Consider the following 54,083-nt stretch of genomic DNA (forward strand, 5'->3'; position numbering starts at 1 on the left):
GAAGCTGGAGCTCGCGTTCGGGATGGTGTCGCGGAAGTCGCGGAAGTCCACGTGCGCGACACCGTCCACCACCCGCACGCTCTTCAGCGCACGCGCCGTTCCCGGCACGAACATCGACCAGTAACCGTCGGCCTGCTCCGCCGCGGTGGGTCCGGGCAACAGTTCGTTCAGCGCCGCGGTCGCGACCGCCACCGTCTTCGGCACCGACCGCCGCACCGCGACGACCTGACCCGCATCACCCGGCGCGCCCCGGTGGAAGTACACGAGCAAGTTCGTGGTCTCGCCGCTCGACGAGGCCGGTGCGGAGGTCGCCGTGGTCGTCGCGGAGGTCGGCGCCGCAGGCTCGGTTCTGTTGCGCCGCAACGTGACCAGCACGACGACGAGACCCAGGACAACGGTCGTGGCGGCGACTGCGGCGATGACGATCCGCGTTCGTCTGGTCATGTCACGCCACCGCCAACGAGCGCAGAACCTGGACACCGGACACGGTCAGCACGGCCGGCGCCGGTTTACCGAACGCCGCTTCCCGCGCAGGACGGAACAATCCGCCCGTGAACAGCTCGACCGTGGCGGTGAAGTCACACCACAGACCGTCGACGCTCAGGCTCGGGGTGCGCCCGCACACCAGCTCGCCACGTCCGTCCGCGATCGCCTGCAGCATCGCCCGATGCCTCGCCGTGTAGCCGTTGGTGGTCATGTCGCTCCCCTTCCTCCGCGTTTCCGGCAACTGAGGTGAGCCTGCTCTCAGTCACTTCCGCGACGCAGAACCCAAGGTGGGCAACAGCACGGGACCATTGCCGCGCGCACGGCGGACCTCTGTCTCTGCTCCGGTTGGCCCCCGCTCGCAACGCTGGACCCATGAACACCGGATTGCCGTCCATCTCGCTCGGCCGGGTGCGCGGGATCGGTGTCGGCGCGCACTGGTCGACGCTGCTGGCCGTGATCGTCATCGCCCAGATCGTGGCCACGTCCGTACTGCCGCAGACGGTGCCGGGCCACTCGGGCCTCGCCTACTGGACGACCGGAGTCCTCGCCGCCCTCACGCTCATGTTGTCGCTGCTGGCCCACGAGCTCGCGCACGCACTGGTCGCCCAACGCCTCGGCGTCGGCGTCGACCGCATCGACCTGTGGCTGCTCGGCGGCATGTCCCGGCTGTCCTCCTCGCCGCGCAGCGCCAAGACCGCGTTCCTGATCGCCGTCGCGGGCCCGGCCACCAGCCTGGTCGTCGCGGTGCTCGCCGGTGCCGCAGGCACCGCGCTCGTGGCGTGGGACGCGCCCGCGCTCATCAGCTCCCCCCTGCTGTGGCTGGCCATCACCAACGGCGTCCTGACCGTGTTCAACCTGGTACCCGCCGCACCGCGGCTGCGGTGCGAACGCCGGCTCGTCGTGGTGCGCCGTGCGAACGAGCTGTTCGACGAGACCGACGACCTGGACACCGTCGCCGGGCTGGCCCGTGACTGGTTCACCGGTCACCTCGAGTCATCCGCAAGGCCCAGCGCATGACCGCCCCGCTCTCGCTCGGGATCGAGGAGGAGTACCTCGTCGTCGACTCCGTCAGCAGATGTCCGCTCCCGGCAGCTGCCTCGATCATCGCCGAATTGTCCGGAGTGGACTTTCATCACGAGTTCTCGGCTGCACAGGCCGAGTTCGCCTCACCGGTCTGCACCGACCTCACCTCACTGCGACATGAGCTCGACCGCGGTCGCCGTGTGCTCGCCGGTGCCGCCCGCCGCCACGGCGTACTGCTCGTCGCGAGCGGCACCCCACCGCTGGGGCGGCCGGGACCACCCCTGGTGACCTCGGACGAACGCTACGAGCGGATGGCTGCGAGGTACGGCGCACTGGCCGAGGACCAAGGCGTCTGCGGATGTCACGTGCACGTCGGCGTTCCGGACGCCGACCACGCCATCCGCGCGAGCAATCACATCCGTCCCTGGCTCCCCGCCCTGCTCGTGCTGAGCGCGAACTCCCCGTTCTTCGACGGCAGGGACACCGGACACGCGAGCTGGCGCACGAACGTCTGGTCCCGCTGGCCCGTCTGCGGTGTGCCACCACGATTTCGCAGTGCCGCCCACTACGACGACCTCGTTGCCAGGTTGGTCGACGCCGACGTGATCACCGATCCGGGCATGGTCTATTACTACGTCCGACCGTCATCGCATGCTCCGACCGTGGAGGTGCGGATCGCGGATGTCGCGACGACCGTCGACGAGGCACTGCTGCAAGCGGCGCTCACGCGCGCACTGGTCGGCACCGCGCTGATCTCCACACCAACGGACAGTGCTTCCGACGCGGTGATCCGAGCCGCGTGCGCGCAAGCCGCGAGGGCAGGGCTGGACGGCCGGTGTCTCGACCCCGTGTCGGGGCGGTCGTGCACGGGCTGGGACCTGGTCGACCGGCTGGTGTCCCACGTCCGCCCGGCCCTGCGCGACACGGGCGATCTCGCTTTCGTCGAGCAATGCGTGTCAGGGCTGCGCATCTGCGGCGGCGGAGCGGCCAGGCAACGCCAGGTGCTCACCGGCCGGGGCGACCTGCGTGCCGTCGTCGACCACCTCGCCGTGACGCCGCAGCGCCGGCCGTGAGATGCCGGCCCGCACGACCTTCAGCCCGGTGAACACGCGTGGACACCGCTTCAGCAGGCGTTGACCTGGACGTGCCACGTGCCATCGGGACGGAAGTCCGCAGTGAACTCGATACCGGCGCCGGGTCGGCCGATGGTCCTGTCGGCGTTGGGGCTCCCGGCGACGGGTTGCCAGCTGATTTCCGGTAGTCCGGTGGCGACCGCGCCGCCGCGGGAGTCGCACCCGCCGTTGCCCAGGTCGACGTACTGCACGTGGAGCAGCACCTCGGCGCCGAGCCGGGAGTCCTTGGGCACAGCGGTGATCGGCGTGTCCGTGCGACGAGGGCTCGCGTCGCGGCGAGGTCCGCGTCGAAGCGTGCCGACGCGGCCTGTCCGTTGCCCAGTTCGCGCAGCAGGGCCTCGGTGGAATCGTGCGGTGCGGCGAGCGGTGTGATCTCGAACGAGGTCATGGCGTGCCGGCGCGAGGACAGACCGCTGCAGACCAGGATCACCGACTGCTGCAGATCGTGGGGCAGACTGGCCGGGCTGGTGCGGGCGACCGGTGCCGGCGGCGGTCACCGAACGCGCGACCTCGGGTCCGGTGCCGGCCCACGGTGGACCGGCCGCGTTGATGGCGGCGGCCGCGTCGTGCAACTGCTGGTCCAGCGTTGCCGCCGCGGACAGGAACGCTGCGAGGTCCTCCGCAGCGCTGGGCCGGCTCGTGGTCTGGGACACAGCGCTGGATTCGGTCTACACTGAAGCGACTGTGAAAACAGGAGGGCGAAAGTCCTTTGCACCCGTACATCCGAGACACGCCGGTCAGGGGTGTCGATGTGCTGGCCTGCGAGACGAAGCGGTACATCTCGAAGCGCTGACAGCGGCCACGCGAACGTGCGTGACCGCTGTCAGCGCTCGGTCAGGCGAGTGCCAGGAAGAGCTTCTCCAGTTGGGCCCGGTCGGCGACCGCCTGCTCGGAGTCGTCGGACACGCACTTCTCCAGCCCGCTCGCGATCAGTTTGAAGCCAGCCCGGTCCAGCGCTCTCGACGCGGCGGCCAGCTGCGTGATCACGTCTTTGCAGTCCCTGCCGGACTCGATCATCTGCACCAGCCCGCCCACCTGGCCCTGGACTCGTCGCAGCCGCTTGACCACGTCCGCGAGGACGTCCTCGTTCAGCTCCACCCGCCACCTCCTCGTGATACCCCCCAGGGTACGCGAGCGGGCAGGCTCAGTGCGGTCAGCGACGCCCGAACGGCCACCAGGACCTGTCCTGCCGGGGCTGTGCCGCGCAGGAGCAGCGTTGTGCACGCGGCACGTCACCCAGCACTTGCTCCACGTGGTTCCCGCAGCCCCGGTAAGTCGGCTTGCCGCAGCGCGAGCACGTGACTCGTTGACACATGGCGGATCCCTTCGTCCCACAACGTGATTCCAGCATACCCCCAGGGGTACAGAGGTAGTTTGCTCACATACCCCTGGGGGTAGTCCAGCACGCGCGCTATGGTGGATTCAGATACCCCTGGGGGTACTTGGAGGAGACAATGACACAGATCGTCCCCATCGACACGCCGAGCCTGGGTGACCGCAGCTACCTCGTGAGCGACGGCTCCGTCGCGTTCGTCGTCGATCCCCAACGCGACATCGACCGGGTGATCGCCCTCGCCGAGCAGCACGGGGCGCGGATCACCGATGTCTTCGAGACGCACATCCACAACGACTACGTCACCGGCGGACTCGCGCTCGCCCGCGCCACCGGCGCGGCGTACCACGTCAACGCGGCCGACCCCGTGACGTTCGACCACACCCCGATCCACGACGGTCAGGTCGTGCAGGTGGGTTCCGAGATGCGGGTGCGCGCCGTGGCCACGCCAGGACACACGTTCACCCACCTGTCCTACGTCCTCGAGACGTCTGATCGCGCATCGGCGGTGTTCACCGGCGGATCCCTGTTGTTCGGCTCCACAGGCCGCCCCGACCTGCTCGGCCCGGAGCACACGGACGAGCTGGTGCGAGCGCAGTACGCCTCCGCGCACCGGTTGGCCGACCTGTTGCCCGACGACGCCGAGGTGTTCCCGACACACGGGTTCGGCAGTTTCTGCTCCGCCACCCAGTCGGAAGGCGAACGATCGACCATCGGCAGGGAGAAGAAGACCAACCCCGCGCTGACCGGCGATGAGAAGTCCTATGTGGATGCTCTGCTCGCCGGCCTCGACGTCTTCCCCGCCTACTACGCCCACATGGGACCCGCCAACACGGCGGGACCGGACGCCGTCACCCTGGTCGAGCCGAAGACAGCCGATCCGGCGGAGCTGCGCGCGCGCATCGACGCGGGCGAGTGGGTCGTGGATCTGCGCTCTCGCACGGCGTTCGCCGCAGGACATGTCGTCGGCAGTCTGAACTTCGGTCTGGACGGCAGCTTCGCCACCTATCTGGGCTGGCTGATCCCTTGGGGTACACCCGTTTCCCTGCTCGGGAGCAGTGCCGCGCAGGTCGCAGAAGCCCAGCGAGAACTCGTGCGCATCGGCATCGACCGCATCGAGTCCTCCGCGACCGGGACGCCAGAGGAGTGGTCCGGGACAGCACCCCTGGGAACGTTCCCACGTGCGAGCTTCGCCGATCTCGCCGACGTGCGGCACCACCGCACCGTCACCGTCCTCGACGTCCGGCGCGAACTCGAATGGGTGGACGAGCACGTCGCCGGTGCCGTGCACGTGCCGCTGCACGACCTGCTGCACCGCCTCGACGAGGTGCCACCGGGCGAGGTGTGGGTGCACTGCAAGTCCGGCTACCGCGCCTCCATCGCCGCCTCCGTGCTCGCCGCCGCGGGCCATCACGTGGTCGCGATCGACGACGAGTTCGACCGGGCCGGGCAGGCCGGTCTGCCCATGGCGGTCTGATGCTGCCGGCAGCGCTCTTCGGACTGGTCATCGGCGCCGTGCTGGGCACGCTCGGCGCCGGCGGCTCGATCCTCGCCGTGCCCGCGCTGGTCTACGGCGTCGGCATGCCGCTCGCCACCGCCATCCCGACCTCCCTGGTCGTGGTGGCGGTGTCGGCGCTGGGCGGCTTGGCCGTCCGCTGGCGGACCGGGGCCGTTCGCTGGCCCGTGGCGCTGGTGTTCGCCGCGACGAGCATCCCCGCTGCCTTCGCCGGAACCTCACTCGGACGCCTGATCCCCGAACGCTGGTCACTGTTCGCTTTCGCCGCGTTGATGGCGGCCGTGGCGGCGCGCATGTTCGCCGCCCCCTCCGATTCGGGCGGAGCGTGCCGCACGCGCAGTGGGAAGGTGAACTGGCGAAGCTGCCTTCCCAGAGCACTCGCCGCCGGAGCCGTGGTCGGAGTGCTGACCGGGCTGTTCGGGGTTGGCGGCGGGTTCGTCATCGTGCCCGTGCTGACCGTGCTGCTCGGCCTGACCACCGCCGAAGCCGTCGCCACCTCACTGGTCGTCATCACCATCACCGCGCTGGCCGGCCTCACCGCCCACGGCCTCGCCGGCGCGCACGTCGATCCCGGCATCACGGCGGTGTTCGCGGGCGCAGCACTGCTCGCCGCCGTGATCACCGGGCGCCTGGCCGGCCGACTGCCCGCAACCACCCTGCACCGCGCGTTCGCCTGGGTCGTCGTCACCGTGGCCGCGGGCGTGGCCACCTCCGCCCCGTTCTTCCCAGCCGGACTGGACGGCGCCTGACGGTCACGCGACTGCGACTGTGGGAACGGCCACGAGCAGCCGACGTCAGATCACCGGCCGGTCCTCACACCACGCGGTTCACGCCCGGTACCAGCGTCGCCAGGTGTCCGACGACGAAGCAGACCGGCACGCCGATGGCCGCGACGAGCACGAACTTCGCCTCCGGCGGCCAGGGCAGCGGCCGCGCGGTGAGCGACAACAGCACCAGTACGAGCGGATGCAGCACGTAGGCCGCGTAAGAACCTCGTGCGGCTCGGACGGTCATCGAGCCCGCCACGCCGTTCCAGCGCGAGGAGAACCACCAAACCAGCCAGATCGAGACGAGGATCGCGATCACGCCGTCCAGCAGGGCGAAAGCCACCACGCTCCAGTGCCATCCCCCGGTGATCGCTCGTGGCCCGTCGTCGGTCGGAGTCAGCACCCACGTGGCGCTGAGCGTGACGAGCATCGTCAACGCCACCCACGCACAGGACTTGGCGAAGCGCCGTGGGACGGTGCCCAGATCCACCACCGCGCCGAGCACGAACATCCCTGCCGCCTGCGGCCAATGCGCCAGCTGCAGGTTCCACAACGTCGGACTCGCGTACCCCACCCGTTGCCACAACGCCAGGTCCGCCGCCGCGATGACCGCGGCGAGCACCACGACGAGCCGGACGCTGATCTTCGTGTGCGGCAGCGGCAGCACCGCGTACAGCGCCGAGAACACGAGCAGGGCGACCACGAACCACATCGGACCGAAGTCGCGCTCGCCGAACGGGTCGGCGAGGTGGCTTCCCAACGTTCTCCCGGTGCCGCCCAGCCAGTCCGTGAACGGGTCGAGGAACAGCAGGAACACCAACGCGGGCACACCCAGCCGGAGCACCCGTGTCCTCAGGAACGGCACCGCACCGTGCCGGGAAACCGAGAGGCGCGCGAGCCGGCCCGAGATCAGGAACAACGGTGCGAGGCCGTAAACCGCGCCGAGGGCCAGCGGCAGACCGGCGACCTCCGTCACGAACGCGGAAGTCGTCCGCTCCTCGTAGTACCACCCCGCCAGGTCCGACAGGTACGCGGTGGCCACGTGCACGACGACCACACCGGCGATGACAGCGATCCTCAGCCGGTCGATCCAGGCGAGCCGCGTGATCACGGGCGGCCCGCCGGCCTGCGGTGGGGCGGTCAACGCGATGTCCAGCCGGGTGCGATCCGCTCCCACTCCCCTGCCCAGCGGCGCAGGCGGATCCTCTGGTGCACGGACCGCACGACCAAGTACAGCAGGATCATCACGACCGCCACCACGGTCCAGAGCAGCACCGCGATCGTGATCGCGTTGAAGGCAACACCTTCTGCCGTGAGGGGCTCCTTGGCCAGGGCACCACTGCGGTCGATCCAGATCGGGACGGTGGCCCCCGCCTTGGCGTCGTAGTTCGCCTGCACCGTGCCGTGCCGCTCCGTCCCGTCGGACGCTCGCCACGTCGCCAGCACCCGCGGGGACTCCGCCGTCCTGCCGCGTCCAGCGGATCCGACCAACTGAGGGGCGTCCTCGATCAGCACCGCCTCGGCTCGGTGCCGGTTCTGTTGTTCGCTCGCCGCCTGGACCTTCTGCGTCGCGTACCACTCCGATCCGGTCGCTCCGGCCACCGGTACGGCGAGCAGCGCGATCAGCACGGCCAGAACGAGGGCAGCACCTTCGAGCCGATCACCTGGTGTGGCGAGCTGGTTGCGGCCGGGAAACGCCCGTCGAGCCATCCGCGAGATCGGCTTCGTGTCCATGGTCCACCTCCGCCGTCAAGGTTTCCGCGCCGCGGCCGCGCCACCCAGGGCCCTTCGTCGTCGTCCCGGTGAGCCCCTGGGCTCACCGGAGATGAGACCCTCGTCGGCCGCAGATCACCGGGAGGCCGCCCACCGGTGTCGCACGCCCTCCGCGCGTTCCTGTTCCTCCAGTTCCAGCTCGGTGCGCGCGAGCGCGTCGCGCAGCCGGGGAACCCAGTGCCGCCGCAGCACCCGCACGCGTTGCCGGGTCGCGTCGGCTTCGGCGGACACCCGTCGCAGTGCCGTGACAGCGACAGCGTGCTGGACGGCCGCGTCGAGTGCCCGGCGTTGTTCCTCGGCCGCGCGCGTGATCGCCGTGCCACCGGGCAGTGCGGACTCCGAGTCCGGTGGGGTGCAGGTCGCCGCGGCCGGGTAACGCACGCCCAGCGTCGCCGTCCACGAGATGGTGACCTCCGCCTCCGCGGCTGTGCCCGCCAGACGGATGCCACGCCTGCCTCCCACCAGCGCGGCGCGCAGCATCCAGGTTCGCGCCTCGGTGAGGCGTGCGGTCCACTCGGCGCCGCTGCGGTCGGCGGCCGCTTCGAGACGTCGCTGTTCCGCGTGCAACGCCCGCAGTTTCTGTTCCAGCAACTCGGCCGCGCGCTCCGCGCCGGCCAGGCGGCGGCGCAGCCACGAGCGGCCGGACCGGCCTGGTGGTACCCGGATCGCGGTCATCGCTGCTCCAGCAAGGCGGTGGGCAGCATCGCGAGTTCGGAGCGGGGCAGCCGCAACAGCACTCTCCACGCCCGCTCCAGGGTGTCGTCCAGCGAGCGGGTCTCGCCGCGGCGCTGACCGATCAGGTCGTCGCGGAAAGCCTGTTCGAACTCCAGATACGCCCGGTCGGTGCGGCCGAGTCCACTCAGGCCGATCAGCTCGGCGAGGTCGCGGACCTGCCGGGCCCGTGCCAGGGCGGCCAGCAGCTGCGCGGCGACGTCGAGGTGGTCGGCGCGAGTGCGGCCAGGTCCCGCGCCGTTGCGCATGAGCCTCGACAACGACGCGAGCGGGTCGACCGGCGGGTACACACCGCGCGCGTGCGCCTCGGCGGAGAACACGATCTGCCCCTCGGTGATGTAGCCGGTGAGATCGGGCACGGGATGCGTGATGTCGCCGCCCGGCATGGTGAGGACCGGCAGCACCGTCACCGAACCCGGTCTGCCGCGGATCCGGCCGCAGCGCTCGAACAACGTGGCGAGGTCGCTGTAGAGGTAGCCCGGATACGACCGTCTGGCAGGGATCTCCCCGCGTGCCGCGGACACCTCGCGCAACGCTTCGGCGTAGCTGGTCATGTCGGTCATCACCACCAGCACGTGCCTGCCGCCGCGGAAGGCCAGTTCCTCGGCGATGGTCAGCGCGATCCGCGGGGTGAGGATCCGTTCGACCACCGGGTCGTCCGCGGTGTTGAGCAGCAGCACCAGTTCTCCCGCGGCTGAGCGTTCCTCCAGCGCGTCGCGCGCGAACGCGGCGTCGGCGTGGGTGAGGCCGATGCCCGCGAACACCACGCAGAACTGTTCTCCCTCCGCTGTGGACTGTGCGGCGATCTGCGTGGCGAGCTCCAGGTGAGGCAGTCCAGGCAGGGAGAACAGCGGCAGTTTCTGGCCGCGCACGAGCGTGGTCAACGCGTCGATCGCCGACACACCGGTGAACACGGGCTCCGCGGGCGGTTCGCGCCAGGTCGGGTTCAGCGGGGCTCCGGTCACCGGCTCCCGGCGCGTGCCGAACACCGGCGGACCGCCGTCGATCGGCTGGCCGCGGCCTCCGCACACCCGGCCGAGCCACCCGGAGCCGACCGGAATGTCCAGCGGGCTTCCGGTGAACTCCAGGGACGTGCCCGCGCAGCTCATCCCGGCGGTGCCCTCCAGCACCTGCACGACGGCGAGGTCGTCGTCGACCTCCAGGACCAGTCCGTGCCGCAGTTCGCCGGACGACAGCCGAATGCGCACGAACTCGTCCCAACCGACGCCGGTGACGCCCGCGACCACGACCAGCGGTCCACGCAGTTCCCGCACCCCGGTGAACTCGACGCCCCTTCCCACGTCCTCTGTCACATCAGCCTCCGCAACCCGGCGAGCACCGCGTCCCGGCACTGCCCGATCAGCTCCACGTCCCGCGGCCCTGCCCGTTCGCGCAGACGGACCAACTCGGTGAAGTCGAACTCCTCGACGTCCTCGACGGCGACGCCCGCGCCGACGAGCCGGCGGCACTCGTCCACCACCGCCAGCACGACGTCGACGAGCGCGGCCGCCTTCTCGTCACCACCCGGAGCGTCCACTGAGGACAGTGCGCTCTGCTGCAGCACACCGTCGCGCAGGAGCCGTCCGCCGAGCAGCACGACCCGTTCGGGGGCCGAGAGCGTGGCGGCGCCGACCAGTTCGGCGAGTGCGGACAGCCGGTCCGCCTCGGCCAGCAATCCGATCACGCGGTCGCGCCTGGCCGGCCAGTCCGGGTCGTTCTCGCGCGCGTGGTGGCCGCCGATCGCGGGCGCGTCCCGGGAGAACGAGCCTGACCAGGACACCGCCGGGTAGTGCCTGGAGTAGGCGAGGTCGCGGTCGAGCGTCCACCTCGCGCGCACGAACCGTTCGGTGTGCGCGGTGACCGGCTCGGTCATGTCTCCGCCCGGTGGCGACACGGCGCCGATGATCGTGACCGAGCCGGTGGACCCGCCCAGTGTCTCCACGGAGCCTGCGCGTTCGTAGAAGGCCGCGAGTGCGGAGGCGAGGTCGGCGGGATAGCCCTCCTCTGCGGGCAGTGCCCCGGTCCGGGACGCGAACTCGCGCAGCGCCTCCGCCCAGCGCGAGGTGGAGTCGGCGATGACCACCGCGTGGTAACCCATGTCCCGGTAGAACTCGGCCACGGCGACACCGGTGTAGATGCTCGCCTCGCGCGCCATCATCGGCATGTTGGAGGTGTTGGCGATGACCACCGTGCGGTCGGCCAGCCGTCCGCCCGTGCGCGGGTCCGTGAGCTCGAACAGCTCCGCGACGACCTCGGCGAGCTCGTTGCCGCGTTCACCGCATCCGATGTAGACGATCACGTCGGCGTCGCACCACTTGGCGAGTTGCTGCAGCAGCACGGTCTTCCCGGTGCCGAAGCCGCCCGGCACCGCTGCGGCACTGCCGCGTGCGATGGGGAACAGCAGGTCCACCACGCGCTGGCCGGTGCGCAACGGTTCGACCGCGGTCCGGCGGGCGCGGTACGGCCGCGGCACCCGCACCGGCCAGTGCGCGGTCAGGCCGACCGGCACGCCGCCCACGGTGGCGATCACCGCGTCAGGCTCGCACTTCCCGTCCGCCAACGACTCCACGACACCCGCCGTGCCCGGCGGCACGAGCACGCGGTGCTCCAGCGCACCGGCGTCGGCCACCACGCCGAGCGTCTGCCCCGCCTCCACGACCTCGCCCTCGCGGACCCGCGCCTCGAACCGCCACGACTGGTCGCCGTCCTTGATGGCGGCACCCGGCGTGAGGAAGGCGGGAGCCGCCGACAACGGGCGCAGCAGTCCGTCGAACACCCTGCCGAGCAGGCCGGGGCCGAGCCGCACCGACAACGGCCTGCCCGCCGGCACGGCCGCGGCACCGGGGCCGAGACCGCCCGTGTACTCGTAGGCCTGCAGGCTGACCAGACCGTCACGAATCGCCACGACCTCGCCAGGTATGGCCGACGGGCCGAGGCTGACCAGGTCGTGCATCGCCACCGGCCCGACGTCGCGCACCTCGACCAGCGGACCGGCCACCCGGACGACGCGGCCCGAGGTCACGGCGCCCACAGCTCTCGCACCTCGTCGCCGAGTGCCTCGACTGCTCGCTCGGTGACGGCCTGGACGCCGAGATCGAGCCGTCGGCCCGGTGCCACGCCGAGCACTCCCCCGCCGTCACCGTCGCGCACCGACGCATCAGGTCCCAGTTCGGCTCGCACCGACGCGACGAGCCGCGCGCGCATCAGCGGATCCGTGAAGGCCCGCGACACGGCGCCGGCGACCCGGTGGGCGAAGTCGTCGTAGATTTCGCGCTGGACGGCCAGTTCCAGCGCACGGGCCTCGCGGCGGGCGCGCTCGTGCTCGATGACGATCGACTCCGCGGCGGCGGCCCTGCCCGCGGCGGCAGCCTCGGACAGAATTCGCCGTGCCTCCGTCCGGGCTTCCGCGAGCGTGCTGTCCGCCTCACGGCGCGCGTCCGCGAGCTCCTGCTCCGCCTCGGTTCGCGCCCGCGCCAGGAGTGCGGCGATCACCGGCGCCAGCGCGTCCAGCTGAGCGTTCACGGCGGCATCACCACCACGAGCGGCCAGGACGTGGCCGTGAGCTCGACGCTCAGCACGCGGGCCGCCTCTTCGGTGAGCAGCACGACCGAGACGTCGTCCTCCAGCGAGCTCCACGCCCGGCGCACCGACGCGTCGTCGCCCGCGTCGTGAACACGTGCCCCGGCGAGCGCCCAGCCGTCCACTCCGGCCCCGATCACCGCCACGGCGCCCACGGCTCACGCCTGCCCGATGAGGATCACGGCGACGATGAGGCCGTAGATCGCGATGCCCTCGGCGAGACCGACGATCACCATGGCCCGCCCGAACAACTCCGGACGCTCGCTCAGCGCGGCGAGCGCGGCCGCTCCGGTGTACGCCACGGCGATCGCCGCGCCGATGGACGATCCGGCGACCGAGATCGCGGCGCCGATGAGCGCCGCCCAGTTCGCCGCGGGCGGAGTGCTCTGGGCGACCGTCAGCGGTGAGGCGGCCGCGTCACCGCCGCTCAGCGCCACCACCAGCACGATCGCCGCGCCCACCAGAAGAAACGCGTTCAGCGCGAGGAACACGGTGAGAGCGGCGCGTCCCCTGCGCCGCATCAGCAGCACCGCTCCCGCGCAGGCCGCGACGAGCACCGGCAAGCCTGCCAACCAGACCATCATCGTGCCTCCCCGTACCACGGGCGGAAGGGCCGGCCCTCGATCTCGAAGACCCGCGAGAACAGTTCGTAGAACTCCAGGCGCAACGCCTGGATCGCGGCGACCAGCGCCTCGAGGGAGAACGCCAGGGCGTTGCCGAGCAGGAAGAGGAAGACCGCCGCGCCGACCCCGGCCACCCCGTGGCCGGCCAGCGCGGTCGTGCCCAGCCACACCACGGAACCGATCGCGGCATGCACCAGGCCGAACGCCGCGAGCCGGGCGAAGGACACCAGGTTCGACCCGGTTCTGATCACGATGTCGAACAACTGCACCACGGCCTGCGCCACGCCCGCCGCACCACCACCGGACTCGGCCGCGAAACCCACTCCGGCCAGCACCAGCCCGGCGACCGCCGTGACGGCGCCACCCACGACGACGAGGTCGGCGTGGAGCAACAGACCACCGGCCACACCGGCGATCCCCAGGAACAGCGCGGCACCGGCGATGCCCGACGCCGCGTACACCGCGAGCCGCGGACCGCCTTCCCGCCAGCGGTTGACGATGGCGACGGCGTAGGCGGCGGCGAGCAGCACCGCCCCCGCAGCGACACCTGCCCCCAGCAGCAGCACCGGGTCCTCCAACGGATCGACCCACACCGCCGGCACCACGCCTGTCGGTCCGAAGAACTCCCCGTAGAGCACGCCGAACAGAGTGCTGGCCGCGCCCGCACCGGCCACGAACGGCCAGGCGGAGCGCCAGCGGGCGAGCCGGGACCAGGTGCGCAACAGCGCCGCGACCGCGACCAGCAGCAGCCCTTGACCGGCATCGCCGAACATCATCCCGAACATCAGCACGTAGGCGGCGCCGGCCAGCAACGTCGGATCGACGTCCTGGTACGGCACGGTGCCGTACGTGCTGACGAGCGGCGTGAACGAACGCCGCACAGTCCCGGTTCCGCGCAACAGGGTCGGTGGGTCGACTCCACGCGGCGCGCGCATGGGCACCATCGCGGCGCCCACCTCCGCCAGAGCGGCCGCGATGGCCGGCCGTTCCTCCGCAGGGCACCATCCCGCCAGCGCCGCGACCTCACCGCGCCGGACCGCGCCGGCGACCACCTTCTCCAGTTCCTCGTCGGTGCGGTCGATGTCGACCAGGCCCGACAGCTTCATCACCGCGTCGCGCAGCACGGCCTCGGGTGCGACGATCGCCACCCGTTCCATCCGGACCGGGGCAACTGCCTCAGGCAAGGGCATCGAAGACCTCCACCCGCCGGCCGCCGTGTGCGGTGAGCTCGAGCGCGGCACGCACCCGCCGGGCGTCCAGCGCGAGCAGGGCGGCGCAGCCCACCACCGGCCCCGGCCCGAAGCCCGGACCGCGCAGCAGCGTGTGCGCGTCGTTCTCGACCCGCGTCCACCACCGTTCCTCGGCACGCCAGAGATCCGCGGGTTCCTGAACGTCCACGAGCGCCCAGGCCGCCTCACCGGGCAGAGCACCGGCGAACGCCGCCAGGCCGCCGGGCACCTCCGGTCCGAGCAGCGCCGACTCCGGTGCCGGTCGGCCGAGCAGGAACCGCGCCCGCGCGACCAGCAACGCCGCCGCACCCGCGGCCCACGCCGAAGCCTGTGACACGCCGCCCGCCACTCGCGCCGCCCACCCGAGCTGCACGCCACACGCGATCCGCCACGGATCGGCAGCACCGGGATCACCCCAGGGCGAGGCGGCGAGTGCGTCTCGCAGTTCGGCGAGCGAGGTGGTGGCGGCGAGCCGGGGCCAGGCGGTGGCCAGGGTGCCGAGCCGGTACAGCTCACCCGTGCTCTCCCCGGTCAGGGACCGGACGTGCTCCAGCACGTTCGCGACCTCGAACCACCCGGCCAGCAGCCTCACCAGCTCGGCACCCGCCCGCGGCTGCCACCCGGCGAGCACCCGCAGGTGCCACAGCAGGGTCGCGGCGACCGCGTGCTCCGTCTGCTCCAACGACTGTCCCACCCGCAGATGGCGCTGATAGGGACCCGTGCTCAGCAACTGTTGCGCCTCGGCCAGCGACGCACAGCTCGCCACCTCACGCGCGCCGACAGCGCCTGCTCGCCGGCGCAGCAGCGCCCGCGCCCGCACACCACCCGCAGTCCACGCCGCGCTCACGGCACAGCCTCCGCGAGCGCCGACAGGGCCGACGCCACCGCCCGGTCCACGAGCTGAGGCGTGCGAGCCGCGGCGCGCGCCCGCGTCTGTTCGGAGCGCTCCCGAGCGGCCGCGACGAGTTGCTCGCCGTCCGGGGCCGCTTCCGCCCGCGCACGAGCGGCGGCGCGCGCACGCACCTTCGCGGCACGATCGACCGCCTCGGCGCGGAAGTTCTCGGCGTGACGGGCCGCCTGCGCACGAATCCCGGCCGCTTCGGCACGCGCCTCGCGCCGGATGCGCTCCGCCTGTGCCTCCGCCTCGGCCAGCAGGGCGAGCACCGGTTCGAGCTCGGTCGCCAGTTCGGCCGCCCGGTCCGCGGGCACTCCCGGCCGCGCCGCCGCACCCGGCGTCCCCGCCGGGCGGTAGCGCTGCAGGAGATCGCGGAGCCTCGTCACACGTCCATGGTCGCGACCGGCCACCACGCACGGCAGTGACGCTCATCCCCGTTCTGCAGGGACCTCTGTCCCTTGAGCACCACGAACCGCCGCGCCACGGCCGAACTGCCCTGTCCCTCCACCTCGGCCTGCAGGATCCTCGGCGGGTCAGCACACTGTGAGGAGGCGGGCATGCCGGCGGAACGCGTGGCCGAGGACGTGTACGTGATCGCGCTCGGGCGGGGCCCCATGGCCACGAACGCCTACCTGGTGCGCACGGACGAGACCTGGGTCCTGATCGACACCGGCTGGCGACGTGACGCCGACACCGTCGCCAACGCCACACAGGCGTTGCTCGGCACGGGAACGCGCCCGACCGCGATCCTGCTCACCCACCTGCACCCGGACCACTCCGGAGCCGCCCCCGCCCTGGCTCACCGGTGGGACGTGCCGGTGCACGTGCATCCAGTGGAACTCCCTCAAGCCGCGGGGAAACTGCTGCCCCAGTACGCCAACCCGCTCGACCGCCGGCTGATCGGACCGCTCATGCGGTTGCTGCCCGCGAAAACCCGCGCCCGCCTCATCGCGGCAGGAGACCTGACCGGCACTGCGCGCGGCCTCGACCCGCTCTCCACCCCACCCGGTCTGTCCGGCTGGGAAGCCGTGCCGACACCCGGTCACACCCCGGGCCACGTCGCCTACCTCCGTCGCCACGACCGAGTGTTGATCACCGGTGACGCGCTGCTGACCATCGACCTCAACGCGTTCGGCCGACGACGGCTCGCAGGCCCGCCGTGGTACACCACGTGGCACCGGTCCACAGCCGAAGAATCGATCCGAACACTGGCGACACTGCAACCCGAGGTCATCGCGCCCGGACACGGCGAGCCCCTCAGCGCCGACGCCGCCACCCGCCTGCGCGAGTTCGCGGACCAGCTGCGCACGCGTTGACGAGCCGGATTCAGACTTCAAGCGCGGCGAGGACTCCCGCTCTGCGGCGGATGCACCGCGAACCCAGAATCACCCGCACGTGCCTTTCCGACAGCGCCGTGTGCGTGGTCGCGACGATTCATCGGTGCCGTGCCGGCGATCCGCCGGCCGCTGGGGCGGTACGGCGGTGAGCGTGCTGTTCACCCTCGGCGGCACGCTGCTGCACGTGATCAACCTCGCCGCTGGCGTGAACCAGCCGGACGGACGCGCGCTGAAGGGCATCGGCCGTCACCGCTGCGGCCGGACCACCGCGAGTGGGCACGGCGCGTGGTGCACGAGCGTCGCGGCCGTGGAACCGAGCAACATCCCGGTGAAGCCGCCGAGGCCGTGGCTGCCGACGACCAGCAGACGTGCCTGCTCACCGAGCCGCAGGAGCATCCTCGTCGCGCGCTCCCTGCCCACCACGCGGTCGACGCGCACGTCGGGGTACTTCTCCTGCCAGCCCGCCAGCCGTTGCGCCAGCAGCCGCCGTTCGTCGTCTTCGACCTCGGTCCAGTCGTGGGCGATCTTCGTGTCGTGGTAGCCGCGGTCGAGCAGGAAGTCGGGCCAGGACATCACCGCGGTGAGCGGCGCGCCGCGGATCGACGCCGCCTCGAACGCGAACGCCACGGCTGCCTCGCTCACCGGCGAACCATCCACTCCGACGACCACCGGACCGTCGGGGGCGGTTGCGCCCCGCACGACGACGACCGGGCATCTGCCGTGCGACACCAGTGCGGACGCGGTGGAGCCGGCGAGCAACTCGTCGAAGCCGTCGAGTCCTCTCGACCCCAGCACCACCAACCGGGCACCCTCCGACTCGTCGACGAGCAACGGCACCGAACCGGTGCACGCCAGTCTCGTGGTGATGGCGATGCTCGGCGCAACGTCACGGGCGACGGCCCGCGCCTGACGCAGCCACATGCGGCCCTGCGCCTGCAGGGCCTTGTCGAGGTGGCCGCCGGCGGCTCCCAGGTCTGCGCGGCTCGGCATCGGTGGGAGATAGGCGTGTGCCAGGCGCAACGGCGCGTTGTGGCGCAGACACTCGTCGGCCGCCCAGCCGACGGCGTCGAGCGCTGACGCCGATCCGTCGACGCCTGCGACGACCGGCGCTCCAGGTCCCTTGCTCATGAAACGAACGTCCTCTTCGCCGGAGGCGGACGACAGGGCGGACCGACTCGGTTCGCGCGGGGCCTTCGGCCTTCCCGTCACAGGAAGACCGCGGACGAGATCACCCGCGGGAGCCGACCGCGAACGCGACCCGCTTGGCAACGGACACCGCGTGGTCGGCGAACCGCTCGTAATAGCGGCCGAGCAGCGTGAGGTCCATCGCCGTCTCGACGTTCCACCGGTGCTCGAAGACCAGCGTGCCGTACAGCGACTTGAGCAAGGTGTCCATCTCGTCGTCGGCTTGTTCCAAGGCCACTGCCGCATCGGCGTTTCCCGTCGTCATCGCCTCCTGAGCGGCCGCGGCCAGCCTGGCCGCCACCGCGCCCATCTCGACGATCGTCGGACGCACCGCCGACGGGACCACCGGCCTGGGATGCCGCTGCCTCACCAGTTCGGCCACATGACGGGCCAGCGTGGCCATGCGCTTGAGGTCCGCGCTCGTCCGTAGACCCGCGATGATCGTGCGGAGATCACCTGCCACGGGCTGCTGCAGGGCCAGCAACGTGAGAGCCTGCTGATCGATCCGGTGGTGCGCCTCGACCAGTCCGGCGTCGTCGTTGATCACCTCGGCGGCTCCGGTGAGCGACACGTCGAGCACGGCGGTGGTGGCGCGGGTCATCGCGTCCCGGGTGCGCTGGGCCAGATCGGCCAGCTGCCGGCGGAACACGGCCAGCTCGGCGTCGAACGCCTCACGCATGACGATCACCTCTCCAGGGTCAGCCGAACATCCCGGCCCGGCGGGGACGCAGGGTGTCGTCCCACTCGTACTCCAGCTCGTTCTCCAAGCCGACGACGCCCGGCAGCACGCGGACGAAGTACGCGGCGAGGTCCACGTCGCTGCGCCGCTCCAGCAGTCCTCGCATCGTCACCACGCCGTCGTGCACCGTGATGTCCACCGTGGCCGGGTTGAGCCAGGTCGAGCTGCCGAAGACCTCGTCCTGGATCTCGGCCCGCAGCGCCTCGTCGTCCTTCACGAACACCTTGAGCAGGTCTCGCCGCGACAGCACTCCGACCAGAGCACCCTCCACGTCGACCACGAACAGCCTGCGCACGCCGGCCTTGGCCAGTTCCACCGCCGCGGTGCTCGCGGAGGCGTCCATGCGGATGGTGCGGACCGGTGTCGTCATCACCTCACGCGCGGTGCCGCCGAGTGCCCTCCGCCAGCGCCGCTTCTCCGCCCGGCTCGACAGAACCGCGGGCCTGGTTCCACCCCGGAACTCCTCCTTCGCCAGCAGGTCGGCCTCGGAGACCACGCCCACGGCGTAGTCCCCCTCGACGACCGGCACCGCGCTGATGCCGTGCTCCTTCATCAGCAGCGCCAGGTCCTTGAACGGCGTCTCGGGATGCGCGGTGACCACCTCGCTGGTCATCAGCGAAGCAACGGAAAGCCTGCGCATGGCGTTCTCCTCCCGTTGGGGTGGTGAGTGTCCGCAACACCCTCAAGGCTTCTCCCCGACGGCTGCGTGCCACAGGGACCTTCGTCGCCACAGCACTGAGCCACTGTGCTCGTCGCGCCACGGCGAAACCGGTGAGCCGCAGCGAGATCACGCCAGGCGTGGCGCCATCCGATACGGCTGCACGACTCCGGTGCGCCACGCCGCCGGATCGGGTTCGACCTCCGGATCGCTGAAGTAGATCTCCCAGGCATCGCCCGCGATGTCGCCGCCCCGTGCCCGCACCCACGACGTCAGCGCGCCGTAAGCCGACTCCATGGCCTCGTAGGGCCCGAGGTGCACCGTCCTGGCGGCCGGGCCTCCGGGAAGCGCTGAGGGGTGCACACCGTCCGCGCGGTCGATCGCCACGCCGACCGGGTATCCCGCTTCCACCCGGAACCGGCCGTCGCCCAGCCGGTGGTACCGAGCGAACGGTGCGCCCGTCGGCTCGATCCCGCAGCCCGCGAGGACGGCGGCGATGTCGTTGTACGTCTTCGTCAGCCACGGACCGATCTCCGGTACCGCCAGGGTCGCCTCGGCGACCGCTGTCGGCTGTTCGGAGAGGATCTGGGGGTGGATGTCGTATCGCTGCACCATCACGTCAGCGTCCGTCGCCGCACGTCCGCGTCGACAGGGTCGTGCGTTCGCAGCCCTGCGGCACCCCGGAGCACATCAGGCGGGACCTTCGCCTCTCCCGCACCGTCCGAGTGGCCATCAGGGACGTTCGGCGCCACCACCGAATCCGAAGATCCCGTCCAGGCCCGGCACAGCCTCGTGGTGCCCGGCCACCGCCTTCCGGCCTCGGCGGAACAGGACCTCGTGCCCGGTTCAGCACGCCCGCCGGACGCGACCCTGGCCGTGGAGGTGAGTGCGGTGAAGGCATGGCTCAGGACACACCGGCCTCTGGTGGGCGGCGCGGCGGTGCTGGTGCTCCTCGGCGTCGCCGTGCTGATCTTCGCGCTGCTCCGGCCGCCGCCCGAACCGCCGGTCGCGACGCCACCGAGCACGTCGGTCACTTCGACGACGACCACACCCACTGGTACGAGCACGCCGACAACGACAACAGCGGCGACCACCACCCGGACCACGACGCCCGCTCCTCCAGGAGTTCCTTTCCCGGAGTCGTTGCGCGGCCAGGACGTCACCAGACTGCCGACCGATCGCAAGGTCGTCGCGCTGACGTTCGACGCGGGTGCCAACGCCGCCGGACTGCCCAGCATCCTCCGCACGCTGGCGGACCAGCACGTGCGCGCGACGTTCTTCCTCACCGGCAACTTCGCCCAGGCCGATCCGGGTCACGTCCAGGCGATCCTCGCCGCCGGGCACCGCGTCGGAAACCACACGATGACGCACCCGTACCTGTCCCGGTTGCCGGACAACGAGATCGCCGGCGAACTGACACGTGCGGAGCAGGCCCTCATGCGCACCGGCGCCGATCCCCGACCGCTGTTCCGCTTCCCCTACGGTGACCGCGACGCACGCACGATCGCAGCCGTGAACGCGCAGGGCTACGCCGCGGTGCGGTGGACCGTCGACACGCTCGGCTGGCAGGGCACGGCCGGCGGCGGCAACGCACAGCGGGTGGTCGACCGCACGGTCGAGGCGCTGCAGCCGGGTGAGATCGTGTTGATGCACATCGGATCTCACCCCGAAGACGGGTCCACTCTGGACGCTGACGCGTTGCCGGGCGTGATCACCGCCGTGCGGGCGCGCGGCTACGAGTTCGTCACCCTCGGCGCGCTGCTCGGCGACGGCCAGACCGGGTGACCACCCTGCGAGGGAGATGAGATGGACGTCGAGAAGTGGCTGCTGACCGGTGATCCGGCCATCCGCTGGCAGGTGATGCGCGACCTCCAGGACGCGCCGGAGGCGGTGTGGCAGGCCGAACGCACACGGGTGGCGACCGAGGGCTGGGGTGCGCGGCTGCTCGCCCACCGCGACGACACCGGCCGCTGGACCCCGCGCCTCTACGGCCGGAAGTGGATCTCGACCACGTACTCGTTGTTGCTGTTGCGCCAACTCGGCCTGCCGCCGGACGATCCGCGGGCGCGCGAGTCGTGTGCGCTGTTCCTGGAGGAAGGGTTGTGGCACGACGGCGGCATGAACCTCGCCGCCACCCAGCAGCGAAGCGAAACGTGCATCACCGGGTTCGCACTCGGTCTGCTGTCCTACTTCGAGATCGACGACCCGCGCCGGGAGCTGCTCGCCGGCTACCTGCTGCGCGAGCAGATGCCGGACGGCGGGTGGAACTGCCTGCGGCATCTGGGCGCCACGCACAGTTCGTTCCACACCACGGCGAACGTGCTCGACGGTCTGCGCGACTACGGCCGGGCCGAGCAGGCGGAGGCACGCGGCAGGGAGTTCCTGCTGGCTCACCGGCTCTACCGGTCCCACCGCACCGGCGCGGTGGTCGACCCGGCGATGGTCCGCCTGACCTTCCCACCGCGCTGGCGCCACGACGTGCTCCGCGCACTGGACCACTTCCGCGCCGCCGGAGCGCACCGGGACGAACGACTGACCGATGCGGTGGAAGCGGTCCGGTCCAGGCGAGGCAGTGACGGCAGGTGGGCGTTGCAGCGGCCCTACCCCGGCGCCGTCTGGTTCGAAATGGAGCGGACCGGCGAACCGAGCCGCTGGAACACGTTGCGGGCGCTGCGCGTGCTGAAGTGGTTCGACAAGTCCTGACGGTGCACTGTGGACTGTCGTCAGTCCAACGACGCGATGCGGTCGAGTTCGTCGCGCAACGCACGCGTGAGCACGTCGAGGTCCGGGAACCGGTCCGGGTCCGCGATCGAGGTGATGGTGACGGTGCCCGCGTAGGTGAACACCTCGAAGTAGACGGTCATGTTCCCGGCACCGAGCGATCCGATCGGGACGGCCGATCGGATCGGCCAGCCGCTGAACGTGAGCGGGTCAGCGGGACCGCGAACGTGGCTGACCAGGGTGTGCATCCGACGCTGGTGGTTCATGTACCAGCGGTAGGCACCGAGTGCGGCGAGTGGCCGGAACAGCCAGCCGAGCAACGCGATCGGCGGCGGCCCCTGGGCGGAGGACTTGTGCGCGCGAACCGCGGCCTCGGTGCGCCGCAGGCGTTGCGCCAGGTCTCCCGTGACCGGCACGGACACCAGGAGCGGACTGACCATGTTTCCCCGCGCGGGTTCCCCCTCCGCGTGACCGGACACCGGTACGCCGATCATCACGGTGTCGAGGGACTCACCGCGGGTCGACAGCACGTGGTTCAGTGCAGCACCCACCGCCACCAGAACCGCGTCGTTGGTGGTGGCGCCGTACCGGTGCGCCGCTGCCCGGAGCGCCTTCGCGGGGACACGGACCACAGCCAACCTGCCGCGTCCTCCGGTCTGCCGCAACAACGAGCACGGCACCGCACGCGGAGGATGCAGCCCTCCTGCGGCGGCTGTCGAAGTGCGGAGCAGGCGCACAGCCGTGCCGGTCCGGAGCACGGCGCGAACCCGTTCCGACACAGCATCGAGGACCAGCGCGCGCACGGTCGGACGCGGCCTGGGGAAGACCACCTCGGGCGCGGACGCTCCCGGATCGGCCAGACCGGCCAGGACGGCGAGTCCGCCGACCCCGTCCGCGAGCACGTGGTGCAGCACGATCACCAGTGCGGCCTGTCTGCCGGCGAGACCCGTCACGAACACCGCCGACCACCTCGGGCCGGTGCGCGGCATCGGGGTCGCGACCAGGGAGTACGCCAAGTCGAGCAACGACCGTTCGTCCCCCGGCTCCTCACATCGCACCACGCGAACCTGGTCACGGAGGTCGAAACGCTCGTCATCGACCCAGATCGGCCCGCCGCACCCGAACGGCGTCCGGATCAGCCGCTGACGCAGTCGGGGGACCGCGGGCACGCGGTCAGCGAGCACCTGCCGGGCCCGATCCAGGTCGAACCCGTCGGCCTCGTGGAACAGCAGCACCACACCGAAATGCTCGGGAGCACGCCGGTCGTCCATCGCCAGGAACGCGCGGTCGGTCGGACTCGCCCGGTCGATCATCGGGTGTCCCGGCGCGTGTCGACGGCCATCACGACGAGGGCCACCAGGAGCACTGCCACGACGAACGGCTCGCCCGGAGGCGCTCCGGTGAAGGCGAAGCGCAACGAGTAGAACAACCACATCCCGGCGAGGCCGAGCCCGAGGAGCATCAGCACCACGCTGATCGAACGCACCGGCGTTCCCGGCCTGAACCGCCCGCGGACGGCGGCGGCATCGAGGTTTCGGCACAGCAGCACCGCGGCCGCGACCGTCAAGGGCAAGAGCGCCACGTGCACGAGGACCATGTCGTTGTCCGTCCCGGTCTGCGTCTCGCCCACGTCGTTCCCTTCCGCCGAGCCTGCTCGGTCACGTGAAGATGATCTGGCCACCCGCCGCGCGCTCGTAGAACTCGCCGACCGTGATGATGTCCTGGAGCTGGTCGATGAAGTCCTCTTTGGACAGTCCGAACAGGTCGACCGAGGCCTGGCACGCGTACAGACCGGCTCCGGTGTCCGCGATCATCTCGATGAACTCGGGGATCGGCGGGATGTCCAGCCCGTCCATCTTGCGCGACAGGTAGTGCGTCATCACCGCGGACATGCCGGGCAGGCCGCCCACCCACGTCGCGAGGTGCAGGCCGGGATTTCCGACCGTGGCGAGCTTGATGTGCTCGTGCCTGGCCTTGTGCACGGCGTCGAGCCCGAAGAACGTGAAGAACAGGCTTGCCTCGATGCCTTCCGCGCGAGCGCCGTTGGCCATGATCAGCGCCGGGTAGATCCCCTCCAGGGAGCCCTTGGAGACGATGATGGAAATCTTCTCGATCTTGTCCGGCATCGGTGCCGTCCTTTCCTGCGATCAGATGCAGCCACGCGGCTTCGGGATGCCGGCGATGCGGGCCGCGAGCTTGGCCGGCCCCTTCGGGAAGAGCTGGTAGAGCTCCTTGACGCTGACGCCGGAGGACTTGCCCAGCGCGCGAACGGTGGGACCGGTGCCCTTCTCGGCGAACTCCGTGCGCATGAAGTTGATGACCTGCCAGTGCCGGCCGGTCAGGTCGCCCACGCCGGCCTCCTGCGCGATCTCGGCCGCCATGTCCTCACGCCACTGCCCGGGGTCGGTGAAGAAGCCTTCGTCGTTCACCGAGACCTCGGTTCCCGCGTACACCTTGCTGGACATCCAGGTTGCTCCTCACCGGAGTTCGAATCGCTTGCCCGCCAGGGGCATCGCGGTGGACACGCCGGGCAGGTCCCTGCCGGGCAGGAGGCTGTGCCAGTACAGCCAGCCGAACATCAGCTTGCCGAGGTGGTTGAGCCGGGACTCCTTGAGCAACGGCAGTCCCACCGCGGACGGGTAGTGGCCGGGCAACGGCTCGGTGTCGTAGTTGAAATCGATCAGCACCGCCTTGCCGAAGCCGCTCTCGATGAAGCAGTTGGTGTGGCCGTCGAAACTCGCGTCGAGCTCTTCCCCTGCGAGGTACCGCACCACGTTGCGCACCAGCACTTCTCCCTCGAAGTGGGTCACGGAACCCGCCTTCGACACGGGGATCGCCGCGGCGTCGCCGATGACGAAGACGTTGCCCCTGACCTTCGACTGCAGGGTGTGCTCGTCGGTGGGCACGAAGCCGAGCGCGTCACCGAGCCCCCAGGACCGCTCGACGCATTCGGCTCCTCCGTGCGCGGGCACGACGACGGCCAGGTCGAACTCGACCTCCCGCTCGTCGAACGAGATCAGCTTCCCCGCCGCACCGTCGACCTCACCGGTGTTGAACTCCGTCACCAGCTCGATGCCTTTCTCCTGCAGCATCCTGGCGAGCTCGCGGGAGGCGACCGGTTTGGTGAACGCCCCGTCCAGGGGTGTGACGTAGGTCAGCTGGACCTGGTCGCGGATGCCGCGTTCCTGGAAGTACCAGTCGGCCAGGAAGCAGAACTCCAGCGGCGCCACCGGGCACTTGATCGGCATGTCCACCACGTTGACGACCACCCGGCCGCCCTCGAAGTCACGCAGCGCCCCGGCGAGCGCGGTCGCGCCCTCCAGGTCGTAGAAGCTGAACACCTTCGACATCCAGCCGGCACCGGTCAGGCCCTCGGTCTCCTCCGGCACCAACCGGGCACCGGTCGCGACGACCAGGACGTCGTACTCGAGCTCGGCACCCCCGGCGAGGTGGACCCTGTTCGCCTCCACGTCGACGTGGTCGACGCCGCAGTCGCGGTAGGTGATGCCGTCGTGCAGCTGCCGACGCCGGGAGCGGACGAGATCCTCCTGGTGTGCGAGCCCGAACGGCACGAACAACAGGCCAGGCTGGTAGACGTGGGCGTCGTCGCGGTCGACGACGGTGATCTCGCACTCCCCCGCCAGGGCGCGCTGGAGCCTGTTGGCCGCGAGAGTGCCGCCGGTGCCGCCGCCGAGGATCACGATTCGCCTGGTCATGCTCACCAGTCTTCGGTCCGGCGCGACCGGTCCCCAGGGGCCTTCGTCCCCGCGCACGCGGGCCCATGGACCGCGTCCGCGGGCCGTGCCCGGACTCACGATGAACCAGTGACGAGCAACGTTCTCGACGCTCCGACCTCGCCGCTGCTGGACCGCATCCGCAGCGGCCTCATCGGTGACGGCGAGGTTCTCGACGGCCCCTACGGTCCGCGCAGGATCATCTACGCGGACTACACCGCGTCGGGCCGGTCGCTGGACTTCGTCGAGGACTTCATCCGCGCGCACGTCCTCCCCCGCTACGCCAACACCCACACCGAGAGCTCCGGCACGGGGCTGTACACGACGAGGCTGCGCGAGCAGGCCCGACGTCTCATCCGTGATTCGGTCGGTGGCACGGAGGACGACCTCGTGATCTTCTGCGGCTCGGGTGCGACCGCCGCGATCAACAAGCTCATCGGGATTCTCGAGATCCGGCTTCCCGCGGGGCTGAGCGACAAGTACTCGTTGCGGGACCGGATCCCGCCGGATGAGCGCCCGGTGGTGTTCGTCGGGCCGTACGAGCACCACTCCAACGAACTGCCGTGGCGCGAGTCCATCGCGGACGTCGTCGTCATCGGCGAGGACGCCCGCGGTCACATCGACGTCGCCGAGCTGCGCAGGCAGCTGGTGCGGCACTCCGGCCGCCCACTGCTCATCGGCAGCTTCTCCGCCGCCTCCAACGTCACCGGTGTGCTCACCAACGCCGACAGCATCGCGGCCCTGTTGCACGATCACGGCGCGCTGTCGTTCTGGGACTACGCTGCCGCAGCCCCGTACGTGCCCATCCGCGTGCGGGAGAGCGCGCCCGGTCGAGGCGACCACAAGGACGCGATCTTCCTGTCACCGCACAAGTTCGTCGGTGGCCCGCAGACACCCGGCGTGCTCGTGGTGCGCCGGGAGTTGGTGACCAACGCGGTGCCGACGGTGCCGGGCGGCGGCACGGTGGCGTTCGTCCGCCCGGACGGCCACCGCTACCTCGACGACCCGGTGGCCCGCGAGGAGGGCGGCACCCCCGCCATCGTCGAGTCCATCCGGGCCGGTCTGGTGTTCGCGCTCAAGGACGCCGTCGGCACCCGGCTGATCCAGGCCCGCGAAGAACGCCTGTGGCGGCACGCCCTCGCGGCGTGGGAGGACGAACCGGGTGTCGAGATCCTCGGCAACCACGACGCCGCCCGGCTGTCCATCGTGTCCTTCCGCATCCGCCACGGCGAGCGGTTCCTGCACCACAACTTCGTCGTCGCCTTGCTCAACGACCTGTTCGGCATCCAGTCCCGCGGCGGTTGCTCCTGTGCCGGACCGTACGGGCACCGGCTGCTCGCCATCGACACCGCGCACTCACACAGCTACGACCACGAGGTCACCATCGGCTGCGAAGGTGTCAAGCCCGGCTGGGTACGGCTCAACTTCAACTACTTCATCACCGACGCCGTCCGCGACTACCTCGTCGAGGCCGTGCGGCTCGTCGCCCGGTACGGCCACCGGCTGCTGACCGACTACCTCTTCGACCCGCACACCGGACTGTGGCGGCACCGCGCCAAAGCGGCTGTCCCGCTGGAACTGCCGGATCTGCGCGCAGTGGTGAACACCTCCGCGGCCGCCACCGCGCGGCGTGCCGACGACGGTGTCCTGGCCTCACAACTGGACGATGCCCGGTGTCTGCTCGCCGAACGCGCGGACCTGATCGACGACGGGCCCACCGGGCTGTCCGAGGAGTTCGAGGCGTTGCGGTGGTTCCTCCTGCCACCCGTGTGTCTGCTCGGCCAGGCGCGTACCGGGTAGAGGTCCTCCTCCAGTTGCGTGATCACGTCAGGTCGAGCACCTGGTAGCGCAACAGCACTCGATCACGGGACCGCTGCTCGACCTCGGCCAACCGCAGCGGCGTCGGCGATGCGTCCGGCGGCAGGTCGGTGGCGGTGAACAGGGCGGGGGTGGTCGTGCCGCCGACGGCGATCGGGACGACCTCGATCTCGATCTCGTCCAGCAGTCCGGCGCGCAGCAGCGCCCCGTTCAGGCGCCCACCACCGGTGGAGACGACGGTCCGGACGCCGAGCAGGCCGGCGAGCTCGTCCAGTGCCGTCTCCAGATCAACGTGTCGATCACCGACGACCAGGTAGGGAATTCCTTCGTGCCGCAGGAAGGACAGGTATTCCAGGGGCGTCGCCTCCGCCACGAGCACGAGCAGGTGCCATCCGCTCCAGTCCGGGCCGGGGAACTGCTTGTAGACCCAGCGAACCCGCCCGCGACTGTCCGGCACGACCAGCCACCCGTCGGTCGCCAGCGCGGTGATGTGGTCCGGGAGGTGGTGCTGCCGCAGTTCCTGCGCCGTTTCCGTCGGCGGCGGGAACTCCGGGACCTCCTGGTCGTCGGTGACGAACGATCCGCTGCCCTCAAGAATGACCTGGGGACGATGACGCCGCTTGACGTCCGCGTACCCGGACCCGCTGTAGACCGGCCAGCGCTCGTCGGTCATCAGCAGCACGCCCGGCGACAACGTGACCCGCCCGTCCACCGAGCTCGAATTGTGGGCGATGACCCGCGGCCGTCCCCGCGAGTTCCGGACTTCCTGTGCCCCGTCGGGCATTTCGTCAGTCATGGCGGCATCCTGTCACTCACCACCGACAACGCGCGGAAGCCAGCGCGTCAGCTGCGGCTCAGCCGTGCTCGTGATCGTCGCCGGGCAGTTGCCGTCCGCTGAAACCCGCGCGCCTCACGCCGGTCCCGCTCGACCACGTGCGGGTGGTGCAGCACGCAAAGGGACCAACGTCCCGGTCCGGGGTTCCGCTGGTCCCTGGGGCTTGTACCCCGCGCTGCCTAACGTCGGGTGAGTTCCCGCGGAGTGAGGAGCCCACGTTGTCGCGTACAGCCAGGTCAGGGCCGCCACCAGACCCGGTCCCCGGCACGCCGCCGGCACGGCCGTGGCGCTGGTGGTCGTGGCTGCTCGTGCTCGCCCTGGCCGCCGTGCTGGCTCTGCTGTTCTGGATCGGAGTGACGTTCAGTCCGGCTACCTCGCTGTCCTACACCGATTTCGTGTCCAAAGTGGAGGCCGATCAGGTGGTGGACGTCACGGTCGACGAACTGGGCTCGGTGCGCGGCACGCTGCGGGACGGGTCCGCGTTCCGCTCGCAGATCCCGTCCGCTCTCGACACCCGCGAACTCGAGGCGAAGCTGACCGCGAAGAAGGTCCAGGTCACCGCCGAGCAGAACGACAGCGGCTGGGGTCTGCTGCTGTCGATGCTCGTGCCGCTGGTGTTGCTGCTCGCGCTCTTCAGCTGGATGGGACGGCGCGCCAAAGGTGTTCTGGCCGGCGGCGCGGCAGGGTTCGGCCGGTCACGAGCGAAGATCATCGAGGCCGAACGGCCTACGACGAGGTTCACCGACGTCGCCGGCTACGACGGGGTGAAACAGGAGGTCAGCGAGGTCGTCGACTTCCTGCGCGATCCTGGCAAGTACGCGGCGGCGGGCGCGAAGGGGCCGCGCGGCGTGATCATGGTCGGGCCGCCGGGCACGGGCAAGACGTTGCTGGGCCGCGCGGTGGCCGGTGAGGCCAGCGTGCCGTTCCTGTCGGTGACCGGATCGGCGTTCGTCGAGATGTTCGTCGGCGTGGGCGCGTCACGAGTGCGCAGCCTGTTCGAGGAGGCGCGCACGCGGGCGCCCGCGATCATCTTCATCGACGAGATCGACGCGGTGGGCGGCCGGCGCGGTGCCGGCGGCATCGGTGGGAACGACGAACGCGAGCAGACGCTGAACCAGCTGCTGTCCGAAATGGACGGCTTCGACCAGACGAGCGGGATCGTGGTGCTGGCGGCGACGAACCGGCCGGAGTCGCTCGATCCGGCGCTGCTGCGGCCGGGCCGGTTCGACCGCCAGGTGATGGTGCCGCTGCCCAACCAGGCCGAGCGGGCTGCCATCCTCGCGGTGCACGTGAACGGCAAACACCTGGGCGAGGACGTCGACCTCGGCAAGATCTCCCGTGCCACACCGGGGTTCTCCGGCGCGGACCTGGCGAACCTCGTCAACGAGGCCGCGATCTTCGCGGTGCGCGCCGACCGCACGGTCATCACCGCGACCGACCTGGTGGCCGCGCGTGACCGCGTGCTGCTCGGCAGGCGCGACTCGTCCAACGCGCTGCTGCCAGAAGAGCGCTGGGCGGTCGCGGTCCACGAGTCAGGACACGCGCTGCTGGCAGCGTTGTGCGAACACGCGGACCCCGTGGAGAAGGTCACCATCCTGCCCGCGGGCATGGCGTTGGGCGCCACGGAACAACTGCCCGAGGTGGAACGGCACCTCTACCGGGAGAGCTACCTGGTCGACCAGCTCACCGTCCGGCTCGGCGGGCGCGCGGGCGAGCTCGTGATCCTCGGTGAGGGGTCGACCGGCGCCGCCGACGACCTCGCCGGTGCCACCAGGCTCGCCACGCGCATGGTCACCGAGTTCGGCCTGTCCCCCGCGCTCGGGCCGGTCGGCTACACGGCCGGCGAACCCCGGTTCCTGCCAGGTGGATCAGCCGGTGGCCCCGGCCGGCCGTACTCCGAACAGACCCAGCGGCAGATCGACCAGGAGATCGCCCGGCTGCTGCGTGAAGCAGAAGATCGGGCCATCAGTCTGCTGACGGAACACCGCGGGGCACTCGAACGCCTCGCCGGTCTGCTGACCGAGCAGGAGACCCTCGACGGCACCGCCGTACTCGCCGTCCTGCACGAGGATCTCGTGGCCGCGGCCGTTCTCGAGCGGTGATGACCGCGCCCAGCGAGTTCACGCGGGCGCGGCGGGTGCTGCGCGTCCGCCCGTTCCGGCGCCTGTTCCTGGTGCTGGGCCTCTCGTCGCTGGGCGACTGGGTCGGGTTGCTGTCGACGTCGGCGTTCGCCGCGGGCCAGGTCAGCGGTCCGGCCGCCAAGGGCGTCGCGTTCGGCGGCGTGATCGCCGTGCGGATGCTGCCGGCGCTGGTGCTGGGACCGCTCGGAGGGATCGTCGCCGACCGCTTCGACCGGCGGCACACCATGGCCGTGTGCGACACCCTGCGGTTCGCGTTGTTCGCCTCGATTCCGACGGCAGGCCTGCTGATCACCGCACCGGCGGCCGTCGTCGCCTGGGCGGCGCTGGCCACGTTCGGGATCGAGGCGATCGCCATGGTGTGGTCACCGGCCAAGGAAGCCGCCGTGCCGAACCTCGTGCCGCGCGACCAGCTGGAGGTGGCCAACCAGCTCAGCCTCGCGACCGCGTTCGGCGTCACACCGGTGCTCGGCGCCCTGTTCATCGGTGGCCTCAACGCGCTGGTGACCTCGCCCGTGCTGGGGCTCACTGCCACCGACCTGGCGCTCTACTTCAACGCGCTGACGTTCCTCGCGAACGCCCTGGTGGTCTGGTTCGGCATCGCGGAGCTCGGCGGGCACAACGGCAAGGGAGAGGCAGAGCACCGGAGCGTGCTGCGCGTGCTGGTCGACGGGTGGACCTACGTCGGCCGCACGCCACTCGTGCGGGGCCTGACGTCGGGAATCCTGGTGGCCTTCGCCGGTGCGGGCGCGGTGATCGGCACCGCGCTGTTCTACGCGCGCTCGCTCGGAGGCGGGGACGCGACGTTCGACCTGCTGTTCGGCGCGTTGTTCGCCGGGTTCGGGCTGGGTGTCGTCACCGGCCCGATCGTCGTGCACGACCTGTCGCGGCGCCGGTGGTTCGGTCTGTCGATCGCACTCGCGGGATCGTCGGTCGCGCTGCTGGCGGCGGCGCCGAACCTCGCGGTCGCCGTGCCGGTGTGCGTTCTCGCGGGAGCCGGGGCGGGCATGGCGCTGCTCACGGGGACGACCCTGCTCGGCAGCGAGGTGGCCGACGATCTGCGCGGGCGGGTCTTCGCCTTCGTGCAGACCGGATGCCGAGTGGCACTGCTGCTGACGATCTCCGCGTCCAGCGTGCTCGTCGGCGTGGGGGCGACCGCTCGGCCGGTCCTGCTGGCGACGGGGGCCGCGATGGTCGTGGGTGGCCTGCTCACGCTGCGCAGGATCGACGACCGTCCCGGAGTGCCGCTGCTCAGGGACCTCCGCACCGCGGTGCGCCGCAGGCCGGGAAAGGCGCAGGAACCGGACGATCACGCCGGCGACGAGAGCCGCCGGGATCAGGCCGGCTCTGGTGCAGGACTTCCGTGACTCCGGTTGACGTTCGTCACCGGCCGACTCGTACCCCCAGGGGTGTGCAAGCCGCAGTGCCCGCCCGGCACGAGACGTTGGTCTCTGGGGTGCGCGGCGAACCGGTGCTGCTATGGGCGAGGAGGTGTGAGAACCATGCAGAACAACATCTTCTTCATCGTGTTGTGGCTCTTGTGCGTCGTCGCGACGATCACGGCCGCTGTGCTGGCGCCCCGCTGGGAGCCGGGCCGCTACCTCGGCCGCGCCGCCGTGAGCGTGTTGTTCGTCCTCGGTGGCGCGCTCGTGCACGTGATCAACCTCGCCAGAGGGGAGGACTACGCGGGCTTCGCCGATTCCGCCCACTTCGGCTGGGTGACCGACGCGTGGAGGGCCGTCGTACCGCCGAACCACGTTCTGCTGATCGGGCTGCTCATCGCGTTCGAGACGACGGCAGGAGTGCTCGTGGCTCTGGGCGAGCGGTGGACGCGCCTCGGCTACGCCGCCGTGATCGCGTTCCACCTCCTGCTCTGGTTGTTCGGGTGGTTCGTGACCGTGTACGTCCTGATCATGCTGCCACCGCTCGTGCTGCTGCTGCGCACGGAGACGCGGCTCAGTCGTGATCGCCTCCAGGCAGGTCCCGTCCGGTGAGACCGACATGCGCCGACGGAGTCGAAGTCCAGCGGTGGCTGGGCGAGCAGCACGCCGCTCAGCCCGCCGAGCAGGGAGGTGATGCGGTGGTGAACCACGCCCGGCGAGTTCTCCTGGACGCGGCAGGTGCTGCGCCCAGGAGAACTCGAAGGTCGCGCGGGTCATCCCATTCACCACCGAGCCCGCGGTGTTCTCGTCTTCCAGATCACGGCCCGCCCCGTCGATCCACGGGACCAGCCGGCGACGACACCGGAGTCGTTGATCGACCGCGCGCCGCTGGACACGTCACCCGGCAGCACGCCGAGGTCCGTCATCCTGCCTGACCTGTCCCAGAGCGTTGCCCGAATGGAGCCGGACGGGTTGTCGCTGCTGCCGATCGCCACGCCTCTCCCGTTGATCCTCATCGCGATGCTCCGCCGCTCCTCGAGCGAGACCAGCTTTCCGTGCTCGTCCCATCTCGCGGCATGGCCGTCGACCAAACCGACCGCGACGTTGTTGTCGTTGACGGCGTACGCGATGCCGAACTCCCCACCGGCCGGGAGGTCGAGAGCGGTCACGCGGCCGTCTCGCTCCCAGCGGACGGGATGCGAGTGCACGGATTCAGGGATCGTGGAGGAGCCGACCACGACCCCGTGGTTGTTGATCCATTTACCAGTGGCGCTGTTTCCCAGCGTCGGCAACTCGGTGACTCGGCCATCACGGTCCCACACCACGGCCCGACCCCACTCCATGATCGTGACGGAGGCCGTGCCGGTCGCGACGTCGTGATCGTTGATGTTGCCCGCGATGCTCGACCTTCCTTCCGGGGGAAGAGCGAGGTCCGTGACGCGGCCGCGCTGGTCCCATCTCACCGCGTGTGTCCGGCCGTCAAGCGCACGAGCCTCACCCAAGCAGATGCCGTTCCGGTTCACCGAGCCCACATAGGTGTAGATTCCTTCCACAAACGATTGCAGCACAGTCATTTCACCGTCAGCTCCCCATCTGACGGCATGCTGATCCGAGCCGTTCCACACCTGGCCGGTGACCACGTCCGAGTCGCTGATGTCGAACGCCGTGGCCGAGAACCCGGCCGGGACCCTCAACGCGGAATACCGGCCGTCGCGGTCCCACAACGCAGCGCGCGAAGTCCCGTCCGCGAACCGCACGGTCCCCACGACCGTGCCGCTTCGGTTGACGGACGACGCATCGCTGTCCGTCGTTCCGCCGGGAACCTCGAGGGCGATCATCTTCGGACGAACCAGCGCGTTCGGATCGTCAACGGCGGCAACGGCCCCGGGGTGGGCGATCGACACCACCAACATCCAACTCGAGGCAGTGGCAAGAAGTTTTCGCAGTGACGTGTGCACCTTTCTCTCCCCTCCGTCGATGGCCGACAGGCACCCCGTCACTGTCTCGGCGCGAGCGAGGAGAAGTCAGGGTCGAAGGATCCGTTCGTACGGGGCCATTCGCAGTGGGGCATCGGTGATCCGCACACCCACGGTCGTCCCGGCCTCGCCGCGCAGGATCGCCTCGGCGTCGGTGAGCGCGCCGATCGCCGCCGTGGACCCGGTCGCCTCGACGAACCGGCGGCACGCCTCGATCTTCGGGCCCATCGAGCCGGCGGGGAACGTCAGGTGTTCCAGCTCTTCCAGGTCGAGGTGGTGCAACGGTTCGGCGTCCGGCAGGCCGAAGTCGGTCATCACGGCGGGCACGTCGGTGAGCAGGAGCAGGCGGTCGGCTCTCAGAGCGATCGCGAGTGCCGCGGACGTGAGGTCCTTGTCCACCACGGCCTCGACGCCGACCAGCTTGCCCGTGTCCACGATCGGTGCGCCTCCTCCTCCGGCGCAGACCACGACCGTTCCGTCACTCACCAGCTGCTCGATGGAGTCCTGTTCGACGAGCCGCAGAGGTTCGGGCGACGGCACGACGCGGCGCCAGTGCGGGCCGTCCGCTGCCATGGTCCAGCCGTTCTGCTCGGCCAGCTGGTTCGCCCGGTCGCGGTCGTAGACCGGGCCGATGAACTTGGTGGGTGCGGAGAACGCAGGGTCGCCGGCGTCGACGACGGTCTGGGTCACGACGGCGAGGACGGGTTTGCGGACTCCCGCGTTGCGCAGCGACTGGGCCAGCCAGTAGCCGATCATGCCCTGCGTCTCGGCGCCGAGGGTGTCGAGCGGGTACGGGCGGGTCAGCGCCGGATCGGCCTCGCTCTCCAGCGCGAGCAGGCCGATCTGCGGGCCGTTGCCGTGGCAGATGACGAGTTCGTGGTCGGCGGCCAGTGGTGCGAGGGCGCGTGCCGCTGCCTCGACGTGGTGGAGCTGGACGGCCGCGTCCGCGCGTTCGCCTCGCATGAGCAGGGCGTTGCCTCCGAGAGCGACGACGATGCGCATCAGGAGGCCAATCCGGAGATCATGACCGCCTTGATGGTGTGCAGGCGGTTCTCGGCCTGGTCGAAGACGACGGACGCGGGTGAGGAGAAGACCTCGTCGCTGACTTCGGCGCCGTCGAGGCCGTACTGGTCGTGGACTCGGCGACCGACGGTCGTGGTGCGGTCGTGGATGGACGGCAGGCAGTGCAGGAACTTCGTGTTCGGGTTGCCGGTGGCCTTCATCAGCTCTGCGGTGACGCGGTAGGGCGTCAGCAGCTCCACGCGGCTTTCCCAGACCTCAGGTGAGTCGCCCATGCTCACCCAGACGTCGGTGTAGACGAAGTCGACGCCGCGGACGGCCTCGTCCGGGTTGTCGGTGACGAGGACGCGGGCGCCGGTCGCGATGGCGAGCTCGTGCGCTTTGTCGATCACGTCGGCGGGTGGCTGCAGCGAGGTGGGGGCGGCGATGCGGACGTCCATGCCGAGCAGCGCGCCGGTGATCAGCAGGGAGCGGGCGACGTTGTTGTGGCCGTCGCCGACGAAGGCGAAGCTGATCTCCTCGACCGGGCCGGGGTGGTTCTCGATCATGGTCAGGACGTCGGCGAGCATCTGGGTCGGGTGCCAGGAGTCGGTGAGGCCGTTCCAGACGGGGACGCCAGCGTGGTCGGCGAGCTCCTCGACGGTCTCCTGGGCGAAGCCGCGGAACTCGATGCCGTCGAACATGCGGCCGAGGACCTTCGCGGTGTCCGGAATGGACTCCTCGCGGCCCATGTGGGAGCCGGTCGGGTCCAGGTAGGTGACGTGGGCACCCTGGTCGTGGGCCGCGACTTCGAACGCGCAACGGGTGCGGGTGGAGCTCTTCTCGAAGACCAGGGCGATGTTCTTGCCGGTGAGCAGTGGCTGTTCGGTGCCGGACGCTTTGGCCCGCTTGAGACCCCGAGCCTGGGAGACGAGGTCGAGGAACCTGTCCTTGGTGAGGTCGAGTTCCTTGAGAAGAGAGCCTGGGTGTCGCATCGGAGGTCCTTTCAGATGCCGTCGCGCTGGATCGGGCAGGTCATGCAGCGGGCACCGCCCCGGCCGCGGCCGAGTTCGTTGCCGGGGATGGCGATGACCTCGATGCCGTGGTCGGCGAGCATGGTGTTGGTGACGGTGTTGCGCTCGTAGCCGACGACGACGCCGGGTGCGAGGGCGAGGAAGTTGTTGGCGTCGTCCCACTGTTCACGTTCGGCGGCGCGTGCGTCCTCGGCCGCGCAGAGCACGCGGAGGCGGTCGAGGCCGAGCTGGTCGGCGATCGTCGCGAACACCGAGTCGCGTTCCTCGACCCGCAGCCCGGCAGAGGCGCGCTCGACCACTTCGATCGGGTCCGGCGGGGTGATCAGCCACGTGCGCAGCCGAGCCGGATCGAGTTCCGGGTAGCGGATGAAGGTGGCCGGGTCGAGCATCGTCATGACCGTGTCGAGGTGCATGAGCGCGTGCGAGCGCGGCAGCTGGACGGCGATCACGGACTTCGCCTGGCCGGTGCGGAACAGTTCGCGTGCGAGGATTTCCACGCCCATCGGGGTGGTCCGCTCCCCCATGCCGATCAACACGGTGCCGCGGCCGAGGACGAGGATGTCGCCGCCTTCCAGCGTCGCGGGCTGGTGGTTGGCGTCGTCGGCACCGTAGTAGGTCGGGAAGGTGACGTCGGCGAACAGCGGGTGGAAGCGGTAGACGGCCTGGCAGTGCAGGGATTCGCGGCGGCGGGCGGGCTTGGCCATGGGGTTGATCGTCACGCCGCCGTAGATCCACGCCGAGCTGTCGCGCGGGAACAACGTGTTGGGCAGCGGCGGGAGGACGAAGTCGTCGAGGCCGAGCGAGCTCCACCGCAGGCTGTGCACGCCGAGGGGCGACAGGTCTGCGCGGGTGATGCCGCCGATGAGCAGTTCGGCGAGCTGTGGCGCGTCGACCTTCTCGGCGAACTCGCGCACCGGGCCGGCCAGCGTGGGGCCGAGCAGCTCCGGGGTGCAGACGCGGTCGAGGACGAACGCGCGGGCTTCCGGCAGTGCCAGGGTCTCCGCCAGCAGGTTTCCGGTGTGGTGCACGGTGATGCCGCGAGTGCGCAGGACATCGGCGAAGTGGTCGTGTTCCTCACGAGCCTTCGAGGCCCACAGCACGTCGTCGAAGAGCAGTTCGTCGCAGTTGCGCGGGGTGAGGCGGGACAGCTCCAGGCCGGGCCGGTGCACGACGACCTGGCGGAGCGTGCCGACCTCGGAGTGGACGCCGAGGGTCATGACTTCGCCTCGCCGTACTCGCCGCGGCCGGCCTTGAGCCAGATGTAGAGCGGCACGCCCAGCAGCAGGCACACGGCGCCGTAGTAGACGGCCTGGTAACCGCTCCCGGCCAGGGCCCAGAAGGAGAAGACCAGGGCGAGCACCGAGATGATGCCGTCACGCAGGAGGTGCGGCCACTCGGCCTTGCGTCCGCGGACCAGCAGCCAGAAGAGCTGGGCCGCTGCGCTGAACAGGTACGGCACGACCGCGGTGAACACCGACAGCAGCACGAGCGTCGTGAAGACCTGCTCGAAGTTGGTGTAGCTGACGACCACCAGCACCGAAGCCAGGACGGTCGAGCTGATGATGCCGAAGCTGGGGATGTCGCCTCGGGTGCGCAGGAACGCCTTCGGGAACAGGTTGTCCTTCGCGGCCGCCATGGGCATCTCGCCGATGATCAGGGTCCAGCCGATGAGGCAGCCGAGACCGGAGACGACGGCGGCGATCGCGATGGCCTGCCCTGCCCACTGGCCGCCGAAGATGGCGTTGGCGGCGTCGGTGAACGGTGCCTTCGTGTCGCGCAACGCGGCGTTCGGCACGGTGCCGAAGACGGTGAGCGTGCCGAGGATGTAGATGACAGCGCAGCCGATGGTGCCGAGGACGGTGGCCCGGCCGACGTTGCGCTCGGGGTCCCGGACGCGGCCGGCGGCGACCGAGGCGGTCTCGATGCCGATGTAGCTGAACAGCGCGATGGCCGCGGCAGCCGAGATGGCGCCCCAGATCGAGGTGCCGCTCGCGTTGAACGCGCCGAAGTTCGCCGACTTCACGAAGAACACGCCGACGGTCGCCATGAACAGCAACGGCACGATCTTCAGCACGGTGAAGAGGATCTGCGTCACCGCCATGTTCCGCAGACCGGACAGGTTCACCAGAGCCGGGATCCACAGACCCACCAGAGCGATCACGATGGACCAGCCGACCTTGTGCTCCGTGTTCACGAACACCTCGACGTAGCCGACCAGCGCGACGACGATCGCGGCGTTGCCCGCCCAGGCGGTGATCCAGTAGCACCACGCGTTGAGGAAGCCGGCGAACTCACCGAAGGCGTCGCGCGCATAGACGTAGGGACCACCGGAACCCGCGATTCGCTTGGAGAGCGCACCGAACGCGAGAGCGAGCGCCAGGGCACCGATCGTGACGAGCACGAACGCCACCAGGCTGACCGGACCGAACGGCGCGAGCGCGGCGGGAAGGCCGAACACGCCCGTGCCGATGACGGAGCCGACCACCAGCGCGATCGCGGTGGGCAACCCGAACCTGGACGGCTTCGGCGCACCGGCGCCGGGGTCAGGCCGCGTCGCGGCAGCTGGTCCTGAGATGTCTGTGCTCACGACGCACTCCCAACTCCGATGTGGACTTTGCTGTGAGCAGCCTGCGCCGGACGTGCACGGCGTCCCACCGACCCAGGGCTTGTCGGTGCCGGGCACTAGGTCCCGTTCCTGGCGGGACCGCGGTCACGATCTGCGGCACCGACCTGCACATCCCCAAGGGCGACGTGCCCGAGGTCGAACCCGGACGCGTTCTCGGCCACGAAGCTGTGGGCGTCGTACTGCCGCACCGGGAGCTACGGCCAGTGCCTCGGCGGCGGGGGCTGGATCCTCGGGCACCTCGTCGACGGCGTGCAGGCCGAGTACGTGCGACGGTCGCCACGGCTGAGGAAGCCGAGCGGGTCGTCGGCGAGCTGACCGGTGGACTCGGCGCGGACGTGGCGATCGAGGCGGTCGGTGTGCCGGAGACGTTCGAGCTGTGCGCGAAGCTGGTGCGGCCGGGCGGATCGACGGGAGCGGTTCATCACGCACCGGTTCGCGCTCGGCGAGATGGAGCAGGCGTACGAGGTGTTCGAGAACGCCGGTGAAAGTGGAGCGCTGAAAGTCGTTCTGCAGGCCTGACAAGAACAAGGGCGCCGGGGTGAACCGGCGCCCTTCGTGTGTTCATGTCCTTCTCCCCCAGCGGAAGTAGGCGAGAGGTCCGGCGAAGTTCACCAGAATCGCCAGTGCCCACCAGAGCTTGCGGCCGCGCACGAACTCACGGGGCCGCATCGCCAGGTCGGTCCACGCCGCACCGGCCATCGCCACCTGCACGACGCCCATCGTCAGCAGGGTCCTGCGCTGCGCCTCGGTGAGGTCGCTCCATCGTCTCGCCATGGTCAGATCCGTTCAGGGGCGGTGATGCGCACGTCGGTCACACCCGCGATCGCACGGGCCAGCACCTCGGCGACGTGCCGGTCGGTCGCGTCGTTCAGATTGTCCACAATGGAAACTTTGCCTCGCCTCACGTCGACCTGCCACCGGTGCGCGGCACCCAGGACGCCGAGGCGGTGGCGGACCTCCGCCTCGATCACCCAGTCGTCGCGGCTGATCGAGCGCAGCATGTCGCGCCGGGTCACGATGCCGGCCAGATGACCCTCGTGCACGACCGGCACACTGCGCACACCGTGCTCCAGCATCAGGTCGGCCACCTCGGCCAGGTCGGTGTTCGGCGTGACCGTCACCGTCGGCTTGGTCATCACCTGGGCCACCACGTCACCGGGCGTGTGCCGGGGCACGGGCGGTTCACCGTGCACCAGCCAGCGGGGGTCCTGCGGCAGCCGGTCGCGCAGCAGTTCGACCTCGCTCACGACGCCGACGAACGTGCCCGCGGTGTCGACCACGGGCAGCGCGGTGAAGCCGCGCTCGGCCAGCAGCCTGGCGGCCTCACGGGCGCCCGTGTCCGGGCTGACCACCACGACGTCGGTCGTCATCACGTCTCGAGTCCTCATGGGATCGCTCCTTCAGCCGAAGATCTCGGTCTGGCGCGGCTGGTTCGTGTCGTTCCACGCCGGCCGCAACCGGTTCTGCAGGTCGACGACACCCGGCAGCGACCGCACGAGGTGGTCGGCGATGTCGATCTCGCTCTGGCGTTCGAGCCTTCCCTGCAACGTGACCACGCCGTCGGCCACTTCGACGTCGATCGTGTCCGGGTCGACCCACAACGTGCGGCCGAGGATCTCGTCGCGGATCGTCGTGCGCAGCTCGTCGTCCTCGCGCAGGTAGAGCTTCAGCAGGTCACGCCGCGACAGAACTCCGACGAGCGCGCCGTCGCGGTCCATCACGAAGAGCCTGCGAACACCCGTCCTGGCGAGCTCCCTGGCCGCCGCACTGGCCGGGGTGTCCGGCTCGACGCTCTTGACCGGGCTCGTCATCACGTCCCTGGCGGTCAGCCCGGAGGCCTGCTCCCAGCGGTGCTTGGTGTCGCGCCCGGCGAACAGGCCGGGTGCGTCGGTGGTGCCGCCGCGGAACTCCTCCTTCGGCAGCAGGTCGGCCTCGGACACGACGCCCACGGGATAACCGCCGTCGAGCACGGGAACAGCGCTGATCCCGTTCTCTTCCAGCAGCTGCGCGAGGTCCTTGAACGAGGTCTCGACGTCTGCGCTGATCACCTCACGCGTCATCAGCGAGGAAACAGTCGGTTCACGCATGACACACCCTCCGGTGATCCGTTCGTTCACGTGTGTTCCAGCGTTGCCGCCCGCGAGCCAGCCCGACACGTGCCAAAGGCGCCGGCGGGCTGGGACGGCGGTCCCGGATCGCAGGGGACCAACGCCCCTCACCCCCGTCCCCGGGCGCTGCGAGGTTTGAGCCAGGAACTTCGACCTGGAGGTGAGCCGGATGAACCGCGGTCAGCCGGATGAGAACACGCTGCGGGCGGCGGTGGCGCTGGCGTGCCGTGCGCCGTCGGTGCACAACTCCCAGCCGTGGCGCTGGGAACTCGGTCAGCACAGTCTGCACCTGTACGCCGATCGGACACGCTCGTTGCCGGCGATCGACCCCTTGGGGGCCGACCTGGTCGTCAGTTGCGGGGCCGCGTTGCACCACCTGCGGGTGGGGCTGGCGGCACTCGGATGGCGGGCGGTCGTTCACCGGCTGCCGAACCCGGGAGAGCCCGACCACCTCGCTGCGATCGAGTTCCAGCCGTGCGAACCCACCAAGTCGAACGTCGCGCTCGCTTCGGCGATTCCGCGCAGGCGCACCGATCGCCGCGCGTTCTCGTCCTGGGCGGTACCCCAGGAGATCCTCGGGCAGCTCGTGGACTGTGCGCTCGCGGAGGGCGTTGAAGCCCAGGAGGTGGTGGGCCGCGCACGGGACGAACTGCTCATGGCGATCGCCACCGCCGCCGCCGCGCAGCAGGCCGATCCGGCGTACCGAGCCGAGATCCGCGAGTGGACCGGCGTCTATCCCGGTGCCTCGGCGGGTGTGCCGGCCTCGAACATCCCGGCGGGTTCACGGCAGTACGGGAACCTCCAGATGCGTGAGTTCGCACCGGGTGAACTGCTGCAGACCGACAACCGGCTGCTCAGCGAGGACGCCGGATCCCTGATCGTGCTGAGCACCTCGTCCGACGACGAGCTGTCTCGCCTGCGTGCGGGCGAAGCGACGAGCGCGGTCCTGCTGGAAGCGACCTCGGCGGGGCTCGCGTGCTGCCCGCTCAGCCAGCCGCTGGAGGTCGTGGAAACGAGAGAGCTCGTCCGCGACCACGTGCTGGGCGGCTCGACCTGCCCGCAGCTCGTGATCCGCGTCGGCTGGGCCGGGTTCAACGCCGACCCGCTGCCCGCCACCCCCCGCCGTCCCGTCATCGACGTCCTCACCCCGCAGGAGCGGCCATGAGCAGCTACATCCGCGACTTCAGCACCCTCGGCAAGAACGACACGGACATCGCCGGTGGAAAGGGCGCGAACCTCGGCGAGTGCACCCGTGCGGGACTGCCGGTACCGCCGGGCTTCGTCGTGACCGCAGAGGCGTTCCTGAACTCGATGAGCCAGGTCCGCGCCGACCTCGCCACCGAGCTCGCGATCGCACTCGACCGGGCGACCTCCCCCGAACTGCTCGCGGAGTCCGCCGAGCGGATGCGGGAGCTCGTGCGCAAGGCCGGCGTCTCCGACGACGTCCGGCACGCGGTGCTGAAGGCCTACCGCGAGCTCGGCCAGGACGAGTCCGTCGCCGTGCGTTCCTCGGCCACCTCAGAAGACACCGCCGGAGCCTCGTTCGCCGGCATGAACAGCACGTTCACCAACACCCGCGGCGCACACGCCCTGCTCGACAGGTTGCTGGACTGCTGGGTCTCCCTGTTCGGCACGCGCTCGGTCGCCTACCGCGCGGAGCAGGGCATCACCGACGAGCCCGCTATCGCCGTCGTGGTGCAGCGGATGGTGAACTCCGAACGGTCCGGTGTCATGTTCACCGCCGACCCGTCGACCGGTGAGCGCGACCGGATGCTCGTCGAGGCCTCGTTCGGCCTGGGCGAGGTCGTCGTGAGCGGCTCGGTCGAGCCGGACACCTACGTGTTGCGCCGCAACGGAGACACGGTGTCCCTCGTGGACACTCGCGTGGGCCGCAAGTCGCACAAGATCGTGCGCGGCCCGGACGGGGCCGACCAGCGGATCGACCTCACGACCGAGGAGTCCCACGCGCAGGTGCTCACCGAGGCCGAGGCGGTCGCGATCGGGCAACTGGGCGTGCGCGTGCAGCGGCACTACGGCGAACCGCAGGACACCGAGTGGGCCATCGCCGACGGCAAGACCTGGCTGGTCCAGTCACGTCCCATCACCACGCTGCCCGAGACCACCGTGACACTGGACGGTCCGCTGGTCGCCGGTCTGGCCGCCTCTCCCGGCATCGCGTCCGGACGGGTCCGGGTGCTGCGCTCGCCCGATGAAGGCTCACGGCTGCGCGACGGCGAGGTCCTCGTCGCCGAGATGACCAACCCCGACTGGGTGCCCACGATGCGCAGGGCGTCCGCGGTCGTGACCGACGGCGGCGGCATCACCTGCCACGCCGCGATCGTGGCCCGTGAACTGCGCGTGCCGTGCGTCGTCGGCACCGGCTCCGCCACCTCGGTGTTGAAGGAGGGACAGCAGGTCACCGTGGACGGCAGCGCGGGCGAGGTCCGCGCGGGATCGGCCCCCATCACCACGGCGCCGCGGATCGTCGCCCCGGCGGTGCCCGCCACCGAGGCCCTCGGCACGCGCGTGTACGTCAACCTCGCGCTGCCCGAGCACGCCGCCGAGGTCGCGGCCATGCCCGTCGACGGTGTCGGCCTGCTGCGGGCGGAGTTCATGCTCACGGAAGCACTCGACGCGGAACACCCCCGCCGCTTCCTGGCTCAGCGCGGCACCGAGGACTTCCTCCACGCCATGACCACGTCACTGCTGCAGATCACGCACGCGTTCGCTCCCCGTCCGGTCGTCTACCGCACCATGGACTTCCGCACCAACGAGTTCCGGGAGCTCAAGGGCGGCGACGAGTTCGAGAAGCACGAGCACAACCCGATGATCGGCTACCGCGGCTGCTACCGGTACGTCGACGACCCGATGCTGTTCGGCCTCGAGCTCGAGGCACTCGCACGGGTTCGCGAGCAGACGCCCAACCTGCACCTGATGATCCCGTTCGTCCGCACCAAGTGGGAGCTCGACGCCTGCCTGGAGCAGATCGACCGCAGCCCGCTCGGACGGCAGCGCGGCCTGCACCGGTGGGTCATGGCCGAGGTTCCCTCGGTGGCGTACTGGATCCCCGAGTACGCGCGCTCCGGCATCGACGGCGTCTCCATCGGCAGCAACGACCTCACCCAGCTCGTGCTCGGCGTGGACCGCGACTCCGAGCTGTGCGCGGACCTGTTCGACGAGTCCGACCCGGCCGTGCTCGACATGATCGGCCGCATCGTCGGCGCCGCACGCGACGCCGGCATCACCTCGTCGCTGTGCGGGCAGGCACCGTCCAACAAGCCGGAGTTCGCGGAGAAGCTCGTGGAGTTCGGCATCACGTCGATCTCGGTGAACCCCGACGCCGTTCCCGCGGCCCGGTCGGCGATCGGATCCGCCGAGCGCCGGCTCCTGCTGCGATCCCACCGCTGAACCCGGAGACCACCATGATCACGCTCAGCATCATCAAGGCTGACACGGGCGGCTTCGTCGGGCACTCCTCGGTGCACCCCGACATGCTGGCCGCCGCACAGGACGCCCTCGCCACCGCTGTGGGCGACCACCTCCTGGTCGACGCCCAGGTCGCGAGCTGCGGCGACGACATCTCGCTCATCATGACCCACGAGCACGGCGCCGACGCGGAGCCGATCCACTCGTTCGCCTGGGACACCTTCCTGCGCACCACCGAGATCGCCAAGCGCCTCGGGCTCTACGGCGCGGGTCAGGACCTGCTCTCCGACGCGTTCAGCGGCAACCTCCGCGGCATGGGCCCCGGTTACGCCGAACTGGAGTTCACCGAACGCCCCAGCGAGCCGATCATCTGCTTCCTGGCGGACAAGACCGAACCCGGTGCGTGGAACCTGCCGCTGTACAAGATGTTCGCGGACCCGTTCAACACGGCGGGTCTGGTGATCGACGCCAACATGCACGCGGGTTTCCGGTTCGAGGTCTACGACCTGCACGAGGAGAAGAAGATCTGGTTCGACTGCCCGGCCGACCTCTACGAGATGCTGATGTACATCGGCGCACCGGCCAGGTACGTCATCCACTCCGTGCAGTCGAAGACGCTCGGAGAGCAGGCCGCCGCGACCTCCACGCAGAGGTTGTCGCTGATCGCCGGCAAGTACGTCGGCAAGGACGACCCCGTCATGATCGTGCGCGCCCAGTCCGGTCTGCCCGCGGTCGGCGAGGTCCTGGAACCGTTCGCCTTCCCACACACCGTCGCGGGTTGCATGCGCGGTTCCCACCACGCGCCGATGATGCCGGTCTCCATCGGACAGGCTCATCCCGCGCGGTTCGACGGCCCGCCGCGGGTCACCGCGCTCGGCTTCCAGGTGCGCGACGGCAAGCTGATCGGCCCCAGGGACATGTTCGACGACCCGTCGTTCGACCGGGCCCGCAGCAAGGCCAACGAGGTCATGGACTACATGCGCCGCCACGGCCCGTTCGAGCCGCACCGGCTGCCGCTCGAAGACCTCGAGTACACCACCATGCGGCTGCTCGAAGAGCGCCTGGCCCCTCGCTGGGAGCCGATGGCACCCGCATCCCTGCCCGTCCCAGCCAAGTAGGAGATCCTCATGCCGGTTCGCGTTGCCATCAACGGGTTCGGTCGCATCGGGCGGGACGTGCTCCGCGCCGCCATCGACCGCAACGACACGGCGATCGAGATCGTCGCCGTCAACGACATCACCACGCCGGAGACGCTGGCGCACCTGCTCGCCTTCGACTCGACCTACGGGCCGTGGCGCAGGCACGTCTCCGTGGAGGGGAACACCCTCACCGTCGACGACCACAGCATCCTGGTGACCGCCGAGGCGGATCCGGTGGAACTCGACTGGGGCGCGCTCGGTGTGGACATCGTCATCGAAGCCACGGGCCGGTTCCGCACCAGGGAAACGGCCGGCGTCCACCTCGAACGCGGTGCGCGCAAGGTCCTCATCACCGCTCCCGGCAAGGGCGTCGACGCCACCATCGTGCTGGGAGTCAACGACGACATCTACGAGCCTGGCGAACACCACATCATCTCGAACGCGTCCTGCACCACCAACTGCGCGGCCCCGATGGCGGCCGTGCTGAACGAAGCGTTCGGCATCGTCGAAGGCGTCATGACCACGATCCACAGCTACACCGGCGACCAGGCGCTGCTGGACCGGCCGCACAAGGATCTGCGCCGGGCGCGTTCCGCAGCGGTGAACATCATCCCGACCTCCACCGGCGCGGCCCGAGCCATCGGACAGGTCATCCCGGCGCTGGACGGCAAGCTCGACGGACTTGCCGTGCGCGTCCCGGTCGAGGACGGGTCGCTCACCGACCTGACGGTCCGGCTCGCCGAGCCGGCCACCGCGGATCAGGTGAACCGCGCCTTCGAGGAGGCGGCAGCCAGGCATCTCAAGGGAATCCTGCGCTACACCACGGATCCGGTCGTGTCGCGGGACATCATCGGTGACCCGGCGTCGTGCGTGTTCGACGCGTCGCTGACGAAGGTTCAGGGAAACGTCGTGAAGGTGATGGGCTGGTACGACAACGAATGGGGCTACGCCAACCGCACCGTGGACCTCGCGGACCGCGTCGCCCGCACACTGCCCTGAGCGGTCACGTCCTCAGTTCGGCGAGCGCGTCGGCGATCGACGCGCTCCACCTCTCGATCCCGGCCCAGTCGCGGAAGTCGCCGAACCGGCCACCCATGGCGCGCAGCCCAAATGGCCGTTCCTGCGGGTGCTCGTACCGGCCAGCCTCCCACCGGATGCGGCAAGAGTTCCACGACGCCGTGCGTCGCCACTGGCGGACACAACGCCTCCGGTCAGGCTCGTACTTCCGCGACTCGGCCGCGACCGGCCTTCCGCGCGGGCCTTCACCACCGGGCTGAAGCCCGGCGCACTGGTAGCGGGTGTCCCTGCCCAGGCGAGCCCAACGACCCTGTCCCACCTGGATCGACGGCGCGAAAGTGTTGGTATGACCGAGATTCTCGTCGCATACGCGACCAAGATGGGCGGTACGAAGGAGATCGCCGAGGCGATCGCGGCGCGCATTCGCGCCGCCTCGCACGAGGTGACCGTGCTCGATGCCGCGGACGTCGGCTCTGTCGCGGACTACAAGGCCGTTGTTCTCGGCAGTGCGCTCTACGCCGGCCGGTGGCGTCCAGAAGCGGTGAAGCTGTTGAAGCGGAACGCGGATCTGCTCGCCAGGCGTCCGGTGTGGCTGTTCCACAGCGGTCCGCTCGGCACCGACCTCTCCGCGCAGAAGGCGCCGCGCAAGGTGCAGGAACTCGCCACCCGCATCGGCGCGGACCAGCCGTTCACCTTCGGTGGCCGCCTCACCGGCCAGACCGCTGTCGGCTTCCTCGCCAAGAAGATGGCGAACGGTCCGATGGCGGGCGACTACCGCGACTGGGACGCGATCGACCTGTGGGCGTACAAGATCGCCCAGCACCTGGTCGCCGCGCGATGAGGCTGCGACCGAGTGCACCGCCAACAGGCTCATCCGGCGCGGTCCCAAGGACCCTGGGTGCGCCACCGCCCACACGTGAAGCTCGTAGTCAGGACGAAACACCTGGGAGGTAACGATGTCTGCTGTTCATGTTCCTGTCCGGACCCGCGCGGACACGGGCGCGATGTCACTCGCGGTGCTGCGCATCGCGACCGGCCTGCTGTTCCTCTGGGCCTTCTTCGACAAGGCGTTCGGCCTCGGCTACGCGACGCAGTCCAAGAACGCCTGGTTCTCCGGAGGCTCACCCACCAAGGGCTTCCTCGGCCGCGTCGACGTGGGACCGTTCCAGTCGACGTTCCGCGACTGGGCAGGCGCCTGGTGGGCCGACACGCTCTTCATGGTCGGGCTGCTCGCGATCGGTGTCGCGCTCGTGCTCGGCATCGGCCTGCGCGTCGCGGCCGTCACCGGCACGCTGATGATGCTGCTGATGTGGGCAGCGGAATGGCCGCTCGCGCAGCACAACTCCGCCGGCGAGGCGACGATGTCCACCAACCCCGTCATCGACTACCACATCGTGTACGCGCTGGTGCTCATCGTCGTTGCGACAACGGCTTCCGGCGCCATCTGGAGTCTGGCCCAGTGGTGGTCCGCCCTCCCGTTCGTCCGGGCGAACCCCTGGCTCAAGTGACCACAACGCGAAACGGGGCACCGCACCCGCGGTGCCCCGTTCCCGTCGTTCGGCCGGCGCTGATCACCCGGCCAGAATCCCCGTCCGCAACCTAGCTGCCCCGGTTTTGGGGGGGGNNGCGCGAAAAGCACGTTCGGGCCGCTAGATGGCCCGAACGTGCTTTTCGCGCCAACAGGAACAGGAACGCGGCTACCTGCTCAGGCGTGCTCGATCTGTTCGGCGAGCCCAGGCCGGACCAGGAGCACAGGGCACGGCGCGTGCCGGACGAGCGCCTGGCTCGTCGAACCGAGCACCATGCCGGTGAGGCCTCCGGTGCCGCGTGCGCCCACGACGAGCAGGCTCGCGCCCTCGGCGAACTCCAGGAGCCGGTGCGCCGCCGAGCCGTGCACGACGTGCCGCTTGACCTCCACGCCGGGATGCCGGTCCGCGCACGCCTCCAGCCGCTGGGCCACCTTCGCCTCGCGCACGGTGTCGAGCTCGGACCACACGACGCCGACGGACTCGGCGATCCTCGCCGTCCCCAGCGGCGGTCGCCAGGCGTGCACGGCCACCAGTTCGGTGCCGCGTGCCTCGGCCTCCTCGAACGCCCGGTCGACGACGTACCAGTTCTCCGGTGCGCCGTTGACCCCGACGACGACCGGTCCGTCCGGCGCCGCGTCGTCGCCTCTCATCACGACAACAGGGCACTTCGCGTGGCACGACAACGCCACCGCGACCGAGCCGAGCACCAGGCCGGCGAACCCGCCGAGGCCGCGTGAGCCGACCACGACCACCGCCGCGGTCGCCGATTCCTCCTCCAGCAACCGGGCGGCAGAGCCGACCTCGACGCGCACCTGGACGTCCACGCCGGGGGCGACCTCGTCCACCGCCAAGATGGCGGTCTGCACCCACAGCATCGCTTCCTCGTGCAACGCCTGCCGTGCGGCGCCCGACCGGTCCAGGGCCTCAGCGGGCAACGGCAGCTCCGCGTGCACAAGTCGCAGGGTCGCGGTCCGGCGCGCCGCCTCGGCCGCCGCCCAGCGAACCGCGTCCAGCGCGCACTCCGACCCGTCCAGGCCGACGACAACCGTGTTCGTGTGTCCGATGGGAACGGTCACGGCTCACCTGCCCGTCCACTCCGGCGCGATCCGCTTCCACTCTGTGGCCCACTGCCTCGAGCGGAACTTCTTGTGCGCGAACCTCGTGGCGAGGTACAGCAACGCCATCGAGCCGGCGGCCGCGCTCCACAGGAGCAGGGCGAGCACGATCGCGTCGATCGCGGCGCCCGCGGTGGTGATCGGAGGCTCGGTCACGCCCCCGCTCCGGTCGACCCAGATCGACACGGTGGCCCCGGCCTTGGCGTCGTAGTGCACCGGGACGGTTCCCTGCCGGGCACTTCCGTCGGGCAGGCGCCACCTCGCGAGCACGGGCACCGTCTCGACGACGCCACCCCGCTCGCTGGATCCGATCGTGCCTGGACCGTCCTCGACGAGGATCGCCACGGCACGGGTCTTGACCACCTGCTCGACGGCGACGCGCTCGCGTTGCGAAGCGAAGATGTCGGAACCGGCCGCGGCGGCGACCGGAACGGCCAGCATCGCGACCGCGACGCCCAGCACGAGCACCGTGCTCTCGATCCGGTCGCCTGTCGTGGCGAGCTCGTTGCGGTACGGGAAGGCCTGATGGACGAGTCTGGACATCGGTTTCGCGGTCATGGTCCACCTCCGTCCTCAAGATTTCCTGGTCGGCGCCCCGCTCCCCAGGGACCAACGTCTCGACCCCGCTGAGCCCGTGGTCTCGGTCGGAAAGGAGTCCCCGTGCGGTGTTGGCGGCGTGGGCCGCGGAGAAGTGTGGAGACACCTTCGAAACCGGGAGAACGCCATGACCACGCCACTCCTCGCCGCCGGCGACCAGCGCTACGGCGACCTCCGCGATCGTGCGCTCGCCGCTGTGCTCGCCGAGGAGGACGCGGCGGAGGAGCTCGGCCTGAACCCGCTGGAACGCGTCTCCTGCCGGCTGCACCGCCGCTGGCTGCACCACTGCGTGCACTCAGCCGACCACGTCATCAAGGTCACCGGCCACCGCTGGTGCCGCGACTGCTCCTCCACCGCGTCGGTCGGCGTCGACGAGCTGACCGGTGACGTGATCGTTCGTTGCGTGAGGTGCGGCCGGACGCCGGACACCCCCGCGACCCGCCAGATCGTCCGCGCGTGCCGGGCGAGCCTCTCGGCGGCGCAGGGCTTCTTCCCCGATCACACGATCGCGGTCGCGATCACGAAGTAGATCAGCACCGACAGCAGGTCCTGCAGCACCGTCGCGAGTGGGCCCGAGCCGAACGCCGGGTCACGCCCCAGCCGGTGGAACAACCACGGCAACGCCATCGCCACCGCGGTCGCGATCGAGGAGGCCGCGAACAACGCGGCAGCCACCGCCCAGGCGACCTGAGCGTCACCCCACACGAGCAGGATCACCGGAAACGCCAGTGCCGCCAGGGCGGCGCCGAGCAGGATCCCGGTGAGCACCTCACGCACCGCGACCCGCCCGATGCCGACACCGACCGACAGGCCTCTGATCACCAGCGCCTCGGTCTGGGTACCGATCGCGTCGGCGATGTAGACCACTCCGGGCACGAAGAAGGCGACCAGCACCTGCCGTGCCAGCACTTCCTCGTACGCACCGACGACGACCGCTGACAGCAACGCGCCCACCAGGCCGACCAGCAGCCACGGCAGGCGGTGCCAGAGCCGTCGGCCCACGCGTTCGGTCGACGCCGTGCGAGCCGATGCGGCCGACGACAGGAACCCGCCGAGCCGCGCGAGGTCCTCGTCGTGCTCCTCCAGCAACACCGTCAGCAGCCGCTGAGGTGGCACCAGACCGACGAACCGGCCCGTGTCGTCCACGACGGCCAGGCCGGGTTCCGCGTGCTGCACCGCCTGCCACGCCGCGTGTTCCTGATCCACGCCGGGGCGGACCACAGGTGGTGCGGGATCCATGAGGTCACCGATCCGATCCCCCGGCTCGGCGGCGAGCAGCCGTTCGATCGTGAGCAGCCCGACGAGCGCACTGACGTCGCACACCGCGAGAACGGACGCGCTCTCGAACTTCCTGCCGGCCAAGCCGCGCAGTGCCTCGCCCGCGGTGTCGTCCGCGGTGACGACCGGGACGTTCGCGGACGCGTGCGCCGCGGCGGTGCCGCCCAGGAGATCAGCCGGACCGGACATCGAGCTCACCCGCCCGGTCGGGCAACTCCCGCTGCAACGTGCGAGAGGTGCGCTGGTAACCCCGCGACGGCGGCCGGTGCGGCAGCGTCACCTCGGGCGGGGTCACCTCGTGGTGGTCGATCGTGGTCAGCAGGTGGGCGATCATGTTGATCCTGGCCCGCCGCTTGTCGTCGCCTTCCACCGCTTCAACGGGTCCCCGAGCCGCTTGCGGAACCGGCGTTCCTGCTCGGCGTCGCTGACCGAGAACCAGCACTTGCGCAGCAGGATGCCGTCCTCGACGAGCATCCGTTCGAAGGCCGGGCACTGCCGGAGGAACAGCCGGTGCTCCTCCGGAGTGCAGTAGCCCATCACACGCTCGACACCGGCGCGGTTGTACCAGCTGCGGTCCAGCAGCACGATCTCGCCCGCCGCCGGCAGGTGAGCGACGTAGCGCTGGAAGTACCACTGGGTGCGTTCCCGCTTCAGCCTGTCCATCGGCGTCTCCGCCACTTGTCCAGCTCCACCAGCACGTACGACACCGCGCTCAGCACGAACACGACCAGCCACGGCTGCCAGCCGAGCGGAGCTGTGTGGAACAACGAGTTCATGAACGGCGCGTAGGTGAGCAGCAGTTGCAGACCGACCGTCAGCGCGACCCCGACGAGCAGCCACCTGTTCGGACCGGTGCGCGGACGGATGCGTTCCAGGGACCGGCAGTTGGCCAGGTAGGCGATCTGGGCGCCGACGAACACGTTGACCGCGACCGTGCGGGCCACCTCCAGCGACGCGCCCGCCGAGAGCTGCCAGCGGAACGCCCCGAACGAGCAGGCCAGGAGGATCGCCGACACGAACAGGATCCGTCCGACCAGACTGCGGGTGAGCAACGGAAGCGAAGGCGGTAGCGGCGGACGGTTCATCACGCCCGGTTCACGTGGCTCGAACGCCAGAGTCAGTCCCAGCGCGACGGCGGTGGTCATGTTGATCCAGAGGATCTGCACCGGCAGGATCGGCAACGCGGCGCCGAGCAGGATCGCGGCGAGGATCACCAGCCCCTCCGCCATGTTGGTGGGCAGGGTCCAGATGATGAACTTGCGCAGGTTGTCGAACACTGCGCGGCCTTCCTCGACGGCCGCGCGGATCGACGCGAAGTTGTCGTCGGTGAGCACCATGTCGGCCGCCTGCTTGGCGACCTCCGTGCCGCCGCGGCCCATCGCGACGCCGATGTCGGCCCGCCGCAACGCGGGTGCGTCGTTCACCCCGTCGCCGGTCATCGCGACGACCTGACCCTCCGCCTGGAACTGCTTGACCAGCCGCAGTTTCTCCTCCGGGGCGACACGGGCGTGCACGTCGGCGATGCCGAACTCGGCGGCGATCGCGCGAGCGGTGGCCGGGTGGTCACCCGTGATCATCTTGACCTCGACGCCCGCCGCCTGGCAGGCGTGCACGGCCTCGATCGCCTCGGGCCGGGCGGGGTCGTGCATGGCGACGAGACCGAGCAGCCGCACGTTGCCGCGCAGGGCTTCCTCGGTCATCTCGACCCCGGTGGCACGGCCAATCGCGAGAACGCGCAGCCCGGCGGAAGCCAGCTCGTCCGCTTCGGCGCTGTGCGGCAGTCCCGCGAGGCCGAGCAGCTTCTCGACGGCGCCCTTCAGGTAGATCACGCCGTTCTCGTGCCTGGTGGCCATGAACAGCCGTTCCGAACTGAACGGCAGCACGTCGACCCGTCCAGTCAGGTCCGACGAGTCCAGTCCGATCTTCTGGGCGGCCACCACGAGTGCGGCCTCCGTGGGATCGCCCACGGGCAACCAGCGTCCGTCCTCCTCCACGATCCGCGCGTCGTTGCACGCCAGGCCGGCGAGCAGGCACTCACGCACCGCCGGGGTCACCGCGGGCGTGAAGGTGCCGGTGGGCGTGTAGCCGATCCCCGACACCTCGTGCCGCACTCCTCCGACCACCACGACGTTCACCGTCATCGCGTTCGCCGTGAGCGTCCCGGTCTTGTCCGTGCAGATGATCGTGGTGCTGCCCAGCGTCTCCACCGCCGGCAGGCGCCGGATGATCGCGTTGCGCCGTGCCATCCTGGCCACACCGATCGCGAGCGTCACGGTGACTGCGGCGGGCAGGCCCTCGGGGATCGCTCCGACCGCCAACGCCACTGCGGCGGTGACCATCTCGGCGAACGGCTCACCGCGCAGCACCCCGACCACCACGCTGAACGCCGCGAGCCCGAGGATCACGAACGTCAGCACCTGGCTGAAGTGCGCGAGCTTGCGGGTCAGCGGCGTCTGCACGGTCGCTGTCGTGCTCACCAGCCGGTGCACCCGGCCGATCTCGGTCTCCGCACCGGTGGCCACCACGACCCCGCGCCCGCTGCCCGCCGTCACCAGCGTGCCGGAGTAGGCCATGTTGGCGCGGTCGGCGAGTGCGGTCTCCGGCGGCAGCACGAGCGAGTTCTTGGCCGACGGCACCGACTCTCCCGTCAAAGCCGACTCGTCGACGCGCAACTCCCTCGCCGCCACCAGCCGGAGATCGGCGCCGACCTGATCGCCCGCTTCGAGCAGCACGACGTCGCCGGGCACGAGCTCGGCCGACGGGACGCGAGCGCTCACACCGTCGCGCACCACCGTGACCTCGGTGCGCACCATCGCCACCAGCGCGTCGAGCGCCTTCTCCGCACGGGCTTCCTGGACGAAGCCGATGATCGCGTTGATCACGACCACGCCGAACACCACGGAGGCGTCGACGACCTCGCCGAGCGCGGCGGTGATCGTCGCGGCGGCGAGCAGCACGTAGATCAACGGGTGGTGCAGCTGCCCGAGCAGTCGCAACGTCCAGTGCTGTCCACGCCGCGGCGGCAGCTCGTTCGGACCGAGGTCGTCGAGCCGCTGCCGCCACTGCGCCGTCGAGAGCCCGGCCTCCTGGTCGGTCTCCGCGAGCACCACGACCTCGGGCACCGGCAACCCGTGATGCGCGACGTCCTCGCGGTCAGCCGTGGGAACCGGCATGACCAACTCGAAGATGTGGGTCCTCGTGGCTGATCGCCCGCAGGACGTCGCGCCGCGTGACCACGCCGAGGATCCGGCCGTCCTCCAGGATCGGCACGCTGAGCACCTCGCGCAGGGTCATCGCGTCGTACAGCGTGGCCGCCTCCATCTCCGGGCCGGCGGTCAGGACGGGTTGCGACATCACGTCCTGGACCTTGCACGTCACGCCCGCGCAGGCGGCCTTCGTCACCACGCCGCGGAACACTCCGTGGTCGGACACCGGCAGCACGGTGAGGCCGGAGTCGTCCATGAGGCCCTCGGCGTGACGGGCGAAGTCACGCGGCCCGACCGTCACGAGCGGCCCGATCACCACGTCCCTCACCTTCATCGGGCCGCCTCCGCCGGCTCGCGATCGGTCACCGGGATCACGACGATCGGCGAGCGGGCGTGC

At 70.4% G+C, this 54,083-nt stretch carries 61 protein-coding genes (1 of these 61 running past the window's edge); 18 read left to right on the top strand and 43 right to left on the bottom strand.

Going from position 1 to position 54,083, the window contains the following annotated elements; genetic code table 11:
- The coding region (locus ACFOWZ_RS04540; RefSeq protein WP_382369140.1) for a GerMN domain-containing protein at positions 1-444 on the bottom strand (444 nt) is incomplete at its 3' end.
- A gap of 1 nt (position 445) precedes the next feature.
- A complete protein-coding gene (locus tag ACFOWZ_RS04545) occupies positions 446-697 on the bottom strand; it encodes a hypothetical protein (protein WP_382369143.1) in 252 nt (83 codons plus the stop codon).
- A gap of 161 nt (positions 698-858) precedes the next feature.
- Between ACFOWZ_RS04545 and ACFOWZ_RS04550 the strand changes: the two genes are divergently transcribed.
- Entirely contained in the window at positions 859-1,503 is a 645-nt protein-coding gene (locus ACFOWZ_RS04550) for a site-2 protease family protein (RefSeq protein WP_382369146.1), read from the top strand.
- Positions 1,500-2,582, top strand: a complete 1,083-nt coding sequence (locus ACFOWZ_RS04555; RefSeq protein WP_382369149.1) for a carboxylate-amine ligase — start codon at positions 1,500-1,502, stop codon at positions 2,580-2,582. Before ACFOWZ_RS04550 ends, ACFOWZ_RS04555 begins: the two co-directional genes overlap by 4 nt.
- 50 nt (positions 2,583-2,632) lie before the next feature.
- Here ACFOWZ_RS04555 and ACFOWZ_RS04560 read toward each other — a convergent pair whose 3' ends face one another.
- Positions 2,633-2,875, bottom strand: coding sequence for a hypothetical protein (locus tag ACFOWZ_RS04560; protein ID WP_382369152.1), 243 nt, complete (start codon positions 2,873-2,875; stop codon positions 2,633-2,635).
- A 601-nt stretch (positions 2,876-3,476) separates the two neighbouring features.
- Positions 3,477-3,740 (bottom strand): metal-sensitive transcriptional regulator, encoded by a 264-nt coding sequence (locus tag ACFOWZ_RS04565; RefSeq protein ID WP_030469912.1) that lies wholly within the window; start codon positions 3,738-3,740, stop codon positions 3,477-3,479.
- A 356-nt stretch (positions 3,741-4,096) separates the two neighbouring features.
- On the opposite strand from ACFOWZ_RS04565, the gene ACFOWZ_RS04570 reads away from it, so the two are divergent.
- Together ACFOWZ_RS04570 and ACFOWZ_RS04575 are read left to right on the top strand one after the other, a co-directional pair.
- A complete protein-coding gene (locus ACFOWZ_RS04570; RefSeq protein WP_382369156.1) occupies positions 4,097-5,452 on the top strand; it encodes an MBL fold metallo-hydrolase in 1,356 nt (451 codons plus the stop codon).
- Positions 5,452-6,240, top strand: coding sequence for a sulfite exporter TauE/SafE family protein (locus tag ACFOWZ_RS04575; RefSeq protein WP_382369159.1), 789 nt, complete (start codon positions 5,452-5,454; stop codon positions 6,238-6,240). Before ACFOWZ_RS04570 ends, ACFOWZ_RS04575 begins: the two co-directional genes overlap by 1 nt.
- Before the next feature lie 64 nt (positions 6,241-6,304).
- On the opposite strand, the gene ACFOWZ_RS04580 is transcribed toward ACFOWZ_RS04575, so the two are convergent.
- From ACFOWZ_RS04580 to ACFOWZ_RS04630, 11 genes are all read right to left on the bottom strand, one after another.
- Positions 6,305-7,435: an acyltransferase family protein gene (locus ACFOWZ_RS04580; RefSeq protein WP_382369162.1), complete on the bottom strand. Its 1,131-nt coding sequence runs from the start codon at positions 7,433-7,435 to the stop codon at positions 6,305-6,307.
- The gene (locus tag ACFOWZ_RS04585) at positions 7,399-7,992 is read right to left on the bottom strand and encodes an Rv1733c family protein (protein ID WP_382369165.1); all 594 of its coding nucleotides are present in this window, start codon (positions 7,990-7,992) and stop codon (positions 7,399-7,401) included. The genes ACFOWZ_RS04580 and ACFOWZ_RS04585 overlap by 37 nt, the downstream gene beginning before the upstream one ends.
- A 114-nt stretch (positions 7,993-8,106) precedes the next feature.
- On the bottom strand, positions 8,107-8,706 hold the full coding sequence (locus ACFOWZ_RS04590) for a V-type ATP synthase subunit D (RefSeq protein ID WP_382369168.1): 600 nt from the start codon (positions 8,704-8,706) through the stop codon (positions 8,107-8,109).
- Complete coding sequence (locus tag ACFOWZ_RS04595; protein WP_382369171.1) at positions 8,703-10,076, bottom strand: V-type ATP synthase subunit B; 1,374 nt, start codon at positions 10,074-10,076, stop codon at positions 8,703-8,705. Before ACFOWZ_RS04595 ends, ACFOWZ_RS04590 begins: the two co-directional genes overlap by 4 nt.
- Positions 10,073-11,794, bottom strand: coding sequence for a V-type ATP synthase subunit A (locus ACFOWZ_RS04600; protein WP_382369174.1), 1,722 nt, complete (start codon positions 11,792-11,794; stop codon positions 10,073-10,075). The genes ACFOWZ_RS04595 and ACFOWZ_RS04600 overlap by 4 nt, the downstream gene beginning before the upstream one ends.
- Entirely contained in the window at positions 11,782-12,285 is a 504-nt protein-coding gene (locus ACFOWZ_RS04605) for a hypothetical protein (protein WP_382369177.1), read from the bottom strand. Before ACFOWZ_RS04605 ends, ACFOWZ_RS04600 begins: the two co-directional genes overlap by 13 nt.
- Positions 12,282-12,497, bottom strand: a complete 216-nt coding sequence (locus ACFOWZ_RS04610; RefSeq protein ID WP_382369180.1) for a hypothetical protein — start codon at positions 12,495-12,497, stop codon at positions 12,282-12,284. Before ACFOWZ_RS04610 ends, ACFOWZ_RS04605 begins: the two co-directional genes overlap by 4 nt.
- A 3-nt stretch (positions 12,498-12,500) precedes the next feature.
- Complete coding sequence (locus tag ACFOWZ_RS04615; protein WP_382369183.1) at positions 12,501-12,926, bottom strand: ATP synthase subunit C; 426 nt, start codon at positions 12,924-12,926, stop codon at positions 12,501-12,503.
- Entirely contained in the window at positions 12,923-14,155 is a 1,233-nt protein-coding gene (locus tag ACFOWZ_RS04620) for a V-type ATPase 116kDa subunit family protein (protein ID WP_382369186.1), read from the bottom strand. The genes ACFOWZ_RS04615 and ACFOWZ_RS04620 overlap by 4 nt, the downstream gene beginning before the upstream one ends.
- Positions 14,142-15,041, bottom strand: coding sequence for a hypothetical protein (locus ACFOWZ_RS04625; RefSeq protein WP_382369189.1), 900 nt, complete (start codon positions 15,039-15,041; stop codon positions 14,142-14,144). Before ACFOWZ_RS04625 ends, ACFOWZ_RS04620 begins: the two co-directional genes overlap by 14 nt.
- Complete coding sequence (locus ACFOWZ_RS04630; RefSeq protein WP_382369192.1) at positions 15,038-15,475, bottom strand: hypothetical protein; 438 nt, start codon at positions 15,473-15,475, stop codon at positions 15,038-15,040. Before ACFOWZ_RS04630 ends, ACFOWZ_RS04625 begins: the two co-directional genes overlap by 4 nt.
- 171 nt (positions 15,476-15,646) lie before the next feature.
- On the opposite strand from ACFOWZ_RS04630, the gene ACFOWZ_RS04635 reads away from it, so the two are divergent.
- Entirely contained in the window at positions 15,647-16,405 is a 759-nt protein-coding gene (locus ACFOWZ_RS04635) for an MBL fold metallo-hydrolase (protein WP_382369195.1), read from the top strand.
- 267 nt (positions 16,406-16,672) lie between these two features.
- Here ACFOWZ_RS04635 and ACFOWZ_RS04640 read toward each other — a convergent pair whose 3' ends face one another.
- The 4 genes from ACFOWZ_RS04640 to ACFOWZ_RS04655 all read right to left on the bottom strand — a co-directional run bounded on the left by ACFOWZ_RS04640 (position 16,673) and on the right by ACFOWZ_RS04655 (position 19,623).
- The gene (locus ACFOWZ_RS04640; protein ID WP_382369198.1) at positions 16,673-17,554 is read right to left on the bottom strand and encodes a universal stress protein; all 882 of its coding nucleotides are present in this window, start codon (positions 17,552-17,554) and stop codon (positions 16,673-16,675) included.
- Between the two features lie 100 nt (positions 17,555-17,654).
- The gene (gene phoU, locus ACFOWZ_RS04645; RefSeq protein ID WP_382369201.1) at positions 17,655-18,290 is read right to left on the bottom strand and encodes a phosphate signaling complex protein PhoU; all 636 of its coding nucleotides are present in this window, start codon (positions 18,288-18,290) and stop codon (positions 17,655-17,657) included.
- 19 nt (positions 18,291-18,309) lie between these two features.
- A complete protein-coding gene (locus tag ACFOWZ_RS04650; RefSeq protein WP_382369204.1) occupies positions 18,310-18,990 on the bottom strand; it encodes a CBS domain-containing protein in 681 nt (226 codons plus the stop codon).
- 147 nt (positions 18,991-19,137) lie between these two features.
- Positions 19,138-19,623, bottom strand: a complete 486-nt coding sequence (locus ACFOWZ_RS04655; RefSeq protein WP_382369534.1) for a GyrI-like domain-containing protein — start codon at positions 19,621-19,623, stop codon at positions 19,138-19,140.
- Between the two features lie 276 nt (positions 19,624-19,899).
- Between ACFOWZ_RS04655 and ACFOWZ_RS04660 the strand changes: the two genes are divergently transcribed.
- On the top strand, positions 19,900-20,793 hold the full coding sequence (locus ACFOWZ_RS04660) for a polysaccharide deacetylase family protein (protein ID WP_382369207.1): 894 nt from the start codon (positions 19,900-19,902) through the stop codon (positions 20,791-20,793).
- Between the two features lie 21 nt (positions 20,794-20,814).
- Positions 20,815-21,711 (top strand): hypothetical protein, encoded by an 897-nt coding sequence (locus ACFOWZ_RS04665; protein WP_382369210.1) that lies wholly within the window; start codon positions 20,815-20,817, stop codon positions 21,709-21,711.
- A 20-nt stretch (positions 21,712-21,731) separates the two neighbouring features.
- Here ACFOWZ_RS04665 and ACFOWZ_RS04670 read toward each other — a convergent pair whose 3' ends face one another.
- Genes ACFOWZ_RS04670 through sqr form a run of 5 tightly spaced genes read right to left on the bottom strand, consistent with a single transcriptional unit; the run spans position 21,732 to position 25,445 of the window.
- Positions 21,732-23,042, bottom strand: a complete 1,311-nt coding sequence (locus tag ACFOWZ_RS04670) for a wax ester/triacylglycerol synthase domain-containing protein (protein ID WP_382369213.1) — start codon at positions 23,040-23,042, stop codon at positions 21,732-21,734.
- Positions 23,039-23,359 (bottom strand): hypothetical protein, encoded by a 321-nt coding sequence (locus tag ACFOWZ_RS04675; RefSeq protein ID WP_382369216.1) that lies wholly within the window; start codon positions 23,357-23,359, stop codon positions 23,039-23,041. Before ACFOWZ_RS04675 ends, ACFOWZ_RS04670 begins: the two co-directional genes overlap by 4 nt.
- 28 nt (positions 23,360-23,387) lie before the next feature.
- A complete protein-coding gene (locus ACFOWZ_RS04680) occupies positions 23,388-23,855 on the bottom strand; it encodes a DsrE/DsrF/DrsH-like family protein (RefSeq protein ID WP_382369219.1) in 468 nt (155 codons plus the stop codon).
- Positions 23,856-23,876: 21 nt separating this feature from the next.
- Entirely contained in the window at positions 23,877-24,194 is a 318-nt protein-coding gene (locus ACFOWZ_RS04685) for a TusE/DsrC/DsvC family sulfur relay protein (RefSeq protein ID WP_382369222.1), read from the bottom strand.
- Positions 24,195-24,206: 12 nt separating this feature from the next.
- Positions 24,207-25,445 carry a type III sulfide quinone reductase, selenoprotein subtype gene (sqr, locus tag ACFOWZ_RS04690; RefSeq protein ID WP_382369225.1) on the bottom strand — a complete coding sequence of 413 codons (1,239 nt, stop codon included), beginning with the start codon at positions 25,443-25,445 and terminating at the stop codon, positions 24,207-24,209.
- Positions 25,446-25,553: 108 nt separating this feature from the next.
- Here sqr and ACFOWZ_RS04695 point away from each other — a divergent pair, with 108 nt between their 5' ends.
- On the top strand, positions 25,554-27,263 hold the full coding sequence (locus tag ACFOWZ_RS04695) for an aminotransferase class V-fold PLP-dependent enzyme (RefSeq protein ID WP_382369228.1): 1,710 nt from the start codon (positions 25,554-25,556) through the stop codon (positions 27,261-27,263).
- 22 nt (positions 27,264-27,285) lie between these two features.
- On the opposite strand, the gene ACFOWZ_RS04700 is transcribed toward ACFOWZ_RS04695, so the two are convergent.
- Positions 27,286-28,077 (bottom strand): RibD family protein, encoded by a 792-nt coding sequence (locus ACFOWZ_RS04700; RefSeq protein WP_382369231.1) that lies wholly within the window; start codon positions 28,075-28,077, stop codon positions 27,286-27,288.
- A 257-nt stretch (positions 28,078-28,334) separates the two neighbouring features.
- Between ACFOWZ_RS04700 and ftsH the strand changes: the two genes are divergently transcribed.
- From ftsH to ACFOWZ_RS04715, 3 genes are all read left to right on the top strand, one after another.
- On the top strand, positions 28,335-30,218 hold the full coding sequence (ftsH, locus tag ACFOWZ_RS04705; RefSeq protein ID WP_382369235.1) for an ATP-dependent zinc metalloprotease FtsH: 1,884 nt from the start codon (positions 28,335-28,337) through the stop codon (positions 30,216-30,218).
- Positions 30,218-31,621, top strand: a complete 1,404-nt coding sequence (locus ACFOWZ_RS04710; protein WP_382369238.1) for an MFS transporter — start codon at positions 30,218-30,220, stop codon at positions 31,619-31,621. The genes ftsH and ACFOWZ_RS04710 overlap by 1 nt, the downstream gene beginning before the upstream one ends.
- A gap of 135 nt (positions 31,622-31,756) precedes the next feature.
- Positions 31,757-32,248, top strand: a complete 492-nt coding sequence (locus ACFOWZ_RS04715) for a hypothetical protein (protein WP_382369241.1) — start codon at positions 31,757-31,759, stop codon at positions 32,246-32,248.
- 170 nt (positions 32,249-32,418) lie between these two features.
- On the opposite strand, the gene ACFOWZ_RS04720 is transcribed toward ACFOWZ_RS04715, so the two are convergent.
- From ACFOWZ_RS04720 to ACFOWZ_RS04760, 9 genes are all read right to left on the bottom strand, one after another.
- Positions 32,419-33,474, bottom strand: coding sequence for a hypothetical protein (locus ACFOWZ_RS04720; RefSeq protein ID WP_382369244.1), 1,056 nt, complete (start codon positions 33,472-33,474; stop codon positions 32,419-32,421).
- Between the two features lie 186 nt (positions 33,475-33,660).
- Positions 33,661-34,614, bottom strand: a complete 954-nt coding sequence (locus tag ACFOWZ_RS04725) for a carbamate kinase (RefSeq protein WP_382369247.1) — start codon at positions 34,612-34,614, stop codon at positions 33,661-33,663.
- A complete protein-coding gene (argF, locus tag ACFOWZ_RS04730; RefSeq protein ID WP_382369250.1) occupies positions 34,614-35,606 on the bottom strand; it encodes an ornithine carbamoyltransferase in 993 nt (330 codons plus the stop codon). The genes ACFOWZ_RS04725 and argF overlap by 1 nt, the downstream gene beginning before the upstream one ends.
- An 11-nt stretch (positions 35,607-35,617) precedes the next feature.
- Complete coding sequence (locus ACFOWZ_RS04735) at positions 35,618-36,862, bottom strand: arginine deiminase (RefSeq protein WP_382369253.1); 1,245 nt, start codon at positions 36,860-36,862, stop codon at positions 35,618-35,620.
- Positions 36,859-38,232 (bottom strand): APC family permease, encoded by a 1,374-nt coding sequence (locus tag ACFOWZ_RS04740; RefSeq protein ID WP_382369256.1) that lies wholly within the window; start codon positions 38,230-38,232, stop codon positions 36,859-36,861. Before ACFOWZ_RS04740 ends, ACFOWZ_RS04735 begins: the two co-directional genes overlap by 4 nt.
- 233 nt (positions 38,233-38,465) lie before the next feature.
- A complete protein-coding gene (locus ACFOWZ_RS04745; RefSeq protein ID WP_382369537.1) occupies positions 38,466-38,693 on the bottom strand; it encodes a hypothetical protein in 228 nt (75 codons plus the stop codon).
- A gap of 139 nt (positions 38,694-38,832) precedes the next feature.
- A complete protein-coding gene (locus ACFOWZ_RS04750) occupies positions 38,833-39,045 on the bottom strand; it encodes a PLDc N-terminal domain-containing protein (protein WP_382369259.1) in 213 nt (70 codons plus the stop codon).
- 2 nt (positions 39,046-39,047) lie between these two features.
- Entirely contained in the window at positions 39,048-39,659 is a 612-nt protein-coding gene (locus ACFOWZ_RS04755; RefSeq protein WP_382369262.1) for a CBS domain-containing protein, read from the bottom strand.
- Between the two features lie 12 nt (positions 39,660-39,671).
- Positions 39,672-40,358, bottom strand: a complete 687-nt coding sequence (locus tag ACFOWZ_RS04760) for a CBS domain-containing protein (RefSeq protein ID WP_382369265.1) — start codon at positions 40,356-40,358, stop codon at positions 39,672-39,674.
- Positions 40,359-40,548: 190 nt separating this feature from the next.
- Here ACFOWZ_RS04760 and ACFOWZ_RS04765 point away from each other — a divergent pair, with 190 nt between their 5' ends.
- The 4 genes from ACFOWZ_RS04765 to gap are packed head-to-tail and all read left to right on the top strand — an operon-like array spanning position 40,549 to position 45,943.
- On the top strand, positions 40,549-41,544 hold the full coding sequence (locus tag ACFOWZ_RS04765) for an Acg family FMN-binding oxidoreductase (RefSeq protein WP_382369268.1): 996 nt from the start codon (positions 40,549-40,551) through the stop codon (positions 41,542-41,544).
- Positions 41,541-43,787 carry a phosphoenolpyruvate synthase gene (gene ppsA / locus ACFOWZ_RS04770; RefSeq protein ID WP_382369271.1) on the top strand — a complete coding sequence of 749 codons (2,247 nt, stop codon included), beginning with the start codon at positions 41,541-41,543 and terminating at the stop codon, positions 43,785-43,787. The genes ACFOWZ_RS04765 and ppsA overlap by 4 nt, the downstream gene beginning before the upstream one ends.
- A gap of 14 nt (positions 43,788-43,801) precedes the next feature.
- Entirely contained in the window at positions 43,802-44,923 is a 1,122-nt protein-coding gene (gene fbp, locus ACFOWZ_RS04775; protein ID WP_382369274.1) for a fructose-1,6-bisphosphate aldolase/phosphatase, read from the top strand.
- Positions 44,924-44,932: 9 nt separating this feature from the next.
- A complete protein-coding gene (gene gap, locus ACFOWZ_RS04780) occupies positions 44,933-45,943 on the top strand; it encodes a type I glyceraldehyde-3-phosphate dehydrogenase (protein ID WP_382369278.1) in 1,011 nt (336 codons plus the stop codon).
- A 4-nt stretch (positions 45,944-45,947) separates the two neighbouring features.
- Here gap and ACFOWZ_RS04785 read toward each other — a convergent pair whose 3' ends face one another.
- Positions 45,948-46,280 carry a hypothetical protein gene (locus ACFOWZ_RS04785; protein WP_382369281.1) on the bottom strand — a complete coding sequence of 111 codons (333 nt, stop codon included), beginning with the start codon at positions 46,278-46,280 and terminating at the stop codon, positions 45,948-45,950.
- 27 nt (positions 46,281-46,307) lie between these two features.
- Here ACFOWZ_RS04785 and ACFOWZ_RS04790 point away from each other — a divergent pair, with 27 nt between their 5' ends.
- Entirely contained in the window at positions 46,308-46,802 is a 495-nt protein-coding gene (locus tag ACFOWZ_RS04790) for a flavodoxin domain-containing protein (RefSeq protein ID WP_382369284.1), read from the top strand.
- Positions 46,803-46,917: 115 nt separating this feature from the next.
- Positions 46,918-47,469 carry a hypothetical protein gene (locus ACFOWZ_RS04795; RefSeq protein WP_382369287.1) on the top strand — a complete coding sequence of 184 codons (552 nt, stop codon included), beginning with the start codon at positions 46,918-46,920 and terminating at the stop codon, positions 47,467-47,469.
- A 197-nt stretch (positions 47,470-47,666) separates the two neighbouring features.
- On the opposite strand, the gene ACFOWZ_RS04800 is transcribed toward ACFOWZ_RS04795, so the two are convergent.
- Both ACFOWZ_RS04800 and ACFOWZ_RS04805 read right to left on the bottom strand, forming a co-directional pair.
- Positions 47,667-48,566, bottom strand: a complete 900-nt coding sequence (locus tag ACFOWZ_RS04800) for a universal stress protein (protein ID WP_382369290.1) — start codon at positions 48,564-48,566, stop codon at positions 47,667-47,669.
- Positions 48,567-48,569: 3 nt separating this feature from the next.
- Positions 48,570-49,163, bottom strand: coding sequence for an Rv1733c family protein (locus ACFOWZ_RS04805; protein WP_382369293.1), 594 nt, complete (start codon positions 49,161-49,163; stop codon positions 48,570-48,572).
- 166 nt (positions 49,164-49,329) lie between these two features.
- Here ACFOWZ_RS04805 and ACFOWZ_RS04810 point away from each other — a divergent pair, with 166 nt between their 5' ends.
- Entirely contained in the window at positions 49,330-49,731 is a 402-nt protein-coding gene (locus ACFOWZ_RS04810; RefSeq protein WP_382369296.1) for a hypothetical protein, read from the top strand.
- On the opposite strand, the gene ACFOWZ_RS04815 is transcribed toward ACFOWZ_RS04810, so the two are convergent.
- The 6 genes in view from ACFOWZ_RS04815 to ACFOWZ_RS04840 are tightly spaced (each overlapping or abutting the next) and all read right to left on the bottom strand, a layout consistent with a single transcriptional unit that may run on beyond the window.
- On the bottom strand, positions 49,701-50,669 hold the full coding sequence (locus ACFOWZ_RS04815; protein WP_382369299.1) for a magnesium transporter: 969 nt from the start codon (positions 50,667-50,669) through the stop codon (positions 49,701-49,703). The genes ACFOWZ_RS04810 and ACFOWZ_RS04815 overlap by 31 nt on opposite strands.
- A complete protein-coding gene (locus ACFOWZ_RS04820) occupies positions 50,653-50,814 on the bottom strand; it encodes a hypothetical protein (protein WP_382369302.1) in 162 nt (53 codons plus the stop codon). Before ACFOWZ_RS04820 ends, ACFOWZ_RS04815 begins: the two co-directional genes overlap by 17 nt.
- Entirely contained in the window at positions 50,811-51,143 is a 333-nt protein-coding gene (locus ACFOWZ_RS04825; protein ID WP_382369305.1) for a hypothetical protein, read from the bottom strand. Before ACFOWZ_RS04825 ends, ACFOWZ_RS04820 begins: the two co-directional genes overlap by 4 nt.
- Positions 51,131-53,653, bottom strand: a complete 2,523-nt coding sequence (locus ACFOWZ_RS04830) for an HAD-IC family P-type ATPase (RefSeq protein WP_382369308.1) — start codon at positions 53,651-53,653, stop codon at positions 51,131-51,133. The genes ACFOWZ_RS04825 and ACFOWZ_RS04830 overlap by 13 nt, the downstream gene beginning before the upstream one ends.
- On the bottom strand, positions 53,634-54,020 hold the full coding sequence (locus ACFOWZ_RS04835) for a CBS domain-containing protein (protein ID WP_382369311.1): 387 nt from the start codon (positions 54,018-54,020) through the stop codon (positions 53,634-53,636). The genes ACFOWZ_RS04830 and ACFOWZ_RS04835 overlap by 20 nt, the downstream gene beginning before the upstream one ends.
- A protein-coding gene (locus tag ACFOWZ_RS04840; protein WP_382369314.1) for a universal stress protein crosses the window boundary here: on the bottom strand, positions 54,017-54,083 show its end. The gene runs 389 nt beyond the window's last position; only the last 67 of its 456 coding nucleotides appear in the window; the start codon falls outside the window, past its right edge; it ends in the stop codon at positions 54,017-54,019. Before ACFOWZ_RS04840 ends, ACFOWZ_RS04835 begins: the two co-directional genes overlap by 4 nt.

The organism is Lentzea rhizosphaerae (assembly GCF_042649515.1).
Taxonomy (GTDB): domain Bacteria; phylum Actinomycetota; class Actinomycetes; order Mycobacteriales; family Pseudonocardiaceae; genus Lentzea; species Lentzea aerocolonigenes.

What these genes read in the sequence shown, in the direction of transcription:
- ACFOWZ_RS04655 (WP_382369534.1), bottom strand. Translation starts at nt 19,623, where the DNA reads ATGGTGCAGCGATACGACATCCACCCCCAGATCCTCTCCGAACAGCCG.
- phoU (WP_382369201.1), bottom strand. Translation starts at nt 18,290, where the DNA reads ATGCGTGAGGCGTTCGACGCCGAGCTGGCCGTGTTCCGCCGGCAGCTG.
- ACFOWZ_RS04585 (WP_382369165.1), bottom strand. Translation starts at nt 7,992, where the DNA reads ATGGACACGAAGCCGATCTCGCGGATGGCTCGACGGGCGTTTCCCGGC.
- ACFOWZ_RS04760 (WP_382369265.1), bottom strand. Translation starts at nt 40,358, where the DNA reads ATGCGTGAACCGACTGTTTCCTCGCTGATGACGCGTGAGGTGATCAGC.
- ACFOWZ_RS04640 (WP_382369198.1), bottom strand. Translation starts at nt 17,554, where the DNA reads ATGAGCAAGGGACCTGGAGCGCCGGTCGTCGCAGGCGTCGACGGATCG.
- ACFOWZ_RS04835 (WP_382369311.1), bottom strand. Translation starts at nt 54,020, where the DNA reads ATGAAGGTGAGGGACGTGGTGATCGGGCCGCTCGTGACGGTCGGGCCG.
- ACFOWZ_RS04670 (WP_382369213.1), bottom strand. Translation starts at nt 23,042, where the DNA reads ATGATCGACCGGGCGAGTCCGACCGACCGCGCGTTCCTGGCGATGGAC.
- ACFOWZ_RS04825 (WP_382369305.1), bottom strand. Translation starts at nt 51,143, where the DNA reads ATGGACAGGCTGAAGCGGGAACGCACCCAGTGGTACTTCCAGCGCTAC.
- ACFOWZ_RS04555 (WP_382369149.1), top strand. Translation starts at nt 1,500, where the DNA reads ATGACCGCCCCGCTCTCGCTCGGGATCGAGGAGGAGTACCTCGTCGTC.
- ACFOWZ_RS04620 (WP_382369186.1), bottom strand. Translation starts at nt 14,155, where the DNA reads ATGCCCTTGCCTGAGGCAGTTGCCCCGGTCCGGATGGAACGGGTGGCG.
- ACFOWZ_RS04680 (WP_382369219.1), bottom strand. Translation starts at nt 23,855, where the DNA reads ATGCCGGACAAGATCGAGAAGATTTCCATCATCGTCTCCAAGGGCTCC.
- fbp (WP_382369274.1), top strand. Translation starts at nt 43,802, where the DNA reads ATGATCACGCTCAGCATCATCAAGGCTGACACGGGCGGCTTCGTCGGG.
- ppsA (WP_382369271.1), top strand. Translation starts at nt 41,541, where the DNA reads ATGAGCAGCTACATCCGCGACTTCAGCACCCTCGGCAAGAACGACACG.
- ACFOWZ_RS04720 (WP_382369244.1), bottom strand. Translation starts at nt 33,474, where the DNA reads ATGATCGCCCTCGAGGTTCCCGGCGGAACGACGGACAGCGATGCGTCG.
- ACFOWZ_RS04745 (WP_382369537.1), bottom strand. Translation starts at nt 38,693, where the DNA reads ATGAACCGCTCCCGTCGATCCGCCCGGCCGCACCAGCTTCGCGCACAG.
- ACFOWZ_RS04805 (WP_382369293.1), bottom strand. Translation starts at nt 49,163, where the DNA reads ATGACCGCGAAACCGATGTCCAGACTCGTCCATCAGGCCTTCCCGTAC.
- ACFOWZ_RS04725 (WP_382369247.1), bottom strand. Translation starts at nt 34,614, where the DNA reads ATGCGCATCGTCGTCGCTCTCGGAGGCAACGCCCTGCTCATGCGAGGC.
- ACFOWZ_RS04820 (WP_382369302.1), bottom strand. Translation starts at nt 50,814, where the DNA reads ATGATCGCCCACCTGCTGACCACGATCGACCACCACGAGGTGACCCCG.
- ACFOWZ_RS04750 (WP_382369259.1), bottom strand. Translation starts at nt 39,045, where the DNA reads ATGGCGAGACGATGGAGCGACCTCACCGAGGCGCAGCGCAGGACCCTG.
- ACFOWZ_RS04590 (WP_382369168.1), bottom strand. Translation starts at nt 8,706, where the DNA reads ATGACCGCGATCCGGGTACCACCAGGCCGGTCCGGCCGCTCGTGGCTG.
- ACFOWZ_RS04650 (WP_382369204.1), bottom strand. Translation starts at nt 18,990, where the DNA reads ATGCGCAGGCTTTCCGTTGCTTCGCTGATGACCAGCGAGGTGGTCACC.
- ACFOWZ_RS04545 (WP_382369143.1), bottom strand. Translation starts at nt 697, where the DNA reads ATGACCACCAACGGCTACACGGCGAGGCATCGGGCGATGCTGCAGGCG.
- sqr (WP_382369225.1), bottom strand. Translation starts at nt 25,445, where the DNA reads ATGACCAGGCGAATCGTGATCCTCGGCGGCGGCACCGGCGGCACTCTC.
- ACFOWZ_RS04635 (WP_382369195.1), top strand. Translation starts at nt 15,647, where the DNA reads ATGCCGGCGGAACGCGTGGCCGAGGACGTGTACGTGATCGCGCTCGGG.
- ACFOWZ_RS04795 (WP_382369287.1), top strand. Translation starts at nt 46,918, where the DNA reads ATGTCTGCTGTTCATGTTCCTGTCCGGACCCGCGCGGACACGGGCGCG.
- ACFOWZ_RS04715 (WP_382369241.1), top strand. Translation starts at nt 31,757, where the DNA reads ATGCAGAACAACATCTTCTTCATCGTGTTGTGGCTCTTGTGCGTCGTC.
- ACFOWZ_RS04615 (WP_382369183.1), bottom strand. Translation starts at nt 12,926, where the DNA reads ATGATGGTCTGGTTGGCAGGCTTGCCGGTGCTCGTCGCGGCCTGCGCG.
- ACFOWZ_RS04575 (WP_382369159.1), top strand. Translation starts at nt 5,452, where the DNA reads ATGCTGCCGGCAGCGCTCTTCGGACTGGTCATCGGCGCCGTGCTGGGC.
- ACFOWZ_RS04710 (WP_382369238.1), top strand. Translation starts at nt 30,218, where the DNA reads ATGACCGCGCCCAGCGAGTTCACGCGGGCGCGGCGGGTGCTGCGCGTC.
- ACFOWZ_RS04810 (WP_382369296.1), top strand. Translation starts at nt 49,330, where the DNA reads ATGACCACGCCACTCCTCGCCGCCGGCGACCAGCGCTACGGCGACCTC.
- ACFOWZ_RS04665 (WP_382369210.1), top strand. Translation starts at nt 20,815, where the DNA reads ATGGACGTCGAGAAGTGGCTGCTGACCGGTGATCCGGCCATCCGCTGG.
- ACFOWZ_RS04550 (WP_382369146.1), top strand. Translation starts at nt 859, where the DNA reads ATGAACACCGGATTGCCGTCCATCTCGCTCGGCCGGGTGCGCGGGATC.
- ACFOWZ_RS04685 (WP_382369222.1), bottom strand. Translation starts at nt 24,194, where the DNA reads ATGTCCAGCAAGGTGTACGCGGGAACCGAGGTCTCGGTGAACGACGAA.
- ACFOWZ_RS04735 (WP_382369253.1), bottom strand. Translation starts at nt 36,862, where the DNA reads ATGACCCTCGGCGTCCACTCCGAGGTCGGCACGCTCCGCCAGGTCGTC.
- ACFOWZ_RS04700 (WP_382369231.1), bottom strand. Translation starts at nt 28,077, where the DNA reads ATGACTGACGAAATGCCCGACGGGGCACAGGAAGTCCGGAACTCGCGG.
- ACFOWZ_RS04830 (WP_382369308.1), bottom strand. Translation starts at nt 53,653, where the DNA reads ATGCCGGTTCCCACGGCTGACCGCGAGGACGTCGCGCATCACGGGTTG.
- gap (WP_382369278.1), top strand. Translation starts at nt 44,933, where the DNA reads ATGCCGGTTCGCGTTGCCATCAACGGGTTCGGTCGCATCGGGCGGGAC.
- ACFOWZ_RS04790 (WP_382369284.1), top strand. Translation starts at nt 46,308, where the DNA reads ATGACCGAGATTCTCGTCGCATACGCGACCAAGATGGGCGGTACGAAG.
- argF (WP_382369250.1), bottom strand. Translation starts at nt 35,606, where the DNA reads ATGCGACACCCAGGCTCTCTTCTCAAGGAACTCGACCTCACCAAGGAC.
- ACFOWZ_RS04755 (WP_382369262.1), bottom strand. Translation starts at nt 39,659, where the DNA reads ATGAGGACTCGAGACGTGATGACGACCGACGTCGTGGTGGTCAGCCCG.
- ACFOWZ_RS04815 (WP_382369299.1), bottom strand. Translation starts at nt 50,669, where the DNA reads ATGTCCGGTCCGGCTGATCTCCTGGGCGGCACCGCCGCGGCGCACGCG.
- ACFOWZ_RS04570 (WP_382369156.1), top strand. Translation starts at nt 4,097, where the DNA reads ATGACACAGATCGTCCCCATCGACACGCCGAGCCTGGGTGACCGCAGC.
- ACFOWZ_RS04765 (WP_382369268.1), top strand. Translation starts at nt 40,549, where the DNA reads ATGAACCGCGGTCAGCCGGATGAGAACACGCTGCGGGCGGCGGTGGCG.